This is a genomic window from Rhizobium sp. S152 (genome assembly GCF_030380735.1).
Taxonomy (GTDB): domain Bacteria; phylum Pseudomonadota; class Alphaproteobacteria; order Rhizobiales; family Rhizobiaceae; genus Rhizobium.
This window is the reverse complement of sequence record NZ_JAUDRZ010000001.1, coordinates 227196-284866: the sequence shown is the minus strand read 5'-3', so window position 1 is coordinate 284866 and position 57671 is coordinate 227196. Positions and strand designations below refer to the sequence as shown.

Here is a 57671-nt window from a genome sequence, read left to right as displayed (position 1 = left end):
CTCGCCGCCACGCCTCAAGGCACTTTGCTGCTGCTCTTGCTGGAGGCAGCGCTGCGGCCTGGTGATCCTGTCGCGATCGTCAGCCTGCTGAAACATCCTCTTGCACGGTTCGGCCATACGCGTGAGGCGCTGATCGAAGCGGTCGCAGCGCTCGAACTGCTGGCACTGCGCGGCGGTGTCGCCGATGTGGACATAGCTGCGCTCGAACCGTTGCTCGATCATCAGCTTGACGAGCAACTGAGTGACCGACACGCGCCGCAATGGCAGAAATCGCTGCCGCTCGATGCGCCTGATCGTGCGCGCGACCTCGCTCGCCGCATCGCCGAAGCAACCGAGCCACTGGCCTCGGCACTCGTTCGCCGGCGCTCTGACGGCCGCGGTCTGACGCTGAGCTTCTCGCTCGCGGAATGGGCGTCGCGCACCGGTCGCGCGCTCGAGGCGGTCGCGCGGGACGACCGCGGTGATCTTTCCGAGCTGTGGTCAGGCGAAGCAGGCGACACGCTGGCCGGTTTGCTTGGAGAGGTCATCGACACCGAGGGAACGATCGATGCCGACGGGCCGCAATGGATCGACATCATGGCCGCGCTCTCTGCTGGCCAGTCCGTCAAGCCGCGCGCGCTGAGCCACCCGCGCCTCTTCATTTTCGGCACGCTGGAAGCCCGCCTGCAGAGCGTGGATACGCTTGTTCTCGGCGGTCTCAACGAAGGTTCCTGGCCGGGGCAGACGGCGAACAACCCGTTCATCTCGCGCAGCATGAAAACCGAAATCGGACTGGAGCCGCCCGAACGGCGGATCGGCCAGTTGGCGCACGACTTCGAAATGGCCAACGGCACCCGCAATCTCATCTATTCGCGCGCGCTGCGGCAGGGCGCGACGCCAACCGTCGCCTCGCGCTGGCTGCAGCGGCTGCTCGCCTTCGGGGGCGATGGATTCGAATCCGAAATGAAGGCGCGAGGCGACCGTTTTCTGCACTGGGCAAACCAGTTGGACCAGGGGGACCGGCAGGCACCGGCGCAGCGGCCGAGCCCTGTTCCACCGAGGGAGATGCAGCCCAAGTCCTTCTCGTTCAGCGAAGTCGGCAGGTTGCGGCGAGATCCCTATGCCATTTACGCGCGCCGTGTTCTCCGCCTCGATCCCGTCGCGCCCTTCAATCGCGATCCGGGTGCTGCCGAGCGCGGGACGCTCTACCATGCCATCATCGACCGCTTTGTACGCGAAGGGCATATTGCTGGAACGCCGGACGCAGCGGCGGCGATGGAGCGCATACTCACCGATCTCTTCGACATGGAGCGACTGCCGCCGCATATCGACGCCGTCTGGCGGCCGCGCTTCCGCGAGGTGGCACGATCGTTCCTCGATTGGGAAGCGGAGCGGAGACCAGAGATCAAGCGGACGCTTACCGAGGTCCGTGGCGGCATGCAGCTCGAGCAGATCGATGTGAGGCTAAGCGGCGTCGCGGACCGGATCGACGTGACCGGGCCGAATGCCGCCGATATCATCGACTACAAGACGGGATTCAACCCCTCGCCCGCCCAGGCGCGTGCGCTGCTCGATCCGCAGCTGGCATTGGAAGCCGCGGTGCTGAAGGCCGGCGCATTTGGAGACGCCGGAAGCCAGGTGCCACAGAACCTGCTCTATGTACGTCTGCGTCCCGGAACCCGTTTCCAGGTGGATACCGTCAATAACGAGTTTTCCGCCAGAAGCGACAAGGCCAAATCCGCGGTGGAACTCGCAGCGGATTCGATCGACCAGCTCGTCAAGTTCGTGTCACTGCTGCAATCCGGCGAGCGTGGATTCACCTCGCGCCTTATTCCCGCTCAGCAATTCGACTTCGGCGGCGACTACGATCACCTGGCGCGCGTATCGGAATGGTCGACAGCGGAGAGCGAGGAGGCAAGCGGCGATGAATGACGAAACCGCCCTGCCCGAAGGCGACGATCCAGTCGCCTGGACAAGCTGGACCACCATCCAGCAATCGATCGCTTCAGACCCGCAACGATCGGCCTGGGTTTCGGCCAATGCCGGCTCCGGCAAGACGCATGTCCTGACGCAACGGGTCATCAGGTTGCTGCTTTCCGGCGCCAGACCCTCGGCTATCCTCTGCCTCACCTATACCAAGGCGGCCGCATCCGAGATGTCGAACCGCGTCTTCGAGCGGCTGGCGGAATGGGCCGTGCTTTCCGATGGCGAGCTCAGTGAGCGGATTCGCCAGATCGAGGGCAAGATACCGGATGCGTTGAAGCTTGCCGAAGCACGGCGGTTGTTCGCCAAGGCGCTGGAGACGCCGGGTGGGCTGAAGATCCAGACCATTCACGCGTTCTGTGAAGCACTGCTGCACCAGTTTCCGCTGGAGGCGAACGTCGCCGGTCATTTCTCCGTGCTCGACGACCGGGCAGCAACGACGCTGCTTGCCGACGCACGGCGATCGCTGCTGACCGCGACAACGCCAGAGCAGGACCCGGCGCTCGCAGACGCCTTTTCCTATGTTCTCAATCTCGGAGACGAATCCGGGCTGGAAACATTGCTCGGCGATATCATCGCCAATCGCAATGCGATCCGAAAGTTCGCGCTTGTTGCCGAGCAGAGCGGCGGCATTGACGGGACGCTGAGGGAACGGCTCGAACTTACCGAGGACGATAGCGAACTGAGCATCGCGCAAGCCTGCTGGCCGCTGCCGGGGCTTTCGGGTACGGCGCTTCAGCTTTATCTCGATCTCACTGATCAGAAGGGTGGCGCCAAGGCTCAGGATATCGCTTTGGCTTTGCGGATGGCGATGAGGGAAGCCGATCCCGTGCGCCGGATTCCGCTGCTGGAAAAAGCTTTCCTGACCGCGAAGGGCGAACCAAAGTCGGATTCACAGTTCTTCGTCAAGGCCATGCTGGCGAGCGCGCCCGATCTCCCCGATGCGATCGCCGCGGCGCGCGCGCATGTCATGTACTGCAGGGATCGGCTGAAGATTGTCAGGATGTTCGACGCTACCCGGGCGGCGCTGATCTTGGCCGACCGGTTGAACCGCGATTATGAGGAGCTGAAAAAGCAGCGTAGCCAGCTCGATTTCGAGGATCTGATTACCCGAACGGCGGAATTGCTGAACAAGAGCGATGTGGGGCCATGGATCCACTACAAGCTGGATCAGGGCATCGACCATATCCTCGTCGACGAGGCGCAGGATACCAGCCCGATCCAGTGGAGCGTGATCCAGTCGCTCGCCGGGGATTTCTTCTCGGGTGAGAGCGCCCGCAACGTGGTGCGCACACTGTTTGCCGTCGGTGATGAGAAGCAGTCGATCTATTCTTTCCAGGGTGCACGGCCGGAGCGCTTCTCGGAGGAGAGCCAACGGACGCGCCATCGCGTTTCGCAAAGCGGGCTCGCCTTTTCCACGGTGCGATTGCCGCTCTCCTTCCGCTCGACATCGGACGTGCTTGCGGCGGTGGACCATGTGTTTTCGCCGGCCGAGAACGCGCGTGGCTTGAGTGCTGCCGACGAACCTGTCGTACATAGATCCAACCGCATCGGCCACCCCGGCGCCGTCGACCTTTGGGACATGGTAGCGCCAGAGACCGCGATCAAGGAGGAAGACTGGACGGCGCCTTTCGACGCCACGCCGGAAAGCGCCCCAGCGGCAATCCTTGCGAAGCGCATCGCTCATACGATCGGCAGTTTGGTCGGCAAAGAAACCATCATCGAGAAGGGCAAGGAGCGCCTGATCGAAGCGGGCGATATCCTGGTGCTCGTGCGCAAGCGCGACGCTTTCGTGAACGCACTGACGCGCGCACTAAAGCGACGCGACAATATTCCGGTCGCCGGCGCCGACCGCCTCAGGCTGACGAGCCATATCGCCGTGCAGGATCTGGTGGCGCTGGGCCGCTTCCTGCTGCTTCCGGAAGACGACCTTTCTCTCGCGGCGCTGCTGAAGAGCCCAATCCTCGACTTAACGGAAGACGATATTTTCTCAATCGCCGCCCTTCGCGGCGACGGAGAGAGCGTGTGGACCCACATGCGCAAATTCGCCGCCGACGGTGACGAGCGGCTGGGCGCCGCGGTCGCACGGCTGACGCTCTTCCTGGAAGAGCAGAAGACGCTGTCAGTGCATGATTTCTATGCGCGGCTGCTCGGCAAGCATGGCGGGCGGCGGCGGTTCCTCGCCCGGCTTGGAACCGAGGTCAGCGATATTCTCGACGAATTCCTGACGTTCACGCTGGATCACGAGACTTCCGGCCTGCCGGGGCTGCAGTCCTTCATCTCGACGCTCGAGCTGGAAGCGCCCGAGGTCAAGCGCGAACTGGACAAGGGCCGCAACGAAGTGCGGATCATGACGGTTCATGCCTCGAAAGGTCTCGAAGCGCCGATCGTCTTCCTCGTGGACGGTGGCTCCAAGGCGTTTACACATACGCATATGCCGAAGCTGCGGTTAATCGAGCAGAACAAGGACGAGCCGGCAATGCCCGTTTGGGTGCCGGTCAGCGATCTCGGCAATTCGCTGACGCAGGCCGACGCTGCACGTATCCAGGTTCTGACCGAAGAGGAATATCGGCGGCTGCTCTATGTGGCTATGACCCGCGCGGCCGATCGGCTTGTCGTCTGCGGCTATCGCGGCGTTCGTCTCAACACCGACACCTGGCACGCGATGATCTCGGCTGTCATGAGCGATAATCATCCGCATGTCACGGTGGCGAGCTTCTCGGCGCCGGATGGAGACTGGCAGGGCATTAAATGGCGCGTGCCCCGGGTCGACAAGCGTTTCGAGCCGGCAGATCGCACAGAGCAGGCAACGATCAAGGACGCCCTGCCGATCGATCTCAGCCGCCCGCTGCCGGCACAGACGCAACTGCCACGACCACTCAGCCCTTCCGGTGCCGGAACGGTCATCGACGAACAGGCGGATGATCTTCTGGTCGCCTCACCGCTTTTCAGCGACAAGGAGAAATCCGATCGATCGCTGCAGAAGGGGCGGCTACTTCACCGCATGATGCAGATGCTGCCGGAGATCGCACCAGACGAGCGTGCCGACGCAGCCCGGCGCTATACCGAGCGCGCCGCCCGGTTCTGGCCCGAGGCCGAGCGGCGGACGCTGATCGATTCGGTGATGAAACTATTGAACGAGTCGGGCCTCGACGAGATATTCGCGGCGCATGCGCAAGCCGAAGTGTCGATCATGGGAACGCTATCTCTCAACGGCCGCGACTATGCCGTGTCGGGGCGTGTCGACCGCTTGGCTGTGCTCGACGACAGGGTTGTGATCCTCGATTACAAGACCAACCGTGTTCCGCCCACTTCCGCATCGGGCATTCCCTTCGCGCATGTGGCGCAGCTCGCCATCTATCGCCATATCCTCGCTGCGCTTTATCCCGACAAAAGGATCGACTGCATGCTTGTCTATACCGAGAACGGCTCGGTCTTCACCTTGACGCCCGATGCCATGGCATTGGCGCTTGCGCGGGTTGGCACAAAATGAAATACCGACATTGAAATCTAGGCCCCGCGCCATCACATTTGATGCAACAGGAAATCTGACAAAGGAACAGCCTATGGCTACCGTGAAAGTCGATATCAATAACTTCCAGTCGGAAGTTCTGGAATCCGCAGAACCCGTCGTCGTGGATTTCTGGGCTGAATGGTGCGGCCCCTGCAAGATGATCGCGCCGAGCCTGGAAGAACTCTCTGTCGAGTTTGCCGGCAAGGTCAAGGTTGCCAAACTCAACATTGACGAAAACCCGGAACTGGCAGCACAGTTCGGCGTTCGCTCGATCCCGACGCTCGCCATCTTCAAGTCGGGCGAAGTTGCCGACATCAAGGTTGGCGCTGCTCCGAAGACGGCTCTCTCGAGCTGGATTTCGAACGCCGCCTAATCAGGCACCGATCTGGATAAGAAAAAGCCCGGTCAGACCGGGCTTTTTTCATGTCGGGGGAGTGCCGTTGTCGGCCAAGACGTCGCCAACCAGATAGAGCGACCCGCCGATCAGGATGCGCGGCGGCAGTACGTCGTCCACCAGCCCTTCGCGGATCGCCTCAAGCGCATCGGCGACCGTCGACATCGGCTCGGCGACGAGGCCGGCGTCATAAGCGGCGTTTGCAAGGATGACCGGATCGATCATCGCGTCGCTGCCGCGGATCGGCACGCAGTAGACCTTCTCGGCCAATCCCTTGAAAGCGTTGAAGTAGCCGACCGGATCCTTGGTGTTGATCATTCCGATGATCAGAAACAACGGTCGCGGCTGCTTCTCCTCGAAATTGGCCATGGCTTCCGCGATCACCTCGCCGGCGCCTGGGTTATGACCACCGTCGACCCAAATCTCGGCTCGCGGCGGGGCACTGGCCATGAGGTTGCCATCGCTCAGCCGTTGCAGACGGCCAGGCCATTCGACGGAAGTCATCGCCTTTTCCATCATAGCTTCGGTGACGACAAAGCCTGCGGCCTTGACCGCACGGATGGCGGCAGCGGCGTTTGCGTATTGATGGCGGCCCGGAAGACGCGGCAAGGGCAGATCAGCCAGACCGAACTCATCCTGGTAAACCAGCCGGCCATATTCCTCGTGCGCCATGAAATCCTGGCCAAAGGATGCCGTCGGGCAGTTCAAACGCTCGGCGGTCGACAGGAGAACATCCAGCGCCGCGTCGTATTCCTGCTTGCCGATGACAACGGGGTGTCCACGCTTCATGATACCGGCCTTTTCGGCGGCGATGAGTTCGACACGGTCGCCAAGATAAGGCTGGTGATCGAGCGAGATCGGCATGATAACCGAGACGGCGGGATCGGAAATGACATTGGTGGCATCGAAACGGCCGCCGAGGCCGACTTCGATGATGGCCGCATCGGCTGGCTGTTCGGAAAACAACAGGAAGGTCACGGCGGTAAGGATCTCGAAGACGGTGATCTTCTGCCCGTCGTTGGCGGCTGCAACCCGGCGCAACGCATCGGCAAAGACGGCGTCGTCGACCAGTTGCCCACGACCACCCTTGACGCCGATGCGGTAACGCTCGTGCCAATTGACCAGATGCGGAGAGGTGTGGACATGGGCGCTGTAGCCGCCTGCTTCCAGAAGCGCGCGGCAAAAGGCCGTGACCGACCCTTTGCCGTTGGTGCCAGCGACATGAATGACCGGCGGCAGCCTCTTTTGCGGATCGCCGAGCACGGCGAGAAGACGCGTAATGCGATCTAACGAGAGATCGAAGCCCTTGGGATGCAACCCCATGAGCTTGTCGATTTCCTGCGCCGCCTCGCTCACTGCGGTTTGGCCTCTGGGTATCATCGCTCAACCCGCCTGTGATGGAGTGATCAGGCGGTTGCGGCTATCGCAATCGCGCCGGCATTTTCGGTCGACACAACATTCGCCGGCTTCTTCGTCAGGATCTTCAAGACCCGAGCCAGAGTGTCGGGGATATCGTGGCGCTTGACCACCATGTCCACCATGCCGTGCTCGAGCAGGTATTCCGATGTCTGAAAGCCTTCCGGCAATTTTTCGCGGATCGTCTGCTCGATGACACGCTTGCCGGCGAAGCAGATTTCCGCGCCGGGCTCGGCGATGTGCAGATCACCCAGCATTGCGTAAGAGGCCGTGACGCCGCCGGTGGTCGGGTTGGTCAGGACCACGATATAAGGCTGGCCGGCTTCCTTGAGCATGTCGACCGCAACAGTTGTGCGCGGAAGCTGCATGAGCGACAGGATGCCTTCCTGCATACGCGCGCCGCCCGAAGCGGGGAACATGACGAGCGGGCACTTTTCCGAAATGGCACGTTCGAACGCCTTGACGATCGCTTCGCCGGCGGCGAGGCCGAGCGAGCCGCCCATGAAGTTGAACTCATGAACGACGGCAACCAGTTTCAGGCCCTGAACCTTGCCGACGCCGGCAACGATCGTGTCTTCCTGATCGGTCTTCACGCGGCTATCGCGAAGACGGTCGGTATATTTCTTGGAATCGCGGAACTTCAGCGGATCCTGCGCGACCTTCGGCTGCGGCAGCGATTCAAAGGCACCGCCGTCGAACAGATCGGCCAGACGCGCCTTGGCCGGCATCTTCATATGATAGCCGGACGCCGGGATAACCCATTTGTTGTCTTCCAGCTCCTTGTGGAAGACCATCTCGCCCGTTTCCGGGCACTTGATCCAGAGGTTCTCCGGCACTTCGCGGCGGCCCAGCATGGAATTGATGCGGGGGCGAACGTAGTTGGTGATCCAGTTCAAGTCGAAAACTCCTGATTAACTCTTGCCAATGTGGGAAAACTATTCGGCAGCAACAAGGCGCGCCGAACGAGTTCCCGATGACAGCCCGCGAACGAGCGTGGCGACTGCCTGAACGGTGTCGGCTGTCGCCTTGCCATCCTTGGTCAGGCTGAGCGCCACCTGATTGACGATTGCCGTGCCGACGACGACGCCATCAGCGGAACCGCCGATGACCTTCGCATGATCGGCCGTCTTGACGCCGAAGCCGACGCAGACGGGCAGGTTTGTATGCTGCTTGATGCGCGCGACGGCACCAGATACCAGCGACGGGTCCGGCAGCGCCGAACCTGTGATCCCGTTCATCGAGACATAATAGACGAAACCCGATGTGTTCTTCAGGACGGTCGGGAGACGCTTCTCGTCCGTCGTCGGCGTCGCCAGACGGATGAAGTTGATGCCCTTGCGGATGGCGGGAATGCAGAGCTCGTCATCCATTTCGGGCGGCAGATCGACGACGATCAGGCCGTCGATGCCCGATGCCAATGCGTCGTCGAGAAATTTCTCGACGCCATAGATGTAGATCGGGTTGTAGTAACCCATCAGCACGATCGGCGTCGCGTCATCGTTCTTGCGGAAATCGGCTGCGAGCTGCAGCGTCTTCTTCAGCGTCTGCCCTGCCTTCAGCGCACGCTGGCCCGCCATCTGAATGGCTGGGCCATCGGCCATCGGATCGGAAAAGGGCATGCCGAGTTCGATCACGTCGGAGCCGGCTTCCGGCAATGCCTTCATGATGCCGAGCGACGTCTCGTAATCCGGATCGCCGCCCATGAAGTAGGTGACCAGCGCCGGGCGGCCTTCAGCCTTCAGATCGGCAAATCGTTTGTCCATACGTGCGGTCATGACTATGCACCCATTCCCAGAATCTTGCCGACGGTGAAGATGTCCTTGTCGCCGCGACCGGAGAGGTTCATCAGGATGATCTCGTCCTTGCCCATCTTCGGTGCGCGCTTGATCACTTCCGCCAGTGCATGCGACGGCTCAAGCGCCGGAATGATGCCTTCGAGGCGGGTCAGCGTCTGGAACGCTTCGAGCGCTTCGTAGTCCATGATCGGTACGTATTCGACGCGGCCGATATCGTTCAGATAGGAGTGCTCGGGACCAATGCCGGGGTAATCGAGGCCGGCCGAAATCGAATGGCCTTCCTTGATCTGGCCGTCACCGTCCTGCAACAGATAGGTGCGGTTGCCGTGCAGAACACCGGGCGAGCCAGCGGTGATCGAGGCGCAATGCTCGTCGCCCTCGAGGCCCTTGCCGCCCGCTTCGACGCCGACGATCTTGACGCTGGCGTCATCCAGGAACGAGTGGAAGATGCCGATCGCATTCGAGCCGCCACCGACGGCCGCGACGACGAGATCCGGCAGACGGCCTTCAGCCTCGAGCATCTGCTCCTTGGCTTCGGCGCCGATAACGGCCTGGAAGTCGCGGACCATCTCGGGATAGGGATGAGGACCGGCGGCAGTGCCGATCAGGTAGTAGGTATCATCGACGTTGGTGACCCAGTCACGCAGCGCCTCATTCATCGCATCCTTCAGGGTGCCGTGGCCAGCCGTGACCGGCTTGACTTCTGCACCAAGGAGCTTCATGCGGAAAACATTGGGGGCCTGACGCTCGACGTCGGTCGCGCCCATGTAGACCACGCAAGGGAGACCGAAGCGCGCGGCGACGGTTGCCGAGGCAACACCGTGCTGGCCGGCGCCGGTCTCGGCGATGATGCGGGTTTTGCCCATGCGCTTGGCGAGCAGGATCTGGCCGATGCAATTGTTGATCTTGTGCGAACCGGTATGGTTCAGCTCTTCGCGCTTGAAATAGATCTTCGCGCCGCCGAGTTCCGCCGTCAGGCGCTCGGCGAAATAGAGCGGGCTCGGGCGGCCGATGTAATGGGCGCCGAGATGCTTCAGTTCCGCCTGGAATTCCGGATCGTTCTTGGCCTTGTCCCACTCAGCCTGGAGATCCAGGATCAGGGGCATCAGTGTTTCAGCGACGAAGCGGCCGCCATAAATGCCGAAACGACCGTCCTCATCTGGACCGGAGCGGAAGGAATTGGGTTTTGGGGTCTCGTTCAATTTCAACTCCCTGTGGCCGTTTCAGGCTGGCAAGCCTGTTCGACCGCATCGAAAAACTCATCGATCATTGCTACATTCTTGACGCCGGGCGCGCTTTCCACACCTGAGGACACATCGATCCCCGGCGCCTTGGTGATTGCCAGCGCCTCGGCGATATTGGCCTTGTCCAGGCCACCGGAAAGCATGTAATCCACATTGCCGTCAAGCCAAGTCAACAGGCTCCAATCAAAGGAAACGCCGTTGCCGCCAGGGAGTTCGGACCCTTTCGGCGGTTTTGCATCGAAAAGGAACCTGTCGGCAATGCCGATATAGGCTTCGACGCGCTTAAGATCGTCGGCAGTCCGGATCGAAAACGCCTTCATCACGGGCAAACCGTAAACCGCCTTGATGGTCAGGACGCGCTCGGGGCTCTCGCTGCCATGGAGCTGCAGGATATCGGGCTTCAAAAGCGCAACGATTTCATCGAGATCGTCGTTGCTGGGATCAACCACCACGGCGACGATCTTGGCCTTGCCGCGCGCCGACACTGCAAGTGCTGCGGCGACATCAGGCTCGACATAGCGAGGGCTCTTTTCGAAGAAGATGAAGCCGATGTGGGTCGCACCGCGCTGCAGCGCGCGATCAATCGCCTCGGCCGTCTTCAGACCACAGATTTTGATATCCGGTTTCATGGCAGCGAAGTGACACGAAAAGCAGTTAAAGTCGAGCCAAATCGCGGATGTCACTGAATTTTGGGGCGTATCCGCTCAATCAAAATCGATGGCGTGAAGCTGACTGCCGTGACGCTTCAGCCATGCCTTCGATTCTTCGGTGTGCGGGCAGAGCTTCTTGCAGAGTGCCCAGAAGCGCGGGCCATGGTTCATTTCCTTGAGGTGGGCAACTTCGTGCGCGGCGAGATAATCCACCACCGATGGCGGCGCCATGACGATGCGCCAGGAAAAACTAAGATTGCCCTCGGAGGAACACGAGCCCCACCGGCTGCGCGTGTCCTTCATTGAAATCGAGTTGATGGGAGCGCTGATCGACCGCGCATGAAACCGCGCCAGCCGCTCGAGATCGGCACGCGCTTCCTTTTTAAGAAAGGTCGCGATACGCCGGCCGATATGCTCGGGCATACCACTGACCTTGAGGACCGCCTTGCCATCGATCGACACCGCTTCGGTCAAGCCGCGCAGGCTGCCGGTGTGCTGAATGCGGTGGGAGACGCCGCGAAACAGAATGGATCCGCCATCTCGCAAGCCGGCATCGATCGCGAATTTGGCGAGCTTGGTGAGCAACCAACCTTGGTGCCGATCCAAAAAGGCATTGACTTCGCGTTGCGCCAGACCGCTCGGGATCGTCATCTTTAGCGCCCGGCCGCCCGGCTCGATGCGCAGCGTTATGCGGGTCGCGCGTTCATGCTGCTTGATCGTCAGCGGCATCAGGCGCCCGGCCACGTCGAGCGTCCGGATTTCCGGCGGCGCTGGCTTGCGGGCGCTACGGCGCGGCTTGGACAGAAGCGAAAACATCGGCATTTTCTATATGATTCGAGGCAATTTCGCGCATAGAAAAGCCGGCATCAGCTAGATGCCGGGTTCTTGCTTTCAAAAGAAAGAGTTACGGCGTCTGATATTCGGCCACCGGGCCGTTGTCGTCGCGCCTGCTGTTCTTGCGATCGCGCATGAAGCGATCGAACTCTTCCTGGTCCTTTGCGCGGCGAAGTTCACGGGCATAGTTGTCGAATTCCTCGCGCATTTCGTCGAGCTTGCGGCGCTCCTCATCGAGCCTGTCGAGTTCGGCCTTGCGCCAATCGTCAAAGGCGACATTGCCCGTCGTGAACTGCGGGCGGTAGCGGCCATGCGAACGTCGGCAGCCGGCAAAGAATCCATCCGCCGCGCTGTTTGCGTCACGCTTGAAACCGCGAAGGCGCTCCCCGAAAATAATATAGGCAAGCATGGCGAGACCCAGAGGCCAGAAAACCACGAAGCCAAGGATCATCAGGGCAATGGTAGCCGGAGTCCAATCCGGTCGAAGCAATGCTGACTGGTTCATCTTGCGGTGTCCTCGCATTTTCGGCGCCCGGCGAAATGCCGAACGCTGAAAATCGATGTGGTTACCGCTTGATACGCCTTCAAGGCATTTACAGCTCAAATCGAACAAGGCCTTGAAATGAATTATCTAATTCAGCATTCGCTAACTAGGCGGATTTTCCGCCCTTTATCACCCGCTTGACGCCGGGCTTGCCCGAGCGGGCGTGCTCGCGCGTGAAGGCGACGATGCGCGGGGCAATCTCGCGGCGGAAGCGCGAGCCGTTGAATACGCCGTAGTGACCGACATCGGGCTGCAGGTAATGCATGCGCTTGTTGTCGGGGATATTCACGCACAGCGTCTGAGCGGCCTCCGTCTGTCCGACGCCAGAGATGTCGTCATTTTCGCCCTCGACAGTGAGAAGCGCGACATTGCGGATCGCCGCGGGATCGACGAGCTTACCGCGGTGAACCAGTTCGCCCTTCGGCAGCGCGTGCTTGATGAAAACCTGATCCACGGTCTGCAAGTAGAACTCAGCCGTCAGATCCATGACCGCCAGATATTCGTCGTAGAAATCACGGTGCTTCTCTGCCGGCTCGCCGTCATTCTTCACGAGGTGCATGAAGAACTCCTTGTGGGCGACAACATGCCGATCAAGGTTCATGGACATGAAGCCGGAGAGCTGCAGAAAGCCGGGATAGACCGGCCGCATAAAGCCCGGCTGCGGCCACGGAACGTTCATGATGACATTGTCGGCAAACCATTGAAGCGGCTTGTCCTTTGCCAGCTGATTGACGGCAGTCGGATTGATACGCGTATCGATCGGCCCGCCCATGAGCGTCATCGAGGATGGCGAGAACGGGTCATTGGCTTCTTCCATGACCGCCGCAGCGGCAAGAACCGGAACCGAGGGTTGACAGACCGCAACGACATGGGTGTCGGGACCGAGGAAATGCAGCATCTCGATGACGTAGTCGACATAATCGTCGAAATCGAACGTGCCATCCGTCATCGGCACCATGCGGGCATCGATCCAGTCGGTGATGTAGACGTCGGCGCTCGGCAACAAAGCCTCGACCGTGCCGCGCAGCAGCGTGGCGTAGTGGCCGGACATCGGCGCGACCAGGAGAATTCTGGGGTCCGGGCCGTGATCGCGCGCGGTATTTCGGGCGAAATGCAGGAGGTTGCAGAAAGGTCTCGACCAGACGATCTCCTCGCGCACCGCGACCTCGCGACCTTCGATCACCGTCTGCTTGAGATCGAACGACGGCTTGCCGTAGCGACGCGTGGTGCGCTCGAACATTTCGAGGCTTGCAGCCATCGTTCGGCCCAGGGGTGTCTGCGACATCGGGTTCAGCGGATTGGCATAGGCAAGGCGCATCACGTCCGCCATGGCCCGAAATGGTGCCATTGCCGCGTGATTGAATTCATAGAGCTGATAAAACATGAGATGCGCCACCTTTCTCCCGGCCGGACGATGACACCGCTTGAAAGGCATCGAAATCGTTCCAACGACGTGCTGGCATCTCAACGCACAGTAACAGGTTTTTGTTGCACAGCAACATTCGTGGTCCGCACCGCAAAAAGAAATGCCGGAGATAATATCCCCGGCATGATGGTGTGCTTCGGACGTTAAAGCTCGAGAAACAACTTAGCTATCGGCCAAGAATGTCTGCTTCTGGATTCCGAGACCTTCGATACCGAGTTCCACGACATCGCCGGCCTTCAGGAACCGCGGCGGCTTCATTCCCATGCCGACACCCGGAGGCGTTCCCGTCGAGATCACGTCGCCCGGATGCAGCGACATGAACTGGCTGAGATAGGAAACGACATGCGCGATGCCATAGACCATCGTTTTCGATGAGCCGTTCTGCATGGTCTCGCCATTGACCTTCAGCCACATGCTGAGGTTTTGTGGATCGCTGATTTCGTCCTTGGTGACCAGCCAAGGGCCAATCGGGCCGAAGGTGTCGCAGGACTTTCCCTTTGTCCATTGGCCTGCACGTTCCGTCTGGAAAGCGCGCTCGGATACGTCGTGCGAAACACAATAGCCGGCAACATAATCAAGCGCCTCAACTTCGCTGACGTATTTTGCCGTCTTGCCGATGACGACGCCGAGCTCCACTTCCCAGTCGGTCTTCTCGGAGCCTCGCGGGATAAGGACGTTGTCGTTCGGCCCGACGATCGCGGACGTCGCCTTCATGAAGATGACCGGTTCCGGCGGAACGGTCGCACCGGTTTCGGCTGCATGATCGGAGAAGTTCAGGCCGATGCAGATGAATTTGCCGGTTCCGGCCACGCAAGCGCCGATGCGGCCAGCAGAAAGCTCCGGCAGGCTCTTCGGATCGAGCGTGGCGAGCTTCGCCAAGCCGGCCGGCGAGATCGCTTCGCCGGCAATATCCGCAACATGAGCGGACACATCGCGGATCTTTCCCTCCGAATCCAGTAGCGCCGGCTTTTCCTTGCCAACCTCTCCAACACGCATGAGCTTCATTGAACGTCCTCCTGGCATAAGCGAATGATGATCACCTATGAACGAATTATTCACGGGTGTCATTACGGGTTTTTGCGTCGGCGGTACGCCGTGTCAGAAAATCTCCAAGAGATCAGGGCCGAGGGGTACGATGCGTGTCGGGTTCAGGCTTTCGATCGAGTAGTAGCCTCGCTTGATATGGTCGATATTCACCGTTTCGGCGATGCCGGGCCAGTCGAGCATGCGGCGGCAGAAAGCGCGCAGGTTCCTGTAATCCGACAGCCTGCGCAGATTGCACTTGAAGATGCCATGATAGGCCACGTCAAAACGAACCAGCGTTACGAAGAGGCGGATATCGCTTTCGGTGGGATGATCGGCAAACAGGAAAGGTTTTCCTTCCAGTTGCGGCTCGATCCAGTCCAGGCATTCGAAAACGCCGGTAAATGCTTCCTCGTAAGCCAGTTGGGTTGTTGCGAAACCGGCGCGATAGACCCCATTGTTGAGGCTCGGATAGATCCGCTCGTTGAAAGCATCGATCTCCGCGCGACGCGGCTCTGGATAGAGATCGATCGTATTTGTTGCGAGATCGCCGAAGCCGTCGTTCATCATCCGCAGAATGTCCGAGGATTCGTTGTTGACGATCGTCTGGCGCCGTTTGTCCCATAGAACCGGTACCGTGGCGCGGCCGGTAAACGTGCGGTCCGCGCTCGTGTAGATCTGGTGCATGTAGGTTGCGCCCTGCAGGTGATCCTGCGTGGCGCCGGTGTAGTCGCCGAACCGCCATCCCTGCTTGGTCAGGGCGGGCTCGACGACAGAGATCGATATCGCTTCTTCCAACCCTTTCAGCTTCCGGCCGATAAGGGCGCGCGACGCCCAGGGGCAGATATAGGCAACGTAGAGATGATAACGGCCGGGCTCCGCCTTGAAGCCTCCGTCACCCGTCCGGCCAGCGCTGCCGTCAGGGGTGATCCAGTTGCGGAAGCTCGAAGTCTGGCGCACGAAGCCGCCTTTTTCATCCTTGGCCTGCACCGGCTGCCAATCTTCCGTCCACTTGCCGTTTACGAGCAACGCCGCTCTCCTATCTCAATGACATGGGGCGGACTTCTAGCGTGCTTTCGTGCGCGCGGGAGGCCACATTTCTTGAAACAGACTGTGCACCGTCTGCCGTGAACGAGGTTCGATATCCGCCATCGAAATTTTCGGAAAGCGCGATATCATTTGATTTCAACATTCTAGAACAGCCGGAAGAACCATGACGAAGAGCAACAGCCGCGAATCCCAATATCCGATCGAACCGCTTTTCCTTGACCGGTGGTCTCCTCGCGCCTTCACGGGCGAGGCTATCGAAGAGGCTACGCTGCTCAGCATGCTGGATGCGGCGCACTGGGCACCCTCCTCCGCCAACCAGCAGCCCTGGCGCTTTATCTATGCGCTGAAGGGATCGAACGATTGGGACAAGTTCGTCGCGCTGCTCGTTGAGTCTAATCAGGAGTGGGCCAAGAACGCCTCGGCCCTGATCTTCGTGGTCTCGAAGGGTTTCAACGGTGATTTTTCCGAAGGGCGCAAGAGCTACACGCATTCCTTCGACGCCGGCACGGCCTGGGGCTACCTGGCGCTGCAGGCGAAGCTCTCCGGTTTCTACGCCCACGGCATGGGCGGCATCGAGCATGAGAAGATCAAACGGACCTTCGATATTCCCGAGGGCTACCGCGTGGAAGCCGGCATTGCGGTGGGCCGCCTTGCCGACAAGAGCGTCCTGTCGGAACACAATCAGGAACGTGAGTTTCCGAGCCAGCGCAAACCGCTCTCGGAAGTCGCGTTCAAGGGCCAGTTCATAGCCGGCTGACCAGAAGCAAAAATCCCCACGACGCTGACGTCGTGGGGATTTTGAAATTGGCAGTCTGGGCTTCGTCAGATATCCAGATTGGCGACGCTGAGCGCGTTTTCCTGAATGAATTCTCGGCGCGGTTCGACCTCATCGCCCATCAGGCGGGCGAACAGACCATCCGCATCCGTCGCGTCGGCCACCTTGACCTGCAACAGCGACCGGACGTTCGGATCGAGTGTCGTCTCCCAGAGCTGCTCGGCATTCATCTCCCCGAGCCCCTTGTATCGCTGCATGGTCAGACCCTTGCGGCCGCTGGCGAAGACCGCTTCGAGAAGCGCGCGGGCACCGGAGATTTCCAGCTGACCTTCGCGGCGCGAGAGCGTCGGTGGCGTCTGGTATATTTCCTTTAGGCGCGACGACAACTGATCGATCTGGCGCGCATCCTGCGAGCCGATCAGTGCCATGTCGAGAACGACGACTTCCTTCACGCCGCGAACCATGCGCTCGAGGCGCAGGCCGCCCTCGCTCGTCAAACCGCCTTCCCAACCGCGTTCTGTTTCTTCCGCGATAATATCGAGACGTCTGGCGACTTCGGCGACGAGCTCTTCCGCTCGGCCAGGGTTGCTTACCGCCTCGGCGTTGAGTGCGCCGGCAATTGCCGCCTGCTCGACGACCGCCCTGTTGTAGCGCGAATGCAGATTGTCAAGCAGTGCGCGCAAACGCAGCGCATCGACAATCACCTCGCGCAGATCCTGCCCGACCCGGACTTCGCCGCTGCCGAGCTTCAGCGCGGCATCGTCGAGCCCCTGGGCGATGAGATATTCCTCGAGCGCCTTTTCGTCCTTCAGATACTGGATCGATTTGCCGCGCGACACCTTATAGAGCGGCGGCTGGGCAATGTAGATGTGACCACGCTCGATCAGTTCCGGCATCTGGCGGAAGAAGAAGGTCAAGAGCAGTGTTCTGATGTGGGCGCCGTCGACGTCGGCATCCGTCATGATGATGATCTTGTGATAGCGCAGTTTGTCGGCGTTAAATTCGTCCTTGCCGATGCCAGCCCCAAGCGCGGTAATCAGCGTGCCTATTTCGGCGCTCGACAGCATTTTGTCGAAGCGCGCGCGCTCGACGTTCAGGATCTTGCCGCGCAGCGGCAGGATCGCCTGGTTTTCACGCGAGCGCCCCTGCTTGGCCGAACCGCCTGCGGAGTCACCTTCGACGAGAAAGACTTCGGACTTGGCCGGATCGCGCTCGGAACAATCGGCAAGCTTGCCGGGCAGCGAGGCGATGTCGAGCGCACCCTTGCGGCGGGTCAGTTCCCGTGCCTTGCGGGCAGCCTCGCGGGCGGCGGCGGCCTCAACCACCTTGCCGACGAGAATCTTCGCTTCGGTCGGATGCTCCTCAAACCATGTGCTCAGCGCCTCATTGACGAGATTTTCGACAACCGGCCGGACCTCAGAAGAAACAAGCTTGTCCTTGGTCTGTGACGAGAATTTCGGATCGGGAACCTTGACCGAAAGGACAGCCGACAAGCCTTCGCGGCAGTCTTCCCCCTGAAGGCTGACCTTTTCCTTCTTGGTGATGCCGGAGCTATCCGCATAGGACGTCACCTGACGTGTCAGCGCCGCGCGGAAGCCGGCCATATGCGTGCCGCCATCGCGCTGCGGAATGTTGTTGGTGAAGCACAGCACGTTCTCGTGGTAGCTGTCGTTCCACCACATCGCAACTTCGACGGTGATGCCATCCTTCTCGCCACGAATGGCGACCGGCTGATCAACAAGCGGTTTCTTGGCACGGTCAAGATAGCGAACGAAGGCTTCTAGGCCGCCATCATACCGAAGCTCCTCCTGCTTGATGTCGGAATGACGCTTGTCGGTCAGCAGAATGCGGACGCCGGAATTCAGGAAGGCAAGCTCGCGCAAGCGGTGTTCGAGCGTGTTGTAATCATATTCCGTCATGGTGAAGGTTTCGGGGCTCGCAAGGAAGGTTACTTCCGTTCCCGAGCGTCCTTCGTAGTTTCCGATCACCGCCAACGGCGCATCCGCAACGCCATGCGTGAAACCGATCTCGTGAAGCTTGCCATTGCGACGGATACGAAGTTTCAACCAAAGCGAGAGCGCATTGACAACCGAGACGCCGACGCCGTGCAGACCACCCGAAACCTTGTAGGAGTTCTGGTCGAACTTGCCACCGGCATGGAGCTGGGTCATGATCACTTCGGCAGCCGAAATACCTTCGCCGCTATGAATATCGGTCGGGATCCCGCGACCGTTATCGGTGACGGTGACGGAGCCATCGGCGTTCAACGTCACGGTAACGATATCCGCATGGCCGGCCAGCGCTTCATCGATGGCGTTGTCGACGACTTCGTAGACCATGTGATGCAGGCCGGAGCCGTCGTCGGTGTCGCCGATATACATGCCCGGGCGCTTGCGGACTGCGTCGAGCCCCTTCAGGACCTTGATCGAGTCTGCGCCATATTCGGTGCTAACGCCGTTTTCCGTCGCGGGTGTATCGGTCATATTGTCGAGAATTTCCCTGTTGTCGAAGCCGGTTCAAGACTTGCGAATCACCGGCCATATCCACGTCAGAATATAGGGTTTTTGGTTTGACTTCCCAATGGCAGCGCCTGCAAATGCGGCATAAAACAGGGGATTATGACCCTTTTCCGTCCGCTTTGACGGCATTTTCCAAAACCGCCGTGAGTTGAGCCAATGCAGCGCTGTCAAGATGGCGAATCCGGCCCGCCAGGAGATTTGCAAAGGCGGTGTGTTCGGGCGACATTCCCGATGTATCGACAACAACTTTCGGGTCCGAAAAGCGAGCCAGAAGGAAGAGCTCTTCGGCTTCGTCCCAGATGATGTTGAAGTATCCGGCAATGCGCTGCAGCAGGTCGAAACTCGGCATGCCGCGCTGTCCATGCTCCAGCGCGGAAAGGTAGGCTGGAGACACATTCAAGGCTGCAGCCATCTGTTTCTGCGACACCCCCTTGCGCGCCCGCAACTTGCGAATGGCTTCACCGAACGGCGTCAAAGTGGATCCCCGTGACGCCGGGCGAGACGGATATAGAGGGCGCCCTCGCCACCGTGATGCTGCGCCGCAGTCTCGTATGATGAAATCAGGAAGCGGAACTCCGGCTTCGAGAACCACATCGGCACTGCCCGCTTAAGGGCGCCTTCGCTGCCGAGCGAGCTACCCTTGCCAGTGATGACGAGAACGTGTCGCATGCCGCGCTCATGCGCGCGCATCAGGAAATCGAGCAGCATGACGTGCGCTTCGCTCTGCACGAGCCCATGAAGGTCGATGCGCGCTTCGAGCGCCACATGGCCTTTCGCGATCTTTCGTTTGACAGGTCGTTCCAGCGGATGATGAACACCGGACGTTTGCTTCGGCTTGGGAGACGGAGGTTGGGCGGCGACGTTTGCGACGGGCCTATTCGCCAGCGCTTTGTCAATTTCGACTTCCGCCTCGTTCAAGAAGGCATCGATCTCGCTTAACTGATCTTTTTTGCCGGGCATGGGTCGCGTGCTGCGGGCAACCTTGCCCCAGAGAATTCTTTCATCCGTGCTGAGCTTACGATCCCGCACCATCAACGGAACCTCGCGGCTGCGGCATTGGGAATCAGTATGGTAAAATCTGCGTCGTGGCGAACGGTGCCGGCTCGCTCACCGGCCAGCTCGCCAGAGCCGGTGAATATGTCGCCTCGGGCCGGACCGACAATGGCCGAGCCGGTATCGAGTGCGAGCATCAGCCTTTCGAAGGGCTTGCCGCCGTCGAGATGGCGAAGTTCTTTCGAGCGGATAAAAAATGGAAAGCCAAAGGTGTGGATCAGCCGGTCGACGGCGAGCGATCGTCCCGCGATGAGCGGCACCTTCGCGGCCGCAATCGGACCATCGTCAAGGCCTGTCTCAGCCTCACGAAAGAATATGTAGGACCGATTGTGCCAGAGGACCTCATCGACCTCGTCGGGATGGTCAGCCAACCATGCGCGGATCGACTGCATCGAAATCACCGACCGGTCGATCTCACCGCGCTCTATGAGCAATTTTCCGATCGCCGAAAACGGATGGCCGGCCTTGGCGGCGTAGGTGATGCGGCCAATGCTTCCGTCGCGATAACGCAGCCGGGCAGCGCCTTGCACATGCACGAAGAAAACGTCAACTTTCGACTTCGCCCAGGCGATTTCCAGCCCAAGCCCGGCAAGTGCTCCCTGATCGATTTCGCGGCGGTCTGGATAGGCATCGATCACGCCATCGCGGCTCCGGCCAAAAACATAGCCGGATTCCAATTGAGCCGGACGGTTGGTGTTGTCGAGATCAATGAGATCACTAGGGCGGCGATAGAAAGGATAATTGTATTCCTCGTCCCGCATTGCCGATACCGCGATCTCAGGTTCGTAGAATGCCGTGACAAAGCCCGGATCGCCACCAGCACGGAGGATGCGGAATGGCCGACAGTGAGTTTCGAAGAAAGACCTGGCGTCCGCCGCAGAGCCCATCTTGGCCTCACCTGCCGCGTGCAACAGTGGCAGAAGGTCCTGCGCGGTCAATCCCAGCGTACCGGCGCGATATGGCTTCGTGCCCTCGATGTACCTGCAGCAGGCTTCCATGGTTTCAAAAAGGCTGGAGGGATCATCATCCCTCCAGCCTTTCAGCTCATCGAAGCTTGTTTCCCGAAGGGCGAAGCCCTCTCTTTCGTCACTCATGTTCCGATTCGGTGGCCACGAGTTTCCAGTTCGGATCACGCGACCGCGTGTCCCGCGCGAAGGTCCAGAGGTCATTGACCTCAGCCACACTCTCCGCATCGCCATCGACCAACTTATCGTCACGGTCATAGGTCGCCGAAATCAACTGGCTGGCGATCCGCAGCGTGATCTGGGCCTCGCTGCCCTTTACCTCGACATTGGTGATCTCTGCCTTCTCGATGCCGACGAAGGTCGACTTGACCTTCTCGCCTTTTGACTCGCGATCGGCGATCGCGGCGTCGAAGCCATCATAGACTTCCTTGGACAACAGGTTCTTCAGTGTCTTGCGGTCACCGTCGGCGAAGGCCATGACGATCATCTCGTATGCCATCCGGGCGCCATTGATGAATTCCTTCGGCGTGAAGGAGGGATCGGCCTTGTTCATTTCGCGCAAGGAATCGTTGAGCGGCGTGCCGACTGGAGCGAAGGCATCGATCGCGGCGAAGCGATCTTCCTCTTCGCCGGCGGCATCACGACGGGGCAACGTGACGACTTTGCCGGCATCGGGACCTTCGGGACCGACTGCATCGCGAGGGGTGTAAAGATCGCGCGGCGGCTTCTCATTTCCCGTACGACGACCGAGGACGCTGCGAAGCTGCAGAAAAATCAGCACCGCCGCCACGAGAAAAAACAATGTGATGAAGTCGTTTGAGCCCATATCCCCGCCGTAAAGCCGTTAACATCCCTGATTTGTACTCCCATATAGTCTGCCTATACAGATGATTCAAATGGGTCGGCCAAAACGGCCGCCGCAACGGAGCCCGGCAACCCCGGGAGAGACACATGCGCCTTACAATGCTGCCTGCCTTCATCCTTCTTATGCCGCTTGCGGAAATCGCGGGTTTTGTCGTTGTCGGAAAGATGATCGGCTTATGGCTAACGCTGGCCTTGGTCCTGCTCAGCTTCATTGCCGGAATGACACTGCTGAGGCGCCAAGGCATCGGCATCCTGCGCCGCATGCAAGCGGAAGGTCAAAGCGGTGCGCTGCCTGGTCGCGAATTGCTTCGCCCGGCGATGTTCGTTATCGCCTCACTGTTACTGATCATTCCCGGCTTCATCACCGACATCATCGCCATCCTGATGTTCATTCCGCCGGTGCGGGATCTGGCATGGCGCTATATCAGCCGGCGCTTCGTCGTCGTGGGCTCGAAGGGAGGCTTTACGGCATCGTCTCGGCCCGGTCGGCAGAGCGATCCCAAGGTCGTCGATCTAGATGAAGAGGATTACCGGAGGGAGCCGGATGGAAAATCACCATGGTCGGGAAAACACCTCGGAGATTAAGCCTATCGTGCCTGCCGTCCCGCTGGGCGCCAGGGTTGTAACCCATTGCTCAAAATGATAGATGCGGCACAATCCAAAGCCCTCGAGGAAAAGCCCATGGCCAACGAAGACGACAACAACGGCGCAACGAGCCCCAGCCTTACCATTCTTGCGCAGTACACCAAGGATCTCTCTTTCGAAAATCCGGGTGCGCCGCGTTCGCTCCAGGCTCGCGACAAGGCTCCGGCCATCAACATCAATGTCAACGTGAACGCCAATCCGCTGTCGGACACGGATTTCGACGTGGTTCTGTCGTTGAACGCCGAAGCCAAGGATGGCGACAAGACGGTTTTCCATACGGAGCTGGTTTATGGCGGCGTTTTCCGCATCGCCGGTTTCCCGCAGGAGCACATGCTGCCGGTTCTCTTCATCGAATGCCCGCGCATGCTCTTCCCGTTTGCTCGCCAGATCATCGCAGACGTCACGCGTAACGGTGGCTTCCCGCCGCTGATGATCGACCCGATCGATTTTTCGCAGATGTTCGCGCAGCGCGTAGCTGAAGAACAGACGCGTGCCAAGGTTCAGGCGAACTAAGCTTTCGCCAATTTATGAGACCTGATGGAAGTGCCCGGGCGAAGCCCGGGCATTTTTAGTTTGGCAGATCGTATTTTGCCCAGATGCCCTTCTGACCGAGCTTGGCGATCAGGGCGTCATGAGCCTGCTGCTCGCCTTCGCTCAAGCGTGCCGGCAGAGGCCGGGGTCGTTCCATCGATTCCAGGATGATCTCCTCGACGAGATCCTCCTCGCCTGCGGTCTTGCTGGAAGCGACACCGAGGCCGAGCGCTGTCTGCCGGCCGCCGATCATCTCGATATAGACTTCGGCCAGAAGTTCGGAGTCGAGAAGCGCGCCGTGTTTGGCACGGTGCGAATTGTCGATGCCGTAGCGCCGGCAAAGCGCATCGAGCGAGTTCGGGCCCATCGGATGCTTGCGACGCGCCAGCGACAATGTGTCGGTTACCCGTTCCGGCAAGATCGGCGGCATGCCGAGACGCGCAAGCTCCGCGTTGATGAAGCCCATATCAAAGGTCGCGTTGTGGGCGATCCACTTGCCGTCGCCGAAGAAGTCGATGATCTCCTGCACGACGTCGCTGAACGAAGGCTTGTCCTTCAGGAACTCGTCGGTAATGCCATGAACCGCCAGCGCGTCGGCATGGACCTTCTGGTCGCCAGGATTGATGTAGATGTGGATGGTGCGGCCAGTCGGGAAGTGATTGATCATCTCGACCCCGCCGATCTCGATGATACGATCGATGCGGTTGTCCAGTCCGGTGGTTTCCGTATCGAAGATGATTTCACGCATTCCGGAAATCTCCCTTGGCGAGCCGCGATTTCAGATCGGCAATTATTTCTTGAACACGCTGCCTGGCAGCTTCCTTGCTATGCCCGGTGTCGACCAGATAATCGGCGCGCGCCCGCTTCAAGGCATCCGGCGTCTGGCGCGAGAGAATCATACCGAATTTTTCTTCCGTCATGCCCGGGCGCGCAAGCACCCTGTCTCGTTGAATCTGTGGATCGCATGTTACGACCACGACAATATCAACCCTCGTATCCGCACCCGTTTCGAACAAGAGTGGGATGTCGAGGACGACCATCTCGGCGTCGGCATCAGTTTGCTGGCGGATAAACTCGTCTTCCCGCTCCCTGACCAGAGGATGGACGATTGCCTCCAGGCGTTTGAAGCCGTCGGGCTTGAGCGTGAGCTGGCGGCTAAGTTCCTGCCTATCAACAGCACCGTCTTTTATCGTGCCGGGAAAGACTTCGTCGATTAGCGGCGCAGCCTTTCCAGAATAAAGAGCATGGACGACAGCATCGGAATCATTGACCGGCACGCCAGCGGCGGCGAAAAATCCCGCCGTCGTCGATTTTCCCATCCCGATCGATCCCGTCAGTCCGATCTTGAGCATCAGTGCTTTTCCATATCCGCGATGATCAAAGCCCGCAGCGTTTCATCGACGAGTGGGCGCTGTCCGAACCACTTCTCGAAGCCGGGGACTGCCTGATGCAGGAGCATGCCCAGTCCGTCCACGGTCGGGAAACCTTGCTCCTCGGCCTGGACCAGGAACGGCGTCTTCAGGGGAACATAGACAATGTCGGTGACCACGGCGCCGGAGAGTAGCGGCGAGAAGTCGAGCCGCGGCGCTTCCTCGCCATCCATGCCGAGCGAGGTCGTGTTGACGAACAGGCCCGCGCCGCTCATGACTTCGGTGAGCGCTTCCATCGGATGTGCTTGAACGACGGCACCGAAGCGATCGGCGAGCTCACGCGCTCGAGCAACTGTTCGGTTGATGAGATGAATTTCCTTGAAGCCACGATCGCGTACGGCCTGGATGACAGCACGGCTGGCGCCGCCGGCGCCCAGGATCACAGCGGATCGCGCCCTGTCCCAACCCGGGTGTCGCTCATCGAGATTGGCGGTGAAGCCGCGACCATCGGTATTGGTCGCATGCAGTCTACCCTCTTCCACCCACAGGGTGTTCGATGCGCCCAGCTCCTGCGATAGCTCGTCCGGCTGATCAGCCAGCTTGAACGCGATCTCTTTATGCGGGATCGTGACATTGCCGCCGATGAAGCCGGAGCGACCGTCTTTCAAGGTCTGGAGAAAGTCAGGAAAGTTCTCCGGCGCGACCTCGTGGGCTCGGTAAGACCCTTGAATGCCGAGCGTTTTCAACCAGTGTCCGTGGATTATCGGCGACCGTGAATGCTTGATCGGGAAGCCGGTGACGAAGGCATGGCGCCCAAGTGTTTCACGTGAATCATCCATCGATAGCACCAAGCTCCCTCAGTTTTTCAAGCAGCGGCAGCATCGGGAGCCCGATGATGGTGAAGTAGTCGCCGTCGATTTTCGAGAACAACTGCAACCCCTCCCCTTCAAGCTGATAGGCGCCAACGCTAGACATCGCCCTATCTCCCACACGCGCGAGATGCCTGGCAATGAATTCGTCGCTGAGGTCGCGCATCGTCAGATTCGCATGCGACACATGTTGCCAGATGATTTGACCGTTTTGTACGAGTGCGATGGCGCTATTCAGGCGATGCGTGTTGCCCGAAAGAAGCCGCAGGTGATTTGCTGCGTCGGCCATATCTTTCGGCTTATGAAAAGTCCGATTTCTCAGCGACATCGTCTGATCGGAGCCGATAATGATCGCATCGGGAAAGCGGCGGCTGACTTCGCTCGCCTTCTCGGTTGCCAAGACGATCGCGACGGCATCCGGTGTGGAACTGACGTTCTCCAAACGAGACTCAATGGCGCGCTCGTCGATATCGGCCGCATGCGCTTCGAAGGAGAGACCTGCATTCTCCATAAGCATACGCCGAAATGGACTTGCGGAGGCGAGAATGATCTTGGTCGTCATACGAAAGCCCTTGAATTGACCCACTGCGCTTAACGCAGCTTGGGACGAAGAGCAACGATTGCGGCCGCCGTCTCCTCGATTGACCGTCGCGTCACGTCTATGAGCGGCCAGTTATGACGGGCGCAAAGCGAGCGGGCGTATTTCAGTTCTTCGGAAATCGCCGCACGATCGGTATATTGACCGCGATCAAACCCGGGCGTCGCCCCGAGCACGCGATTTTCGCGGACTTGCGAAATCCGGTCCGTCGTCGCGATCAGGCAGACCACCAACGGCTTGACCACCGAGAAAAGATTCTCCGGAAGAGGCACACCATAGACGATCGGAATATTGGCGGTCTTGATGCCGCGGTTTGCGAGGTAGATGCTGGTCGGCGTTTTCGAGGTGCGGCTGATACCTATGATGACGACGTCGGCTTCCTCGTAGTCCTCAGGCATTTGGCCGTCGTCGTGATCCATCGTGAAATTGAGTGCTTCTATGCGGGCGAAATAGCCCGCGTTCATCACATGCTGTGCGCCCACCCGTCGGCGTGACGGCGCCCCCAGGTAGATCTGGAAAGCATCGATTACCGGCTCGAGCACATTGACGGAAGCAACCCCCATCTCGGCGCAACGCTGATCGATCAATGTCGCAAGCTCACGGTCGACAATCGTGTAGAGCACGATGCCCGGCTCGCTATCGATGGCTTGGAGAACCTGCAGCAGCTGCTTTCGATTGCGGATCAGCGGATAGACGTGCTCGATCGGCTGCGCAGCCTTGAATTGCGCGGACGCGGCTCGTCCAGCGGAGATGAGAGTCTCGCCGGTTGAGTCAGAAATCAGATGCAGATGGAAGAAGTTCGGTCTGTTCTCCACGCTATTTTCCGCTGCCTGTTGAAAACACTGGACAGCGGAGAGCTAAGGGACCGGCCGAGGGTAAGGCAAGGGAAAACATGCCCGGTTTTCCACAATTCGGATTTCGCGAAGGGCCTCTCATGGCGGTCTGTTGGCTTTGTGGAAAAAGCTATCCAGCTCTACGTGCGTTCACAGCTTTTCCACAGAAGGAGGACCGACGCTGCATCTCCGATCCATTTGGAATCGCTTCGCCTTTTTGAATATTCCACACAGATTTTCTATCGAGCAAAAATTCTGAGCTGGAAATGAATGGCAGACGCGACAATTGGTGTCGGGTGTGGATGGATTTTAATCCTTGATAGAAACAGACTCTAAGAAATAGAAACCTTTTAAAATATCTTTGTATTTTTATAGGGAAGACGAGTGTGAGCGAAACGCGCCGGAAAATCATGAGTGTCTTGAACGGCGAGACGCTGAGCCCTCCCCCGATCTGGCTTATGAGACAAGCTGGACGGTACCTTCCGGAATACCGGGAAGTGCGCGCCAAGGCCGGAAGCTTTCTCGATCTCTGTTATACGCCGGACTACGCAGTCGAGGTGACGCTTCAGCCGATCCGTCGCTATCGCTTCGATGCCGCCATCCTCTTTTCGGACATTCTTGTCATTCCCGATGCGCTGAAGCGGAACGTCCGTTTCACGGAAGGCCATGGGCCGGAAATGGATCCGATCGACGAGGCGGGCATCGCTGCGCTGGATACAAATGCCGTCATGGATCACCTTAGGCCGGTGCTGGAGACGGTTTCGAGACTTCGTAAGGAGTTACCGGTAGAAACAACCCTGCTTGGCTTCTGTGGCGCTCCCTGGACCGTCGCGACCTATATGATTGCCGGCCATGGCACCCCAGACCAGGCCCCGGCACGGCTGTTCGCCTACAGGCATCCAAAGGCCTTCGAAGCATTGCTGTCGTTGCTGGCAGATATCTCCGCCGACTACCTAATTGCTCAGATCGACGCGGGCGCAGACGCCGTGCAGATTTTCGATTCCTGGGCGGGCGTCCTAGGGGAACGAGAATTCGAGGCTTTCGCCGTCAGGCCTGTGGCGCGAATGATCGCGTCGATCAAGACAAGGCGGCCGCAGGCCCGCATTATCGCCTTTGCGAAAGGTGCGGGCTATCTTCTCAAGGATTACCGGCAAAAGACGAAGGCGGATGCGATCGGGCTGGATTGGTCTGTGCCGCTTGCCTTCGCCGCCGAGCTGCAGAAAGACGGACCGATTCAGGGTAATCTCGACCCGATGCGGGTTGTCGCCGGCGGTGGGGCGCTTGAGGATGGCATCGATGCCATTCTCGATCGGCTGGGCGCAGGACCTCTGATCTTCAACCTCGGGCACGGTATCACGCCACAGGCGGATCCCGAGAATGTCAGACTGCTTGTCGAGCGCGTTCGCGGCAGGAGCGGTTGACATGGAGAAGCAGATCGACGCAAGGCCCGGTGCCTATGCCCGCCGCCGCGCCAACTTCGCCATCGCCTTTTTTGTCGTTCTGGCGGCCGGCCTGTTTATCTGGCAGCCGGACAACCTCTATCTCTGGATCAAGGCGCTTCACATCATTGCAGTGATCGCCTGGATGGCTGGGCTGTTTTATATGCCGCGGCTCTTCATCTATCACACCGACGCAGAGCCTGGTTCCGTGCAGTCCGAGACCTTCAAGGTGATGGAGCGCCGGCTTTTGAAAGTGATCATGAATCCGGCGATGATGCTGACCTGGATTTTCGGGCTTTATCTCGCTTGGTCGGTCTATGGATTTCAGGGCGGGTGGCTGCACGCCAAGATCGGGCTTGTCGTGCTATTGACCGGGGTTCATATCTTCTTCAGTCGGGCTGTGCGGGCATTCGAGCGAGATGAAAACACGCGCTCAGCGCGCTATTGGCGGTTCATGAACGAGGCCCCAACCCTGCTGATGATCCTGATCGTCATCATGGTTGTCGTGAAACCTTTCTGAACGTGAGGAGCCGCCGGGTTAAATTTGCTTCATTTTAAGCAGCCCCCTTGCGGCGGTGCACCTTACTCGCTATTTTCGCGTCATCTCATCCTTATGGCATGTTTGTAAACTTCAATCGTCTGCGAGCACTTCGCGGGACCGGTTACAACCTCGACATCGCCTTTTCCCTTAAAATACAGAGTAATGGTCACTTCATGGCTGAAATGAAGCTTCAAGAACTTAAAAGTAAGTCTCCGACGGATTTGCTGGCTTTCGCCGAATCGCTCGAGGTTGAAAACGCGAGCACGATGCGCAAGCAGGAACTGATGTTTGCGATCCTCAAGGAGCTCGCCAGCCAGGATGTCGAAATCATCGGCGAAGGTGTTGTTGAAGTCCTCCAGGATGGCTTTGGTTTCCTTCGTTCTGCTAACGCGAACTATCTGCCGGGTCCTGACGACATCTATATCTCACCGTCGCAGATTCGCCGTTTCTCGCTGAAGACCGGCGACACGGTCGAGGGGCCGATTCGCGGGCCGAAGGAAGGCGAGCGCTATTTTGCGCTGCTAAAGGTCAACACCATCAATTTCGACGATCCGGAAAAAATCCGTCACAAGGTTCATTTTGACAACCTGACGCCGCTCTATCCAAACGAGCGTTTCCGTATGGAGCTCGATGTTCCCACCAACAAGGATCTCTCCTCGCGCGTCATCGACCTGGTGGCGCCGCTGGGTAAGGGACAGCGCGGCTTGATCGTTGCACCGCCGCGCACTGGTAAAACCGTTTTGCTGCAGAATATCGCGCACTCGATCACCGCGAATCATCCGGAATGCTATCTTATTGTTTTGCTCATCGATGAGCGTCCGGAAGAAGTCACGGACATGCAGCGTTCCGTTCGCGGTGAAGTCGTTTCGTCGACCTTCGACGAACCGGCTGTTCGTCACGTGCAGGTCGCCGAGATGGTCATCGAAAAAGCCAAGCGCCTCGTCGAACACGGCCGTGACGTCGTTATTCTCCTCGACTCCATTACTCGCCTCGGCCGCGCCTATAACACAGTCGTGCCGTCCTCCGGTAAAGTTTTGACGGGTGGTGTCGATGCGAACGCTCTCCAGCGTCCGAAGCGCTTCTTCGGCGCTGCACGCAATATCGAGGAAGGCGGCTCGTTGACCATTATCGCAACGGCGCTGATCGACACAGGCAGCCGCATGGATGAAGTCATTTTCGAAGAGTTCAAGGGTACCGGCAACTCCGAAATCGTGCTCGACCGCAAGGTCGCCGACAAGCGCATCTTCCCCGCCATGGATATTCTGAAGTCCGGCACGCGTAAGGAAGACCTTCTTGTTCCGCGTCAGGACCTCCAGAAAATCTTCGTGCTTCGTCGCATCCTGGCACCGATGGGCACCACTGACGCGATCGAATTCCTTATAGACAAGCTGAAGCAGACAAAGAACAATCCCGACTTCTTTGAATCGATGAACACCTAGTCCGTTAGCCGGATTCTATTTTTAAAGCCGGCCTAGTGGCCGGCTTTTTCGTTTACTGTTTCACAAGGCAGCAAGAGTATGACGCCCACAAGCGAAACAATTTACGCATTGTCCAGTGGTACATTGCCAGCAGGCGTCGCGGTTGTCCGTTTGAGCGGATCGGGTGTCGGTCTTGCGCTAAAACAGTTGATTGGTGACGATGCGCTATCGCCTCGCCATGCCGCGTTAAAAACGATTCGGACTCGTAACGGTGAGGTTCTGGATAAAGGATTGATCCTCTTCTTTCCCGGGCCGGGCTCGTTTACCGGTGAAGATGTCGCGGAACTCCACCTTCACGGTGGCCGCGCGGTTGTTGAGGCCCTCTATCGAGAACTCGCCGGTATTCCAGATTTTCGAAGGGCGGAACCTGGAGAGTTCTCTCGACGTGCGTTTGAAAACGGCAAGCTCGATCTTGTCGAGATTGAGGGGCTAGCAGACCTCATTGCTGCCGAAACGGAGATGCAGCGGCGACTTGCGGTAGAGCAATCGACAGGTGGCCTCTCAGGGCTTTACGACGGATGGGCGAAGCGGCTGACCCGTGCCCGCGCATTGATAGAGGCAGAGCTCGATTTCGCGGACGAAGACGATGTCCCCGGGTCCGTTTCCGATCAGGTATGGGCAGACATGGCGGTGCTCAGGCAGGAAATATACAAACACCTTGCCGAGGCCGAGATGGGCGAGATAATCCGTGACGGCTTCAAGGTGGTGATAGCTGGAGAACCAAACGCTGGGAAGTCCACCCTAATGAACGCATTGGTGAAACGCGAAGTAGCAATCGTAACAGATATTGCGGGCACTACACGGGACGTTCTCCAGGCAAACATTAGCATTGACGGCTGCCTCGTTAAGCTGTTCGATACTGCTGGTCTGCGAGAGACGCTGGAGCCTGTTGAGCGGGAAGGTATCCGTCGGGCTCAGCTCGCGATTGAGGATGCGGATCTTGTCCTGTTTGTCGAGGACATTTCGCTGCCGGCGCCGATGACTGATCTTATCGTGGACAACGCCATAGTTATAGGAACGAAGGCAGATCTTCCCCGCTGCAGTCGGCGCCAGTATGATCTTTTGGTTTCAGCGGAGGAAAGTACCGGGCTTGATCGCCTTCGCGCGATTATTGGAGATCGTCTCAAAGATAAGGTTCATCCTCATTCAATGGCGATAGCAAGCCGCGAGCGGCATAAAGATTCGCTTTCGAAATGTCTTTCCGCTGTCGAAGCAGCTCTCGAGGACGAGTTGGTCGGCCTAGACGTACGTGCTGAAGAACTCAGAGCGGCATCTGATGCGCTTGGTCGCGTGACCGGGCGCGTTGACGTCGAGAATCTCCTGGATGTTATATTTGGTGAGTTCTGTATCGGCAAATGATTCACGTGAAACATATCGCCATGGCGAGCGGCGCTCCGTTTCACGTGAAACGCCTTGACTCCATCGAGCACTTCGACCATCACCTAGCAATCCTAGGAGTATACCATGAACAGCTCACGCTTTGATGTCATCGTCATCGGCGGCGGACACGCTGGCTGCGAGGCAGCTGCGGCCGCGGCGCGTTACGGCGCGAAGACTGCTCTTGTCACGCATCGTCGTGATACGATCGGCGTAATGTCGTGCAATCCAGCGATTGGTGGGCTGGGCAAGGGTCATCTTGTTCGCGAGGTCGATGCTCTCGACGGGCTCATGGGTCGCGTCGCTGACGCGGCAGGTATCCAGTTCCGGATGCTCAATCGCAAGAAGGGTCCGGCGGTTCGCGGTCCTCGGACGCAGGCTGACCGGAAACTATATCGTCAGGCGATGTTGGCGGAGATCGAGGGGATCGCAAACCTAACCGTTATTGAGGGCGATGCCTTTGACCTCAAGATTACAAATGGCTCCGTTTCTGGCGTTACCATGAAAGATAGCCGGATTCTTTCTTGCGGTGCCGTCGTCCTGACGAACGGTACATTCTTGCGCGGACTGATTCATATTGGCGATCAAAAGGTCGATGGGGGCCGCGCGGGCGAAGCACCATCGGTTGGCCTTTCTCAGACCTTGCTTGGTCTTGGCCTGCGTTTGGGCCGACTAAAGACTGGAACGCCTGCGCGTTTGAATGGGAGCACAATCGATTGGATGAGCGTCGGACGTCAGGGCGCTGATCCTGATCCTGTTCCCTTCTCTTTCATGACCGATGCCATCTTGAACCCGCAGATCGATTGTGGCGTTACGCGAACAACCGAAGCCACCCACAAGATTATCGTTGACAACATCAAACGCTCCGCGATGTATTCGGGTCAGATCGAGGGCGTCGGCCCGCGCTATTGCCCGTCAATCGAGGATAAGCTGGTAAAGTTTGGCGAGCGGGATGGGCATCAGGTGTTTCTTGAGCCTGAAGGGCTTGATGATAATACCGTCTATCCGAACGGTATTTCGACCTCCCTGCCCGCTGACGTTCAAGAAGATTTCATTCGCACTATTCCAGGACTCGAGCGCGTCGAAATTTTGCAGCCTGGTTACGCCATCGAATACGATCATGTCGATCCGCGAGAGCTCAAGCCCTCGCTTGAAGTCAAGAGGATGGATGGACTGTTTCTGGCGGGCCAGATTAATGGTACAACTGGCTATGAGGAGGCCGCAGCGCAAGGCTTGGTCGCGGGTCTCAATGCTGCACGCCGTGCGGGTGATCAGGAAGCCGTGCGCTTCAGCCGCACTGATTCCTATATTGGGGTCATGATCGATGATCTTACGTCACGAGGTGTTGCTGAGCCGTATAGGATGTTTACGTCGAGGGCAGAGTACCGACTGTCGCTTCGGGCAGATAACGCCGACGTGCGCCTTACGCCGTTGGCAATCAACATTGGTTTGGCATCTTCAGCTCGCCGGCTTCGCTTCGAAAGATACAAGCACGATCTTGATGCCGGCAGCGGCATTTTGAAGTCGCTACAAGCGACCCCGAGTGAAGCGCGTCGTGCCGGCCTCCGGTTGAATCTGGATGGCCAAAGGCGCTCGGCATATGAACTTTTGTCCTATCCTGATCATAGCTTCACTGATTTGCATCGTATTTGGCCAGAGCTGGAGGCGATCGCGCCTTCAGTCGCTGACGCGTTGGAAATTGAGGCAAACTACGCAGTCTACATGCAGCGTCAGCTGTCCGACATCGAACAAGTGAAGCGTGATGAGAATCGATTGATACCAGAGAATTTCGACTTCGATCTCCTGTCTGGCCTGTCAAACGAACTTAAGCAAAAGCTTCGCGCGTCAAAACCCCATGACGTGTCACAGGCGACAAAGATTGATGGCATGACCCCTGCCGCTATTTCCCTGCTCTTGGTTCATTTGCGTCGCTCCGAACCAGGCGCAGCGAAAATCGCTTAGTTACAATGTAAGAGAGTCCTCGATATGGATTTGAACGGCCGGCGTGTTTCACGTGAAACACAGGAGCGCCTGGAGCATTTTGTAGCCCTGTTTCAAAAATGGGCAAAATCAATCAACCTGACGGCGCCGTCCACCATTTCCGACGCCTGGAAGCGGCATATTGCGGATAGTGCCCAGATTTTCCAGCTGCAGCAGCAGCCCGCACATTGGACGGATCTTGGCAGTGGTGGCGGCTTCCCTGGGATCATAACCGCTATCTTTCTTGCGGAGACGAAGGACGGATGGGTCGATCTCGTCGAAAGCAACAACAAGAAGGCTGCCTTTTTGCGTACGGCTCTCCGCGAGACGGGCGCGCGGGGAACCGTTCACGCGTTGCGAATTGAGGACGCGCCAAGCGTTATAAAATCCGTTGATTTGGTTTCAGCTCGTGCCTTGGCCGAGTTAGACAAGCTTTTTCATTTCATCCAACCATGGGCAGAAGAGAATGGTGCGCTTAAATCCATGCTGCATAAAGGCCGGGATTACCGGCGGGAACTGGATAAAGCGCATGGTAGCTGGAGCTTTGATCTGGTAGAACATCCCAGTGCCGTTGAGCAGGACTCGGTGATCCTCGAGATCTCGAATCTCCGGCGCTTGGTCTAACGTATCGGATCTTTATCGATGGCTGGCGAACGAAATCGAATTATCACAATTGCTAACCAAAAGGGTGGTGTCGGCAAGACGACTACGGCGATCAATCTCGCAACTGCTCTTGCTGCGATTGGTGAGCGAGTGTTGATTGTTGACCTTGATCCTCAGGGGAATGCCAGCACCGGACTTGGGATTGATCGAAGGAATCGGCTGCTTTCCTCCTATGATCTGTTGATTGGAGATCATAGTATCGAGGAAGTGGTGCAACAAACGGCAGTGCCGAACCTCTTCATTGTGCCATCCACGATGGATCTACTCGGGATCGAAATGGAGATTTCGCAGCAAAGCGACCGGGTGTTTAAGTTGCGATCGGCCCTGACGCAAGAGGAGGCTTATCGATTTTCTTATATACTTGTCGATTGCCCCCCATCATTCAATCTTCTGACAATGAATGCGATGGCGGCCGCACATTCCGTTTTGGTCCCGTTACAGTGTGAGTTCTTCGCCCTGGAGGGCTTGAGCCAGTTGTTGGAGACGGTTGATCAGGTGCGTCGGACCGTAAATCCCACGCTCGATATTCAAGGGATCGTGCTTACTATGTTCGACTCTCGAAACAATCTTGCGCAACAGGTGGTGAGCGATGTTCGGACACATCTTGGTGAAAAGGTGTATCATACACTGATACCGCGCAATGTCCGTGTTTCGGAGGCGCCTTCCTATGGGAAGCCTGCGATCCTTTACGATCTGAAATGCGCGGGCAGCCAGGCCTATCTGCAGTTGGCGTCCGAGGTTATCCAGCGCGAGCGCCAGCGCCTTGCGGCTTAACGACGGCTTTTTATCGTAGAGAATAAAGATATGAGTGATGACATTGCAAAGAGAAGACTAGGGCGTGGCCTGGCTGCGCTCATCGGCGAGATGGATCAGCCTACGCCGGTCAATGTCGAAAAGCCCAGCGTCAGCGCTGACAGGACGATACCGATCGAGTTTGTTTCTCGCAATCCTCGCAATCCCCGCCGTACGTTCGACGACGGTGAACTTCACGATCTGGCCAGTTCTATTCGACAACACGGGATCGTGCAGCCAGTGGTCGTCCGTACATTGGGCGTAAGCCAATTTGAAATAATAGCCGGCGAAAGACGTTGGCGTGCGGCACAGCTGGCGGGTCTTGTCGAGATACCCGTGATCGTGCGTGATGTCGATGATAAGACCGCGTTGGAAATTGCGATCGTCGAGAATGTTCAACGTTCGGACCTCAATCCGCTGGAAGAAGCACTTGGGTATGAACAACTTATCGCAGAGTACGGCTATACGCAGAACGATCTGGGTGAAATTATCGGCAAGAGCCGTAGCCATGTCGCGAATTCGCTTCGGCTACTGAAGCTTCCAGAGCCCGTCCGAGATCTTCTCTCTGCTGGAACGCTCTCGGCCGGACATGCTCGTGCTCTGGTCCCGACGTCGGATCCGGCGAGCCTCGCCCGAACTATCGTTTCCAAGGGGATGTCCGTACGCGATGCTGAGCGTCTCGCTCAGAACGACATCAAGGCGCAATCGGAACCCCGGCCGGCGGCGCCTGCTCAAAATCAGAAGGATTCTGATACGCTGGCGCTTGAGCGGACGCTGTCTGATGCGTTGGGGTTGGAAGTTGCTATCAATCACAAGGCATCGGGTGGTCAGATTCGCATTTCCTACAAGTCTCTGGAACAACTGGAAGAGATCTGCCGGCTCCTTGAGAGGCGCTAGATGTCGTTAACGCCTTGCCGATTGGAGCGTCGTCGATAGGAGTGTCTGTAGCGCGATCGTATCTTCCATCGACGAGCGTTTTCGGGACTGCAGGATTGCAGCCTGTAGTCTGTTCGTTTCGCGTGCCACCGCATCCGCCGACCAAGTGCGTAGAGCTTGCTCAATAATCGGCTTACGCCGGAAATGTAGATGGCGGGCCATCGTCTGCATTACCTGTCCGGGCTGCAGGCGCTTCTCCTCCATCTCAGCGCGCATCGAGTCTATGAGCTGAAACTGTTTAAGACAGGCTTGCAAGACGAGAAAAATGGCCGTCTTAGAGGAGATGATTTTCTGCATGGCATGCAGAAAACTTCCACTGTTGCCACTAAGTACGGCATCAACGGCGTCGTCCACCGAGATGGCGCTTGCGTCACCGATGATGTCGATGACGTGCTGCTCCTCGATCGTTTCCTGACCGCGACAATAGAGAGCAAGCTTTCGCACTTCGTTGCGAGAAGCAATACGATCGCCGCCAATCAATTCGACCAAAGCCTGCCGTGCAGCCGGAGTTATACGCAAGCCCGCTTCCGACAGCTCCACGTCAATAAGCGCATTCAACGCCCGGCCGTCGTCTGCATAACAGGCAATCGTCGCGACGCTACGTGCCGGCTCCGCGATCTTGCGAAGCAGCGAACCCTTCTTCAGATCGCCAGCTTCCACGATGATGTATGTTGCTTCTGGCGGGTTTCCAGAGAGAATTTGCAGGGAATCAACGAGATATTTCTCGTTTGCCGCCCCTCTGATCCAGATTAGCTTGTCGCCGCCAAACAGACCGAGAGCGCCTGCTTCGTCCAGCAGCCGGCCCTGGTCCTTCTGCAGATCAGTGACATCAAGTTTTATCAGTGAAAATGGGTCGGCTAGCGCCACGCCGGTCTTGGCGGCTATTTGCCCCGCGCGCTCCGAGACGAGCCCTCGATCGGGCCCGTAAATGACAAACAGTCGGTAATTGCGGGCGGATCTTTCGAGGAAGCCGTCGAACTCGTGGGACTTGATTTCCGCCACGCATTCGCTCCTATCGGCCGAGCGCGGCTGCTATATCGGCACCGACAAACTCGGCGGCCTGCCGCGCAGCACGGTTTTCCGCATCACGAATAGCGCGCTGCTTTGCAAACTCCTGGCGGGAGAAGTCGACGAGCGCCGTCGCATACCGGTTGCCAGCCTTGATCACGTGGCCGTCCTTGTTGGACTTCAGCGTGTAGTCAATGCTGACAGTCGCGCGACCGGCTTGGGACGTATCGGAGGATTCAACGAGCAGCGTTCCGATAACGTCCGAGCGAGCGCTGAATTCAACCTTGTAATCTGCCTGCGCCGGCTCGCCGGCACCACGCGATGCCAGGAAGATCAGCCGGTTGCGGACTTCCTGCTCAATCCGAGTCGTTGCGTCGGAAAAGCTGACGGAGGCCAGCTTGCCAGCCACGCCGGAGCTTTCAGAATAGAGGGGGCGGACTTGGCAGGATGCCAAAGCGATCGTGGATACAAGGATCGCGGTGATACCAGCGCCGCGAGCCAGTCTGAGGGCGATATTAAACGACAATGTTCACAATCCTTTGTGGAACCACGATAATTTTCTTCGGCGCTTGACCGTCCAGCACGCGCTTGACGTCGTCAAGCGCAAGCGTCGCCTCAATGATGGCATTCTGATCTGCGTCGCGAGAAATTGTCAATTCTGCGCGCTTCTTGCCGTTGATCTGGACAGGTAGAACCATGTCGTTTTCGACCACGAGGCTGTCTTCAAAGCGAGGCCAGGATGTCTGTGCCAGTAGGCCGCTATTGCCGAGCACGGCCCAGCATTCCTCGGCTAGATGCGGGGTCATCGGAGCAACGAGCTGGATCAGGATCTGCGCCGCATCGCGAACGGCGGCGCGGTACGCGGCGTCCGCCTGTCCGGCCGCAACCTTTGTCAGCGGCGCGGCGAGCGCGTTGACCAGTTCATAAATACGCGCGACAGCTTTGTTGAACCAGAGCTTATCATAGTCGTTCTCGACAGCCTTCAAGGTCTTGTGGGCAAGCTGCGAGATTGCCAGAGCCTCGCCATCCTTAGCCGGACTCGCACTAACATCCTTCAGGTTTTCCGCTGCTTCGGAGATCAGACGCCACAGCCGCTGGGTAAAGCGATGTGCGCCTTCAACCCCGGCTTCCGACCAGATGACATCGCGTTCCGGCGGCGAGTCGGAGAGAACGAAGAAGCGTGCGGTGTCGGCACCGTAAGAAGCGATGATGTCGTCAGGGTCGACGACGTTCTTCTTCGACTTCGACATCTTCTCGATGGACCCGATCGCGATCTCTTCGTTGTTCGAGAGCAAATATGCGCGGCGCTTGCCGTCTGCGTCCTCAATGCGGATATCTGCCGGCGCCACCCATTCACGCGACATGCCCGCACCGCGGCTGTAGGTCTCATGTACGACCATCCCCTGCGTGAACAGACCCTTGAAGGGCTCCTTCACATCGACATGGCCGGTTTCCCGCATGGCGCGGGTGAAGAAACGTGAATAGAGTAGATGCAGGATCGCATGTTCGATGCCGCCGATATACTGATCGACCGGCAGCCAACGGTTTGCAGCCTGTTCGTCCGTCGGCTTTGTCTCCCACGGCGCTGTGAAGCGGGTGAAATACCAGCTTGAATCCACGAAGGTGTCCATCGTGTCGGTTTCGCGACGAGCGTCCTTGCCGCAATGCGGGCAAGCGACATTGCGCCAAGTGGGGTGGCGGTCCAGCGGATTGCCGGGCTGATCAAAGGTCACGTCCTCAGGCAGCTTGACGGGCAGATCCTTCTTCGGGACGGGGATGACGCCGCAATCATCGCAGTGGATGACCGGGATCGGGCAACCCCAGTAGCGCTGACGCGAGATGCCCCAGTCGCGCAAGCGGAAGTTGACCTTTCGCTCGCCCTGCGGTGTATTGCCGAGTGTGGTGCCAGCGAGACGATCCGCGACGATCTTGAAGGCTTCCTCGGTTGTCTTACCATCGAGGAAATGCGAGTTGATCATTACACCATCGCCGTCGTAGGCGGTGTCGCCGACGGTAAAACTTGCGGCATCCCCACCCTTCGGCATGACGACGGGTATAACCGGCAGATCGTACTTGCGGGCAAAATCCAGGTCGCGCTGGTCGCCCGACGGGCAGCCGAATATGGCGCCGGTGCCGTAGTCCATCAGAACGAAGTTCGCGACGTAAACAGGCAGCTCCCACGACGGATCGAGCGGATGCTTGACGCGGATGCCCGTGTCGATACCCTTTTTCTCGGCCGTCTCAAGCGCTGCCAGCGATGTTCCGGCACGCCGGCACTCGTCGCAGAACGCTTCGATAGCCGGATTCTTGGCCGAGGCCTCCTTTGCCAGGGGGTGATCGGCGGCGATCGCCAGGAAAGAGGCGCCGAAGAGCGTGTCCGGGCGGGTTGTGTAGACCGTCACCTCGGTCTCGCTCGATGCGCCGCCTGCGATCTCCCAACGAACGGTCATGCCTTCGGAGCGACCGATCCAGTTCTTCTGCATCAGCCGAACTTTTTCAGGCCACTGGTCTAGTGTGTCCAGCGCTTCCAACAAGTCTTCGCTGAAATCGGTGATCTTGAAGAACCACTGCGTCAGCTCACGCTGCTCGACCAGGGCACCGGAACGCCAGCCACGGCCGTCGATTACCTGCTCGTTGGCGAGAACCGTGTTATCGACAGGGTCCCAGTTCACCTTCGACTGCTTGCGGTAGACTAGGCCCTTTTCCAGGAAGTCGACGAAGAGATGTTGCTGGTGCTGGTAATAGGCGACGTCGCAGGTGGCGAACTCGCGGCTCCAGTCAAGCGACAGGCCCATCGCCTTCAGTTGGGACTTCATCGATGCGATGTTCTGATAGGTCCAGGCAGCCGGGTGCACGCCGCGTTCCATGGCGGCGTTCTCCGCCGGCATGCCGAAGGCGTCCCAGCCCATCGGGTGGAGCACGTTATAGCCACGGGCGCGCTTGTAGCGAGCGACGACGTCACCCATGGCGTAGTTGCGAACATGGCCCATATGGATGCGACCGGACGGATACGGGAACATCTCGAGCACGTAGTATTTTTCGCGCGGATCGCTGTTGTCGGTCTCGAAGACCTTCTCTTCGTTCCATTTCTGCTGCCAGCGAGGCTCGGCATCGCGCGGATTATAACGTTCGGTAGCCATCGTATTCGTATTTCCGGAAAATCAGGGGAAGTTGGTGGTGACCTTCACCATGAAACCGCCGTACCGTCAAGTTTTGCAGCCCCGCGAAGTGTTCAATCATTGCCTGGCAAGGACGAATCTGGCGCCGCTGCGCTTGGCAAACACGGGCGTGTGGGGTTAGTGCATTGCCGGTATGTCCAACGGTGGTCAGATCGGTAGAGAACGATGGAACTTCAAGAGCGATTGAACGACGTGCGGGCGCGCATTGCGGTGGCGGAGCGATCCGGCGGACGCGCTTCCGGATCGGTGGAGCTGGTCGCCGTTTCCAAGACCTTCGATGCCGATCAGATCCGTCCTGCGATTGAAGCCGGTCAACGCGTCTTCGGCGAGAATCGTGTTCAAGAGAGCCAGGGCAAGTGGCCGCAACTCAAAGCGGAGACGGATGGCATCGTACTTCACCTTATCGGGCCGTTGCAGTCGAACAAGGCCGCCGAGGCGGTTGCCCTGTTCGATGTCATCGAGACAGTAGATCGGGAGAAGATTGCTCGCGCGCTTGCCGAAGAGATCAAGCAGCAGGGTAAGGCGCCGCGCCTGTTCGTGCAGGTTAATACCGGGTTGGAGCCTCAGAAGGCTGGTATCGCGCCGGATGATACAGCTGCCTTCGTTACGCTTTGCCGCGAGGAACTCGGCTTGGTGATCGAAGGGCTCATGTGCATTCCGCCGGCGGAGGAGAACCCGGGGCCGCATTTTGCACTGCTGGCAAAGCTCGCCAAGGCCTGCAACGTCGAGAAGTTGTCGATGGGCATGTCGCGCGATTATGAGACCGCCGTCGCCTTCGGAGCGACAAGCGTTCGCGTTGGTTCCGCGATTTTCGGCGCTCGCTGATACTCTGCTTTCGTCGGGCTTTCTCTTGTCGTACCCCTCCCCTAGATTGACAGGATGGCATCGCATGTCCCGGGGAGGAGCCTATGCGAGGAGATTACCAGCGGGTCTACGAAGCGTGGCGGCAGGACCCCGATGATTTCTGGCGTACAGCCGGCAACGAGATTTCATGGTTCAAGCCGCCGGACCGCATATTCGCTCCCGATGATGGCCCCTATGGCCGCTGGTTCGCCGGCGGAGAGACCAATAGCTGCTACAACTGTCTCGACCGCCATGTGAACGCGGGTCGTGGTGATGCCACCGCAATCATATACGACAGCCCCGTTTCCGGTGAGAAAGTATCGTTTACCTATAGTGTCGTGCTTGCCGAGGTGAACGCGATCGCTGCCGCCCTGCAAGGTTTCGGGATAGCCAAGGGCGACCGGGTCATTCTCTACATGCCCATGGTTCCGCAAGCGATTTTCAGCATGCTCGCTTGTGCGCGGATCGGTGCCATCCACTCGGTCGTCTTTGGGGGATTTGCCGCCAGCGAGCTTGCGGCGCGGATCGACGATTCGGGTGCGAAACTAATTATTACCGCGAGCTGCGGACTGGAGCCTGGCCGTGTCGTTCCCTACAAGCCTTTGGTCGATCAGGCGATCTCGTTGGCAAAATGTAAACCGAAACGGTGTCTCGTACTGCAGAGACCGCAGCTAACGGCAGATTTGATTGTAGGCCGGGACCTTGATTTCGAAGCCGTGATCGCCGGCTATCGCAGGACGGTGGTGGCGCCTGTGCCGGTCGCAGCAACCGATCCACTCTATATTCTTTACACATCAGGAACGACCGGGCAGCCGAAAGGCGTCATTCGCGACAATGGCGGGCATATGGCGGCGCTGATCTGGTCGATGGCCAATATCTACAATATCAAGGCCGGCGACGTGTTCTGGACCGCGTCCGACATCGGCTGGGTCGTCGGGCATTCCTACATCGTCTATGCCCCGTTGCTCGTCGGTGCGACATCCGTGATTTTCGAAGGCAAGCCGGTCGGCACGCCGGATGCCGGCACGTTCTGGCGCGTCATCGCGGAACACAAGGTCGAGGTCCTCTTCACCGCTCCGACGGCGTTTCGCGCAATTCGGCGCGAGGATGGTGAGGGCGTCTTTATCCGAGAGCATTCCATGCCGGCGTTTCGAGCGCTTTTTCTCGCGGGCGAGCGTGCCGATCCCGAGACGCTGAAATGGGCCGAACTTTTGCTTCAGGTTCCCGTCATCGATCACTGGTGGCAGACAGAAACCGGCTGGCCGATCGCGGCCAATCCGCTTGGGTTGGAAGCCCTACCCGTCAAACATGGATCCCCAACCGTTGCGATGCCGGGATACGACATCAGGGTGCTCGACGATGCCGGCCATGCGGTGCCTTCAGGAACACTCGGCAATATCGTGATCAAGCTTCCCCTTCCCCCAGGCTGCCTGCCGACGCTGTGGAACGCCGACAGCCGATTTCATGAGGCCTATCTGTCCGAATTTCCCGGTTTCTACAAAACTGCCGACGCGGGTTATATCGATGAAGACGGCTATCTCTTCATCATGTCGCGCACCGACGACATCATTAATTGCGCCGGCCACCGGCTTTCGACGGGCGCGATGGAAGAAGTATGCGCCAAACATCCCGATGTCGCTGAATGCGCGGTGGTGGGCGTTGCCGATCCACTCAAGGGGCAGGTGCCGTGCGGCTTCCTGGTGCTGAAGAAAAATGTTTCACGGGAAACGTCCGCGATCGAAGCCGAGGTCGTCGCGCTAATCCGAACGGAGATTGGGCCGGTCGCCGCGTTCAAGACGGCGATTGCGGTCGGCCGCCTACCGAAGACGCGATCCGGGAAGATCCTTCGCGGCACGATGCAGAAGATCGCCGATGGGCTGCCGTGGAAGATGCCGGCGACGATAGACGATCCATCGATCCTTGAGGAAATCGCCGAAGCGCTACGCGGACGCGGATACGGTTCGCTCCCGATGTGACGGGCGCCAAAAGAAAAGCCCCGCGCAGGCGGGGCTCGCTTGGTTCGATCTTTTATGAGATCAGTACTGGTCGTCCTCGTCTTCGTCCTTCGGCGAGGACTTCAGGGACTTGAGCTTGGCGAAGACGGCATCGGCATCGATTTCCTTCTCTTCTTCGCGCTCGTAGCCTGGTGCCAGACGTTCCGTTTCGTGTGCGGACTGCAGCGTCTCGCCGAGCTCGGCGGCGGTCGGCAGCGGGCGACCCTTGGAGGCCTTCTCCACTTCAAGGTCGAGATCGATCTGGCTGCAGAGGCCGAGCGTCACCGGATCCATCGGAGCCAGATTGGCGGAATTCCAATGAGTGCGTTCGCGGATCTGCTCGATCGTCGACTTCGTGGTGCCGACGAGACGGGAAATCTGAGCGTCCTTCAGTTCAGGATGATTACGAACCAGCCAGAGAATGGCGTTCGGGCGATCCTGGCGCTTGGAGACCGGCGTGTAGCGCGGGCCGCGACGCTTGGATTCGGGAACACGAACCTTCGGTTCAGAGAGCTTCAGCTTGTGAGCCGGGTTCTTCTCGGCGCGGGCGATTTCATCGCGGGAAAGCTGGCCGGTGGAGATCGGGTCGAGACCCTTGATGCCCTGCGCGGCTTCACCGTCGGCAATGGCCTTCACTTCGAGCGGATGCAGTCGGCAGAACTGCGCGATCTGGTCGAAAGACAGGGCCGTGTTGTCGACGAGCCAGATAGCGGTCGCCTTCGGCATGAGCAATTGTTGAGCCATGGATATAGTCCTTCTGTCGTCCGCGCCGGTGTCGCGGTCCGTGGATTGTCACCACTATGTCCGGGAAATATGCCGCTATATAACCGCAGTGACGCATAATTGCAATTGATCACGAATGAAATGACCTTTGTCTAATTGCCGGGCCAATGTGACCTGCTATGAATGGGCCAAAGTCAATCTGGACTGCTTCGTTTTTAGATTGTCCAGTATCCGAGTGAGGAGGAGTTTCATGTCGGAGAAGATCTACCCGGTGCAAAAGCCGGTTAAGAACCATGCGCTTATCGACAAGGCCAAGTACGAGCAGTGGTACGAGGAAAGCGTCGAGAACCCGGACAAGTTCTGGGGTAAGCATGGCAAGCGGATCGACTGGTTCAAGCCCTACAGCAAGGTCAAGAACACCTCATTCACCGGCAAGGTCTCGATCAAGTGGTTCGAGGACGGGCAGACAAACGTCTCCTATAATTGCATCGACCGCCACCTGAAGACGAACGGCAATCAGGTCGCCATCATCTTCGAAGGCGACAACCCCTATATCGACAAGAAGGTCACCTATAACGAGCTTTACGAACATGTTTGCCGGATGGCGAACGTGATGAAGAAGCATGGTGTGAAAAAGGGCGACCGCGTCACGATCTACATGCCGATGATCCCGGAAGCGGCTTACGCGATGCTTGCCTGCGCTCGTATCGGCGCCGTGCATTCCGTGGTATTTGGCGGCTTTTCGCCGGAGGCGTTGGCTGGCCGCATCGTCGATTGCGAATCCACATTTGTGATCACCTGCGACGAAGGCGTGCGCGGCGGCAAGCCGGTTCCGTTGAAGGATAATACCGATACCGCCATTCATATCGCTGCGCGCCAGCATGTCATCGTCGACAAGGTTCTGGTGGTTCGCCGTACCGGCGGCAAGACCGGCTGGGCGCCGGGTCGCGATCTCTGGTATCATCAGGAAACCGCAACCGTTAAGGCCGAATGCCCGCCTGTGAAGATGAAGGCGGAAGATCCGCTGTTCATCCTCTACACCTCAGGCTCGACGGGCAAACCGAAGGGCGTGCTGCACACGACGGGCGGGTATCTCGTCTATGCCGCGATGACGCATGAATATGTCTTCGATTATCATCCCGGAGACATCTATTGGTGCACGGCGGACGTCGGCTGGGTAACGGGGCATTCCTACATCGTTTACGGTCCTCTTGCGAATTGCGCGACGACGCTGATGTTCGAGGGTGTGCCGAACTTCCCGGACCAGGGTCGCTTCTGGGAAATCATCGACAAGCACAAAGTCAACATCTTCTATACCGCGCCGACGGCGATCCGTTCGCTGATGGGCGCCGGCGATCAGTTCGTGACGCGCTCGTCGCGCTCCAGCCTTAGGTTGCTGGGCACGGTGGGCGAGCCGATCAATCCCGAGGCCTGGGAGTGGTATTACCACGTGGTCGGCGACAGCCGCTGCCCTGTCATCGATACATGGTGGCAGACGGAAACGGGGGGCCACATGATCACGCCGCTTCCAGGCGCAATCGATCTGAAGCCGGGTTCGGCGACGGTGCCGTTCTTCGGCGTCAAGCCGCAGCTGGTCGACAATGAAGGCAAGGTGCTGGAGGGCGCTGCCGACGGCAATCTCTGTGTCACGGACAGCTGGCCGGGCCAGATGCGGACTGTTTATGGTGACCATGAGCGCTTCATTCAGACCTACTTCTCCACCTACAAGGGAAAGTATTTCACGGGCGACGGCTGCCGCCGCGATGAGGACGGATATTACTGGATCACCGGACGCGTGGACGACGTTCTCAACGTCTCCGGCCATCGTCTTGGCACAGCGGAAGTTGAATCGGCGCTTGTTTCGCACAGCCTCGTCTCGGAAGCCGCAGTCGTCGGCTACCCGCACAATATCAAGGGCCAGGGGATTTACTGCTATGTCACGCTGATGGCAGGGAACGAAGGCTCCGACGAACTCCGCCAGCAGCTGGTGAAGCATGTGCGTTCTGAGATCGGGCCGATTGCTGCGCCCGACAAGATCCAGTTTGCGAGCGGTCTGCCGAAGACGCGCTCCGGCAAGATCATGCGGCGTATCCTGCGCAAGATCGCCGAGGATGATTTCGGTGCGCTTGGCGATATTTCGACGCTTGCCGATCCGGCGGTGGTCGATGATCTGATCGCAAACCGGCAAAACAAGGCCGAGAGCTGAACGTTACATGCCGCCCTGTTCGTTCGGGGCGGCATTACTCCCGCTTGGGCAGGACAACTTCGGCTTGCGGCCGCCGTCGTACGAACTGACCATTCCTAGCTCGAGCAGGTCCTGAGCCGGATTCTTTCCATCCGACAGGGTCACGTCCGCAAGGATGCGTCCGAAATACTTGTCTCCAGAGATTTGTGTAAGCCTTATCTCGGGCGAGCTTTCCGTCAGAGACACCAGGGCTTCCCGCGCATCCAGAGCGGCGCGTCTGGTATCTGCGCAGCGGGAGTGCATTTCAGGGGCGTCGATGCCGCGGAGGCGGACATAGACTTCCATCGTCTGCTGTGGCCATGGACGCGCCTCGACCAGCAGCGTGTCTCCGTCGATCACTCTGAGAATTTCCGCAAGCACCGGGCCGTCAATCTGATCGCGAGCGTCGCCGCTTGCGGGAAGCGCGACGAAGGCGAACCAGATAAAGGCGAACAACTTTGACATAAGAGGAATAAATTCCGATCCCGATGCAAAGTCAATAGGAATATTTACTTAGAAATCAATCGCGCGTCCGTTGATTTCCCAATCGCCAAAGCGGGCGGGGTCGGCCCCCCCTCGTCCGCCGATCTCGGTCGGCCGATCGACGGGCTGTTCCGCGCGGCGACGCTCCTCGGCTTCGGCGAGGGCGCGCTTGGCTGCAGGAGACAGCATCTTGCGCGGCGCTTCCTCGCCTTCAGTAACTGTGGTTTCGATATTGTCGTTATCGGCTGCTTGCATCACGCATGTCCAGCTGGGAAACATTGAAAATGGCTGGTGAATAACCAGATCATAGTGCGTCGCCGCCCGTATTGAAACCCTTTGACCCTGCGCGACGGAATGAAAGGATATGGAGACCCCGATGAACCTTGTACGTACCGCCATGTTGCTCGCCTTCATGACAGCACTTTTCATGGTCGTCGGATTCCTGATCGGCGGACGCGGCGGCATGATGATCGCGCTGCTGATCGCCGCCGGCATGAACTTCTTCTCTTATTGGAATTCCGACCGGATGGTGCTGTCGGCCTACCGCGCCCAGGAGATCGACGAGCGCAATGCGCCGGAGTTCTTCACCATCATCCGGGATCTGGCGCGCAATGCCGGGCTGCCGATGCCGAAGGTCTATCTCTACGATAGCCCGCAGCCGAACGCGTTCGCGACGGGTCGCAATCCCGAAAACGCGGCGGTGGCAGCATCAACAGGTCTGCTCAGCGCGCTCTCGCCTGAGGAGGTTGCCGGGGTCATGGCGCATGAACTCGCGCACGTCCAAAATCGCGACACGCTGACGATGACGCTGACGGCAACGCTTGCCGGCGCGATATCCATGCTGGGCAATTTCGCGTTCTTCTTTGGCGGCAACCGGGAAAACAACAGCAATCCCCTTGGTTTCGTCGGCGTGCTGTTGGCGATGATCGTGGCGCCGATGGCGGCCATGATCGTGCAGATGGCTATCAGCCGTACGCGAGAATATTCGGCGGACCGTCGCGGCGCCGAAATCTGCGGCAATCCACTTTGGCTTGCTTCGGCCCTCGACAAGATTGCCCGCGGCGCGGCGCACGTGCCGAACTACGATGCCGAACGAAACCCGGCGACCGCCCATATGTTCATCATCAATCCGCTCACGGGCGCCGGCATGGACAATCTGTTTTCGACGCATCCGAACACCGAGAACCGGATTGCGGCGCTGGAGGAAATGGCGCGCAGCGGGATGAATGGCTCGACGCAGGCGCCCCGCGCTGCTAATCCGACGCGCAAATCGCGCTCGGTTCCCAATGCGGGCCTCGGTCGCGATGATTCGCAACCACCAAAAGGTCCATGGTCTTGAGTTCAGACGGCAAGAAGCCCTTCCGCCAGCAGAAACCCGCGGGTAGCCGTCCGGCAAAGCCCGGCCTTCAGGTGCGGGCCGCGGCATCGAAGATCCTGGCGGCTGTGGTCGAGCGCAAGCTGCCATTGGACGGTGCGTTGGACAATGAACACGGTAACCCTGCCTACAAGGCACTTAACGATGGTGACCGGGCGCTGGTGCGCGCCATCCTCAATACGACGCTTAGGCACCTGCCGCGCATCGAGGCGGCAGTATCCTCGCTGCTCGATTCACCGCTGCCGGAAGGCGCGCGCGCCCTGCATTATGTGCTGACCGTCGCTGCAGCGCAGATACTTTATCTCGACGTTCCCGATCATGCGGCCGTCGACCTTGCCGTCGAACAGGCAAACAACGACCCGAGAAGCAGGCGCTTCGCCAAGCTTGTCAACGCAGTCCTGCGACGCATGGGCCGTGAGAAGCAAGAGATCCTCGCGTCAATCGCAACGATCTCGCCGATGCCAACCTGGTTCTTCGAGCGGCTGGAAACGGCCTACGGCAAGGATGCGGCGACCGCGATCGCGGGATCGCAGCTGCAGCCGGCCGCAATCGATCTGACCGTCAAATCAGATCCCAAGGGATGGGCTGAGCGTCTTAACGGAATTGTTCTGCCGACCGGCGGTGTGCGCCTTGCGGCGTTCGAAGGTAGCATTCCGTCGCTCGAGGGCTTTGACGATGGCGCCTGGTGGGTACAGGACGCGGCCGCGAGCATTCCGGCGCAGCTGTTCGGCGACCTTACCGGCAAGCGCGTGGCCGATCTCTGTGCGGCGCCCGGGGGCAAGACGGCCCAGCTCATTCTTGCGGGCGGCACGGTCACCGCCGTGGAGCAATCGGCGAACCGGATCAAGCGGCTTCGTTCCAATCTCGAGCGGTTGGGGCTTTCGGCCGAAACCATCGCGACCGATCTGACGAAATACGAGCCGGTGGAGTTGTTCGACGCGATTCTGCTCGATGCCCCCTGCTCGTCGACCGGTACCACCCGCCGGCATCCCGATGTGCTTTGGACCAAGGGACCGGAGGAGATCGAAAAGCTGGCCGGCCTGCAGGAGCGACTGCTGCGCCATGCGCTGACGCTATTGAAGCCGGATGGTCATATCGTCTTCTCCAACTGCTCTCTCGATCCATCCGAAGGCGAAGCGGTGATCGCGCGCATTCTCGCTGACACGTCCGATGTCGAGCGAGTTGCGATCGAGCCCAGCCGTTGGCCCGGGCTGGAAATGGCGATCACGGAACTGGGCGAGTTCCGTACTACGCCCGATATGCTTCATGTTCCAGCCGGATTCGCATCGGGGTTGGACGGCTTCTATGCCGCCATCCTTCGCCATGTTGCCTGATAGCGGGGCAACTGGCATATTGCGATTCTGTCATAAAACGAGATGACGATTCCTGCCGATTCCGGATTTATTCATCTATTCTTAACGACGTGGGTCAATAGACAATAGACATGTGGTCCGGGCGGTTCTCGAGTCTTTACATGGGCGAGGCCTGGCGGCGCACCGCGTGCCGCGTTGCGGTCCTGCGTCTGCGGATGTTCCGCCACGCCGTTCATGCTCCCGAGCGATTGATAGTCGCGCCCACTGATCTCAGGGCAGTCGATGCGCATGTGGCCGAGGAGATCATCAACGGCCGCTTTCCGCTCGCTGGGCGTCTGCTTGAGACAGGCGGCAAATCTCCGTTCAATTTCAGCCTACCCTCGCGCGCCTTCGCACTGCGTCTGCACGGCTTCGGCTGGCTGCGTCACATGCGGACGCGAAAGAGCGAGCTTCATTCAAATGTCGCGCGCTCGATCGTAAACGGCTGGCTCTCGCTGCATGGCGGGCGGATAGAAGGCATTGCCTGGGAGATCGACGTGACCGCGCAGCGTGTCATCGCCTGGCTCTCCCATTCGCCCGTGGTCCTGCACAATGCCGACCGCACCTTCTATCGCCGCTTCATGCGCTCGCTGGCCATCCAGGTGCGTTACCTGCGCCGCATGGCTCCCTATGCACCGCCCGGCGAGGTTCGCTTCCGTCTGCGCATCGCGCTCGCCATGGCTTCGATCGCAATGCCGGCGCGGGCGAGCACGCTGCGAAAGGCAGCGGAAGCGCTGGATCGCGAGTTCGATAGCCAGATTCTTCCCGATGGCGGTCATATCTCCCGCAATCCGCGTGTGGGGCTGGAGCTGCTGCTCGATTTGCTGCCGCTTCGCCAGACATACGTCAATCTCGGCCATGATCTGCCGCAGAAGCTGATCTCCGGCATCGATCGCATGTATCCGGCTCTTCGTTTTTTCCGCCACCAAGACGGGGACCTCGCGCTCTTCAACGGGGCAACATCGACGCTTGCCAATGAGCTCGTTTCCTTGCTGCGCTATGACGAAACGGCAGGCGAGCCGTTCAAGGCGATGCCTTATTCGCGCTACCAGCGGCTTGCCGCCGGCAAGACGGTCGTTATCGCCGATACCGGCCTTCCGCCGACGGGGCGGTTGTCCCGCACCGCCCATGCGGGCTGCCTGTCGTTCGAAATGTCCTCCGGGCGTTACCGCTTCATCGTCAATGCCGGTTCGCCGAAGTTTTCCGGTCGCCGCTATATCCAGGCAGCTCGCACCACCGCTGCCCATTCCACCGTGACGGTGGACGACACCTCGTCCTCGCGCTTCGCAGCATCGGAATTCGTGTCGAACATTATCTCCGAGCCGGTGACGAACGTGGTGGTCGAGCGCGACGTGGCCGATGACGGGCGCGACGTGATCAAGGCGAGCCACGACGGCTATGCGAAGCCGTTCGGCGTGCTGCATCAGCGTGAACTCACGCTCAACGCCACGGGCCTGATCGTTACGGGCTGCGACCGGCTACTTGCGGCTGAGGGCGAAGAGGTGGAAGGCGACGTGCGGGCGGTCGCACGTTTCCACGTGCATCCGGCCATCAACCTGAAGCAGATGGATCGGGAATCCATCATGATGACAGCGCCTGATGGCGAAAGCTGGCTGTTCTCGGCGCCGGGCAACGACGTGCTGATTTCCGAAGACGTGTTCTTCGCCGATGCGTCGGGTATCTGCGGGTCCGACCAGATCGAGATTGCGCTCTCCTACCGGGATCGCCCGGAAATACGCTGGTTTTTGTCCCGCAAGAGCTAGAGAAGGGCTCGTGCCTGTTTGCGCGGGCGCAAAGCTGTGCTAACGCCCAGCCATCGTCCGCGCGAAGATCGCCGGACATCTCCCGAAGCCCGAACGGAGAAGCCAGATGGCCGTTGTTTCCAAGAAAATCCCCGCCCCCGACAAGGTCAAAGTCAAGACCGCGTTGCTGTCCGTGTCCGACAAGAGCGGCATCGTCGAGCTCGCCCGCGCGCTGGCCGAGAATGGCGTTCGTCTGCTTTCCACCGGAGGGACGCACAAGGCCATCGCGGCTGCCGGCCTCGAGGTCACCGATGTTTCCGACGTCACCGGTTTTCCTGAAATCATGGATGGCCGCGTCAAGACGCTACATCCGACGGTTCATGGCGGCCTGCTTGCCATTCGCGATGATGTCGAGCATCAGGCGGCGATGAAGGCGCATGGCATCGAAGGCATCGATCTCTCCGTCATCAATCTGTATCCCTTCGAGGACGTTCGCGCCGCCGGCGGCGATTATCCGACGACGGTCGAGAACATCGATATCGGTGGTCCCGCGATGATCCGCGCCTCGGCAAAGAACCACGCCTACGTCACGATCATGACGGACCCGGCGGACTACGCGGAGCTGCTGGCCGAACTCTCGCAGGACAGCGGCCAGACGAGCTACGCTTTCCGCCAGCGGATGGCAGCCAAGGCCTATGCCCGCACGGCCGCCTATGATGCGATGATCTCCAATTGGTTTGCGGAAGCGCTGTCGATCGACACGCCGCGCCACCGCGTGATCGGAGGTGTTCTGAAGGAAGAAATGCGCTACGGCGAAAACCCGCACCAGAAGGCAGCGTTCTACGTGACGGGCGAACAGCGTCCGGGCGTTTCGACCGCGAAATTGCTGCAGGGCAAGCAGCTCTCCTACAACAACATCAACGATACGGATGCCGCCTACGAGCTCGTCGGCGAATTCCTGCCGGAGAAGTCGGCGGCCTGCGCCATCATCAAGCACGCCAACCCCTGCGGCGTGGCAACCGGCTCCAGCCTGCTCGAGGCCTATCAGCGGGCACTCGCCTGCGATTCCGTTTCGGCCTTCGGCGGCATCATCGCGCTCAATCAGACGCTGGACGCCGAGACTGCGGAAGAGATCATCAAGCTCTTCACCGAAGTCATCATCGCGCCTGATGTGACCGAGGAAGCGCGGGCAATCGTCGCGCGCAAGGCCAATCTTCGCCTGCTTGCGGCCGGCGGCCTGCCGGATCCTCGCGCGGCCGGCCTTACCGCCAAGACCGTTTCCGGCGGCCTTCTGGTGCAGAGCCGTGACAACGGCATGGTCGAGGACCTGGAACTGAAGGTCGTCACCAAGCGGGCACCGACCGCGCAGGAACTCGAAGACATGAAATTTGCCTTCAAGGTTGCCAAGCATGTCAAGTCCAACGCTGTCGTCTATGCCAAGAACGGCCAGACGGCGGGTATTGGCGCGGGTCAGATGAGCCGCATCGATTCTGCCCGCATTGCCGGTCTCAAGGCCGAGGAAGCGGCAAAGGCGCTGGGACTTCCCGCACCGCTGACACATGGATCCGCGGTGGCCTCGGAAGCGTTCCTGCCGTTCTCGGACGGACTTCTATCGATGATCGCTGCCGGCGCCACGTCGGTGATCCAGCCGGGTGGCTCGATGCGCGACCAGGAAGTGATCGACGCGGCCAACGAGCACAACATCGCCATGGTCTTCACCGGCATGCGCCACTTCCGCCACTAGCCAGAACGCAAACACCTACGCTTTGTCCGCGGGATAAGGCGTAGGGATCAGAAGAGCGAGGCCGCCGGCGAGGAAGACCACAAGCGTTGCCATTCCAAGCCGGGCCGAGCCGCTCGCGTAGGTGATGAGCGAGAACGACAGCGTCGCCATGAAGCTGGTGGCGCGGCCTGATAGAGCGTAGACGCCGAAATAGCGGCCGGCCTCGCTGAGGCTGACGCTGCGCGCCAGATAGGATCTGGACGATGCCTGCACCGGCCCGAACGCCAAGCCTATCAGCAAACCATAGCCGATATAGGCCTTCTCCGCCGCGGTGCCGAAGAGGCCGCCGCTATCGGTGCTCGGAAGGTTCACCAGGCCGAAGAATGTGTAACCCGGGCCAGTCGAGACGATACCGGCAGTCGCGGCCAGCAGCAGTACCAAGCTGACGATAATCGTTGCTTTCGAGCCGACACGCTTGTCGATGCGACCGGCGACGATGCAGCCGAAGATCGCCACGACGTTCAGGATGATCCCGTAGATGCCGATTTCGATGGTCGCCCAGCCGAACATGCCGGCGGCGAAGGCGCCCCCGAGGATCAGAAGGCCGTTTACACCGTCCTGGTAGACCATGCGGGCAATGAGGAAACGGAGAATGCCCCGGCGGTGCTTCAGCTCGCCGAGCGTGCCCCTCACCTCTGCCAGCCCGGAGCGCACCGCTGCGGCGAAGGGTAAACCTCGCTTGATGTCGGGCGTGAAGAGAAACATCGGCATAATGAAGATCAGATACCAGACAGCAGAGATAGGGCCGGTGATACGGGCGTCTTCGCCGGTATGCGGGTCCAGACCGAAGAGCGGCTCGAAGCCAAGGATCGTCTTGCCATCTTCGAGGTTACCGGCAAGGAGCGCGACCACGGCTATGAGAACGACCATGCCGCCGAGATAACCCAGGCCCCAGGCGGTATTCGATAGCTTGCCGACCTCGTCCTTGCTGACGAGATGCGGCATCATGGAATCGTTGAAGACGATCGAGAACTCCGCAGCGATCGACGCGAGAATCATGAAGACCATTGGATAGATCAGCGGTGAGCCGGGAGCGGCGAACCAGAGGCCGAAGAGGCTTGCAATCTTGATGACAGCGAAAAAGCCGATCCAGGGTTTTCGCGCGCCGGATTGATCGGCGATCGATCCGAGGATCGGCGAGAGGACGGCGATGATGATCGAGGAGATCGTCGCCATGTTGCTCCACATCGCCTGCGCGTGGACGGAATCCGTCGTCAGCCGCGACACGAAGTAGGGACCGAAGATGAAGGTCGTCACGACAGTGAAGAAGGGCTGAGCGGCCCAATCGAAGAACATCCATCCCCAGATGCCCTGCCGTGACGCCTTTTCAGGCTGCGTTCCCGTCCAGTCGATGCGGTTCACATGCCGCTCCTCATTTGGGGCGGACTGTCTCACCTCGTTCAGTCGCGCGCAAGATCGGTCAGCAACCCGGCGGCGACCGTGATTCTTGCAAGATTGGGGTCGCCGCTGTCGCTGAGACCCGTCAATTCCTCGGCGATGCGGTTGATCCTGATGCGGTCATGGGCGTGCCAGGCCTGGACGGGAAGTTTCTCCTTGCCGTGGTTCGAAAGCGCGGCAATGACGATATCGCGGCGGGCGCCGGCGATCTGGTCGATGCTGCGGGCAAGCGCGAGGTTCTCGTAGTGGTCGGAGGTGACAATACGCCCGCCAGCCGCCAGCAGCCTGCCGATCCTGAAGGTGCGGGAAACGGCGAAATAGCTCTCGGCAGCACGCACGAGCGGCTCGCCGGTGCGTTCGGCGATCTGCATGATTTCAGGCACAAGCGCAAATCCCAACAGGCCGGAGATTTCCGCCGCCAGCTTGTCTGGCACACCGGCATCGCGGTACTCGCCTTCACGTGCTTCCAGCTCCGGAACGACCTGGCTGGCGAAGACGGGCTTGAGCTTCTTTACCGCAGCCTGAAGACGATCGACCGTTTCGGCTATGTTTCCCTTGGTCATCTGCGTTTTCAGCAAAAGCCGTGTCAGAACCGTGAAGATGTGGCCGATCTCCTCGTAGAGACGGTTTTGCATCTGGCCGGATATCTTGCCGTCCAAAGCATCGACTTCAGCCCAGAGGCGAGCGAGATCGAAGCCGTCACGAGCGACGATGGCTGAACGCACAACCTCGGGCGCCGAGGCTGCCGTGGCGTCCATCATGCTGACGACGAAACCTGGCCCGCCGCGATTGATCGCTTCGTTTGCCAGCACGGTGGCCACGATCTCGCGCTTGAGGCGGTGCTCTGTGATGTCGGATGCATTCGTTTTGCGCATCTTCGCAGGGAAGTAGTTCTCCAGCGTCGACGCGAAGTAGGGATCGTCAGGCAGGTCGCTGGCGGCGAGCAGATCGAAGAGAACGATCTTGGCGTAGGAGAGCAGCACGCCGATTTCCGGGCGCGTCAGCGGCTTGCCGGCCGCATATCGTTCGGCCATCACGGTGTCGTCAGGCAGGGTCTCGACCTTGCGGTTCAACTGCTTGGCGCCTTCCAGCACTGTCATGAAGCGGGCGAGCTCCAGACCGTTGGCGGTGCCTTTCCTCTCTACCAGCGAGATCGCCAGGGATTGGAGGTAGTTGTTGCGCAATACCAGTGCCGCGACTTCGCTGGTCATGGACGAGAGAAGCTGGTCACGTTTGGCGCGCGTCAGGCGATCATCCTGCATGGCTGCTGCGAGGGCGATCTTGATGTTCACCTCGACGTCGGAGGTGTTCACGCCAGCGGAGTTGTCGATGGCGTCGGAGTTGCAGCGCCCGCCTTTCATCGCATAGGCGATGCGGCCTTTCTGGGTGACGCCGAGGTTTGCCCCCTCGCCGATTACCTTGGCGCGGATATCGTCAGCCGTGACACGGATCGGGTCGTTGGCACGGTCGCCGACATCCGCGTCGGTTTCCGACGGCGCCTTGATGTAGGTGCCGATACCGCCGAACCAGAGAAGATCGACGGGGCTCTTCAGGATGGCGGTGATGATCTCGAAGGGCGTGGCCACCGACTTGTCGATGCCGATCGCCGCAACAGCCTCCGGCGTCAGCGTCACAGACTTCGCTGCACGCGAGATGATCATCGCGCCCTTGGACAGAATAGACTTGTCGAAATCCTGCCAACTGGATCGCGGCAGGTTGAAGAGCCGCTGCCGCTCGGCGAGCGTCTTCGCCATGTCCGGATCGGGGTCGATGAAGATGTCGCGATGGTCGAATGCAGCGAGAAGCCGGATCTTTGGCGACAGTAGCATACCATTGCCAAACACGTCGCCGGACATGTCGCCGACGCCGGCGACGGTGAAGGGCGTCGTCTGGATGTCGATGTCCATTTCCCGGAAGTGACGCTTCACCGTCTCCCAGGCGCCGCGGGCGGTGATGCCCATCTTCTTGTGATCGTAACCAGCCGAGCCGCCGGAAGCGAAGGCGTCGTCCAGCCAGAAGCCGGCTTCCTGCGCGAGCGCGTTTGCCGTATCGGAGAAGGTCGCGGTGCCCTTGTCGGCGGCGACGACGAAATAGGGGTCGTCGCCATCAAGCCGCACGGTGTCCTTTGGCGGCACGATGTAGGGACCCGCGATATTGTCGGTGATCGACAGGAGGGTGCGGATATAGGTCTTGTATGCTTCGCGACCGGCGGTGAAGATTTCTTCACGGCTGCCACCAACAGGAAGCTGCTTTGGATAGAAGCCGCCCTTGGCGCCAACCGGTACGATGACGGAATTCTTGACCTGCTGGGCCTTCACCAACCCAAGCACTTCGGTGCGGTAGTCTTCGGCGCGGTCCGACCAGCGCAGACCGCCGCGGGCGACTTTGCCGAAGCGCAGATGCACGCCCTCCACCTCGACGCCATAGACGAACATTTCGCGGAAGGGGCGCGGTTCGGGCAGGCCGTCGACGAGATGAGGATCGAGTTTGAAGGCGAGCATCGCCTTTGGTGCGCCGTCGGCGTCGCGCTGGAAATAGTTGGTCCGCAGCGTGGCGTCCACGACGTTGACATACCGGCGCAGGATGCGGTCGTCGTCTAGGCTTGGAACCTCGGCGAGGGCCGTTTCGATCTTTGAGTGGAGATCGCCGATCCGCTTAAGCCGGGCTTTCTCAGCAGCCTTCGGATCAAGGCTGTCGTGAAACAGCTTGAAGATCAACACCGCGATCGCGGGATATTTGTCGAGCGTCGTCGCGATATAGTCCTGCGAATAAGCGATACCCGCCTGACGGAGATAGCGTGAATAGGCGCGCAGCACGCTCGTTTCGCGGGCGGAAAGACCCGCCGAAACGATGAGGCGATTGAAGGCATCGTTGTCGATCAAGCCGCTGAAGGCGGAGAGGAAGGCTTCTTCCAGCGTCGCTGCATGGCGGGTGAGATCGATCTTTGCCCCACCGCGCGCTTCCAGATCCATGTCGTGCAGGACAACAAGCTTTTCCGAACCGTCGGCTAGAGTCACATCGATGTCGAAGGTTCCTTCGCTGATAACGTTGAAGCCAAGGTTCTCGAGCAGTGGTACGCGACGCGACAGCGCGAGTTGGCCACCCGAATGGAAGATCTTCAGGCAAAGGAGATCGGCGCCGTCCTTCTGCCGCTTGTAGAACTCGATCCTAATCGGCGCGCCGGTGGCGCATGCCGCGATATCGGGCAAATCGTTGAAGGTTTCTTCGGGAGGGAAGAGATCCTGAAAGGCGGGGCTTACCGCGATGCGCGGCGCCTTCGGTCCGGCAAGCGCCTCGAAGCGGTCGTTCCAGCGCGCGGTAATCACGCGGATGGCTTCCTCTAGCTTGGCTTGCGGAACGCGTGGCGTCTTGCCGCCGGAGCGGCCGATGATGAAGTGTACCCGTGCGACGCCGCCTTCGGGAAAGGCCGGATAATAGGCTGAGACGCGACCGTCATAGGCGGTCTTAAGATAGGTGCCGATCTTT

49 protein-coding genes (2 of these 49 cut by a window edge) are annotated in these 57671 nt (G+C 59.3%); 21 read left to right on the top strand and 28 right to left on the bottom strand.

What is annotated here, in order from left to right:
• From addB to trxA, 3 genes are all read left to right on the top strand, one after another.
• Positions 1–1911, top strand: the 3' portion of a protein-coding gene (addB, locus tag QTL95_RS01320; protein WP_289718153.1) for a double-strand break repair protein AddB. The gene continues 1284 nt to the left of window position 1, outside the view; the window shows 1911 of its 3195 coding nt (coding positions 1285–3195); its start codon lies beyond the left edge, outside the window; its stop codon occupies positions 1909–1911.
• Entirely contained in the window at positions 1904–5455 is a 3552-nt protein-coding gene (addA, locus tag QTL95_RS01315; RefSeq protein ID WP_289718152.1) for a double-strand break repair helicase AddA, read from the top strand. Before addB ends, addA begins: the two co-directional genes overlap by 8 nt.
• Positions 5456–5528: 73 nt before the next feature.
• Positions 5529–5849 carry a thioredoxin gene (gene trxA, locus QTL95_RS01310; RefSeq protein WP_037181376.1) on the top strand — a complete coding sequence of 107 codons (321 nt, stop codon included), beginning with the start codon at positions 5529–5531 and terminating at the stop codon, positions 5847–5849.
• Between the two features lie 48 nt (positions 5850–5897).
• Here trxA and QTL95_RS01305 read toward each other — a convergent pair whose 3' ends face one another.
• The 10 genes from QTL95_RS01305 to QTL95_RS01260 all read right to left on the bottom strand — a co-directional run bounded on the left by QTL95_RS01305 (position 5898) and on the right by QTL95_RS01260 (position 15832).
• Positions 5898–7250 carry a bifunctional folylpolyglutamate synthase/dihydrofolate synthase gene (locus tag QTL95_RS01305; RefSeq protein WP_289718151.1) on the bottom strand — a complete coding sequence of 451 codons (1353 nt, stop codon included), beginning with the start codon at positions 7248–7250 and terminating at the stop codon, positions 5898–5900.
• A 26-nt stretch (positions 7251–7276) separates the two neighbouring features.
• A complete protein-coding gene (accD, locus tag QTL95_RS01300; RefSeq protein ID WP_289718150.1) occupies positions 7277–8182 on the bottom strand; it encodes an acetyl-CoA carboxylase, carboxyltransferase subunit beta in 906 nt (301 codons plus the stop codon).
• 39 nt (positions 8183–8221) lie between these two features.
• Entirely contained in the window at positions 8222–9061 is an 840-nt protein-coding gene (gene trpA / locus QTL95_RS01295; RefSeq protein WP_289718149.1) for a tryptophan synthase subunit alpha, read from the bottom strand.
• Positions 9062–9063: 2 nt separating this feature from the next.
• Positions 9064–10284: a tryptophan synthase subunit beta gene (gene trpB / locus QTL95_RS01290; RefSeq protein WP_289718148.1), complete on the bottom strand. Its 1221-nt coding sequence runs from the start codon at positions 10282–10284 to the stop codon at positions 9064–9066.
• A gap of 2 nt (positions 10285–10286) precedes the next feature.
• Positions 10287–10955, bottom strand: a complete 669-nt coding sequence (locus tag QTL95_RS01285) for a phosphoribosylanthranilate isomerase (RefSeq protein ID WP_289718147.1) — start codon at positions 10953–10955, stop codon at positions 10287–10289.
• Positions 10956–11030: 75 nt separating this feature from the next.
• Positions 11031–11792: a M48 family metallopeptidase gene (locus tag QTL95_RS01280; protein ID WP_289718146.1), complete on the bottom strand. Its 762-nt coding sequence runs from the start codon at positions 11790–11792 to the stop codon at positions 11031–11033.
• A gap of 88 nt (positions 11793–11880) precedes the next feature.
• Positions 11881–12315 carry a DUF2852 domain-containing protein gene (locus QTL95_RS01275; protein WP_289718145.1) on the bottom strand — a complete coding sequence of 145 codons (435 nt, stop codon included), beginning with the start codon at positions 12313–12315 and terminating at the stop codon, positions 11881–11883.
• Between the two features lie 145 nt (positions 12316–12460).
• On the bottom strand, positions 12461–13738 hold the full coding sequence (locus QTL95_RS01270; RefSeq protein ID WP_289718144.1) for a polyhydroxyalkanoate depolymerase: 1278 nt from the start codon (positions 13736–13738) through the stop codon (positions 12461–12463).
• Between the two features lie 204 nt (positions 13739–13942).
• Positions 13943–14785 carry a fumarylacetoacetate hydrolase family protein gene (locus QTL95_RS01265; RefSeq protein WP_289718143.1) on the bottom strand — a complete coding sequence of 281 codons (843 nt, stop codon included), beginning with the start codon at positions 14783–14785 and terminating at the stop codon, positions 13943–13945.
• 93 nt (positions 14786–14878) lie between these two features.
• Positions 14879–15832 carry a glutathione S-transferase family protein gene (locus tag QTL95_RS01260; protein ID WP_289718142.1) on the bottom strand — a complete coding sequence of 318 codons (954 nt, stop codon included), beginning with the start codon at positions 15830–15832 and terminating at the stop codon, positions 14879–14881.
• 184 nt (positions 15833–16016) lie between these two features.
• On the opposite strand from QTL95_RS01260, the gene QTL95_RS01255 reads away from it, so the two are divergent.
• Complete coding sequence (locus QTL95_RS01255; RefSeq protein ID WP_289718141.1) at positions 16017–16610, top strand: nitroreductase family protein; 594 nt, start codon at positions 16017–16019, stop codon at positions 16608–16610.
• Positions 16611–16675: 65 nt separating this feature from the next.
• On the opposite strand, the gene gyrB is transcribed toward QTL95_RS01255, so the two are convergent.
• The 5 genes from gyrB to QTL95_RS01230 all read right to left on the bottom strand — a co-directional run bounded on the left by gyrB (position 16676) and on the right by QTL95_RS01230 (position 21991).
• The gene (gene gyrB, locus QTL95_RS01250; protein WP_289718140.1) at positions 16676–19111 is read right to left on the bottom strand and encodes a DNA topoisomerase (ATP-hydrolyzing) subunit B; all 2436 of its coding nucleotides are present in this window, start codon (positions 19109–19111) and stop codon (positions 16676–16678) included.
• A gap of 133 nt (positions 19112–19244) precedes the next feature.
• Positions 19245–19622 carry a helix-turn-helix domain-containing protein gene (locus tag QTL95_RS01245; protein WP_289718139.1) on the bottom strand — a complete coding sequence of 126 codons (378 nt, stop codon included), beginning with the start codon at positions 19620–19622 and terminating at the stop codon, positions 19245–19247.
• Entirely contained in the window at positions 19619–20179 is a 561-nt protein-coding gene (locus QTL95_RS01240; RefSeq protein WP_289718187.1) for a Smr/MutS family protein, read from the bottom strand. The genes QTL95_RS01245 and QTL95_RS01240 overlap by 4 nt, the downstream gene beginning before the upstream one ends.
• Positions 20179–21294, bottom strand: a complete 1116-nt coding sequence (gene mltA, locus QTL95_RS01235; RefSeq protein WP_289718138.1) for a murein transglycosylase A — start codon at positions 21292–21294, stop codon at positions 20179–20181. Before mltA ends, QTL95_RS01240 begins: the two co-directional genes overlap by 1 nt.
• Complete coding sequence (locus QTL95_RS01230; protein WP_289718137.1) at positions 21287–21991, bottom strand: Tim44/TimA family putative adaptor protein; 705 nt, start codon at positions 21989–21991, stop codon at positions 21287–21289. Before QTL95_RS01230 ends, mltA begins: the two co-directional genes overlap by 8 nt.
• Before the next feature lie 125 nt (positions 21992–22116).
• Here QTL95_RS01230 and QTL95_RS01225 point away from each other — a divergent pair, with 125 nt between their 5' ends.
• Both QTL95_RS01225 and secB read left to right on the top strand, forming a co-directional pair.
• Complete coding sequence (locus tag QTL95_RS01225; RefSeq protein WP_289718136.1) at positions 22117–22614, top strand: FxsA family protein; 498 nt, start codon at positions 22117–22119, stop codon at positions 22612–22614.
• A gap of 96 nt (positions 22615–22710) precedes the next feature.
• Positions 22711–23187, top strand: coding sequence for a protein-export chaperone SecB (gene secB, locus QTL95_RS01220; protein WP_037181421.1), 477 nt, complete (start codon positions 22711–22713; stop codon positions 23185–23187).
• A 55-nt stretch (positions 23188–23242) separates the two neighbouring features.
• On the opposite strand, the gene dnaQ is transcribed toward secB, so the two are convergent.
• Genes dnaQ through QTL95_RS01195 form a run of 5 tightly spaced genes read right to left on the bottom strand, consistent with a single transcriptional unit; the run spans position 23243 to position 26857 of the window.
• Positions 23243–23953 carry a DNA polymerase III subunit epsilon gene (dnaQ, locus tag QTL95_RS01215; protein WP_289718135.1) on the bottom strand — a complete coding sequence of 237 codons (711 nt, stop codon included), beginning with the start codon at positions 23951–23953 and terminating at the stop codon, positions 23243–23245.
• Positions 23946–24557 carry a dephospho-CoA kinase gene (gene coaE, locus QTL95_RS01210; protein WP_289718134.1) on the bottom strand — a complete coding sequence of 204 codons (612 nt, stop codon included), beginning with the start codon at positions 24555–24557 and terminating at the stop codon, positions 23946–23948. Before coaE ends, dnaQ begins: the two co-directional genes overlap by 8 nt.
• Positions 24557–25414: a shikimate dehydrogenase gene (locus QTL95_RS01205; RefSeq protein ID WP_289718133.1), complete on the bottom strand. Its 858-nt coding sequence runs from the start codon at positions 25412–25414 to the stop codon at positions 24557–24559. The genes coaE and QTL95_RS01205 overlap by 1 nt, the downstream gene beginning before the upstream one ends.
• Complete coding sequence (locus QTL95_RS01200; protein ID WP_289718132.1) at positions 25407–26006, bottom strand: Maf-like protein; 600 nt, start codon at positions 26004–26006, stop codon at positions 25407–25409. Before QTL95_RS01200 ends, QTL95_RS01205 begins: the two co-directional genes overlap by 8 nt.
• 29 nt (positions 26007–26035) lie before the next feature.
• A complete protein-coding gene (locus QTL95_RS01195; RefSeq protein WP_289718131.1) occupies positions 26036–26857 on the bottom strand; it encodes a pyruvate, water dikinase regulatory protein in 822 nt (273 codons plus the stop codon).
• A 404-nt stretch (positions 26858–27261) separates the two neighbouring features.
• Here QTL95_RS01195 and hemE point away from each other — a divergent pair, with 404 nt between their 5' ends.
• The 8 genes from hemE (at position 27262) to QTL95_RS01155 (ending at position 36042) form a co-directional block, all read left to right on the top strand.
• Positions 27262–28296 carry a uroporphyrinogen decarboxylase gene (gene hemE, locus QTL95_RS01190; protein ID WP_289718130.1) on the top strand — a complete coding sequence of 345 codons (1035 nt, stop codon included), beginning with the start codon at positions 27262–27264 and terminating at the stop codon, positions 28294–28296.
• 1 nt (position 28297) lies between these two features.
• The gene (gene hemJ, locus QTL95_RS01185; protein WP_289718129.1) at positions 28298–28834 is read left to right on the top strand and encodes a protoporphyrinogen oxidase HemJ; all 537 of its coding nucleotides are present in this window, start codon (positions 28298–28300) and stop codon (positions 28832–28834) included.
• A gap of 194 nt (positions 28835–29028) precedes the next feature.
• Positions 29029–30294, top strand: coding sequence for a transcription termination factor Rho (gene rho, locus QTL95_RS01180; protein WP_112533159.1), 1266 nt, complete (start codon positions 29029–29031; stop codon positions 30292–30294).
• A 78-nt stretch (positions 30295–30372) separates the two neighbouring features.
• Positions 30373–31692, top strand: a complete 1320-nt coding sequence (gene mnmE / locus QTL95_RS01175; RefSeq protein ID WP_289718128.1) for a tRNA uridine-5-carboxymethylaminomethyl(34) synthesis GTPase MnmE — start codon at positions 30373–30375, stop codon at positions 31690–31692.
• A gap of 105 nt (positions 31693–31797) precedes the next feature.
• A complete protein-coding gene (mnmG, locus tag QTL95_RS01170) occupies positions 31798–33672 on the top strand; it encodes a tRNA uridine-5-carboxymethylaminomethyl(34) synthesis enzyme MnmG (RefSeq protein ID WP_289718127.1) in 1875 nt (624 codons plus the stop codon).
• Between the two features lie 24 nt (positions 33673–33696).
• Positions 33697–34314 carry a 16S rRNA (guanine(527)-N(7))-methyltransferase RsmG gene (gene rsmG / locus QTL95_RS01165; RefSeq protein WP_289718126.1) on the top strand — a complete coding sequence of 206 codons (618 nt, stop codon included), beginning with the start codon at positions 33697–33699 and terminating at the stop codon, positions 34312–34314.
• An 18-nt stretch (positions 34315–34332) separates the two neighbouring features.
• On the top strand, positions 34333–35127 hold the full coding sequence (locus QTL95_RS01160; protein ID WP_289718125.1) for a ParA family protein: 795 nt from the start codon (positions 34333–34335) through the stop codon (positions 35125–35127).
• 30 nt (positions 35128–35157) lie between these two features.
• On the top strand, positions 35158–36042 hold the full coding sequence (locus QTL95_RS01155) for a ParB/RepB/Spo0J family partition protein (protein WP_289718124.1): 885 nt from the start codon (positions 35158–35160) through the stop codon (positions 36040–36042).
• A gap of 6 nt (positions 36043–36048) precedes the next feature.
• Here QTL95_RS01155 and holA read toward each other — a convergent pair whose 3' ends face one another.
• The 3 genes from holA to leuS are packed head-to-tail and all read right to left on the bottom strand — an operon-like array spanning position 36049 to position 40229.
• Entirely contained in the window at positions 36049–37083 is a 1035-nt protein-coding gene (holA, locus tag QTL95_RS01150) for a DNA polymerase III subunit delta (protein ID WP_289718123.1), read from the bottom strand.
• 10 nt (positions 37084–37093) lie between these two features.
• Positions 37094–37615 (bottom strand): LPS assembly lipoprotein LptE, encoded by a 522-nt coding sequence (gene lptE / locus QTL95_RS01145; protein WP_289718122.1) that lies wholly within the window; start codon positions 37613–37615, stop codon positions 37094–37096.
• The gene (gene leuS / locus QTL95_RS01140) at positions 37605–40229 is read right to left on the bottom strand and encodes a leucine--tRNA ligase (RefSeq protein ID WP_289718121.1); all 2625 of its coding nucleotides are present in this window, start codon (positions 40227–40229) and stop codon (positions 37605–37607) included. Before leuS ends, lptE begins: the two co-directional genes overlap by 11 nt.
• Positions 40230–40433: 204 nt before the next feature.
• Between leuS and QTL95_RS01135 the strand changes: the two genes are divergently transcribed.
• A complete protein-coding gene (locus tag QTL95_RS01135) occupies positions 40434–41093 on the top strand; it encodes a YggS family pyridoxal phosphate-dependent enzyme (RefSeq protein ID WP_289718120.1) in 660 nt (219 codons plus the stop codon).
• Between the two features lie 83 nt (positions 41094–41176).
• Positions 41177–43087: a propionyl-CoA synthetase gene (locus QTL95_RS01130; RefSeq protein ID WP_289718119.1), complete on the top strand. Its 1911-nt coding sequence runs from the start codon at positions 41177–41179 to the stop codon at positions 43085–43087.
• Between the two features lie 60 nt (positions 43088–43147).
• Here QTL95_RS01130 and QTL95_RS01125 read toward each other — a convergent pair whose 3' ends face one another.
• Positions 43148–43849, bottom strand: a complete 702-nt coding sequence (locus QTL95_RS01125) for a DUF1013 domain-containing protein (protein ID WP_289718118.1) — start codon at positions 43847–43849, stop codon at positions 43148–43150.
• 229 nt (positions 43850–44078) lie between these two features.
• Between QTL95_RS01125 and acs the strand changes: the two genes are divergently transcribed.
• Positions 44079–46034, top strand: a complete 1956-nt coding sequence (acs, locus tag QTL95_RS01120) for an acetate--CoA ligase (RefSeq protein WP_289718117.1) — start codon at positions 44079–44081, stop codon at positions 46032–46034.
• A 3-nt stretch (positions 46035–46037) separates the two neighbouring features.
• Here the strand turns inward: acs and QTL95_RS01115 are convergent, their stop codons facing one another.
• Positions 46038–46517: a thermonuclease family protein gene (locus tag QTL95_RS01115; RefSeq protein WP_289718116.1), complete on the bottom strand. Its 480-nt coding sequence runs from the start codon at positions 46515–46517 to the stop codon at positions 46038–46040.
• 48 nt (positions 46518–46565) lie between these two features.
• Positions 46566–46790, bottom strand: coding sequence for a DUF1674 domain-containing protein (locus QTL95_RS01110; protein ID WP_289718186.1), 225 nt, complete (start codon positions 46788–46790; stop codon positions 46566–46568).
• Between the two features lie 121 nt (positions 46791–46911).
• Here QTL95_RS01110 and htpX point away from each other — a divergent pair, with 121 nt between their 5' ends.
• The 4 genes from htpX to purH all read left to right on the top strand — a co-directional run bounded on the left by htpX (position 46912) and on the right by purH (position 52748).
• Positions 46912–47874, top strand: coding sequence for a zinc metalloprotease HtpX (gene htpX / locus QTL95_RS01105; RefSeq protein WP_289718115.1), 963 nt, complete (start codon positions 46912–46914; stop codon positions 47872–47874).
• Positions 47865–49244, top strand: a complete 1380-nt coding sequence (locus QTL95_RS01100; RefSeq protein WP_289718114.1) for an RsmB/NOP family class I SAM-dependent RNA methyltransferase — start codon at positions 47865–47867, stop codon at positions 49242–49244. Before htpX ends, QTL95_RS01100 begins: the two co-directional genes overlap by 10 nt.
• Positions 49245–49354: 110 nt before the next feature.
• Positions 49355–51025, top strand: coding sequence for a heparinase II/III family protein (locus tag QTL95_RS01095; RefSeq protein WP_289718113.1), 1671 nt, complete (start codon positions 49355–49357; stop codon positions 51023–51025).
• 106 nt (positions 51026–51131) lie between these two features.
• The gene (gene purH / locus QTL95_RS01090; protein WP_289718112.1) at positions 51132–52748 is read left to right on the top strand and encodes a bifunctional phosphoribosylaminoimidazolecarboxamide formyltransferase/IMP cyclohydrolase; all 1617 of its coding nucleotides are present in this window, start codon (positions 51132–51134) and stop codon (positions 52746–52748) included.
• Positions 52749–52763: 15 nt separating this feature from the next.
• Here the strand turns inward: purH and QTL95_RS01085 are convergent, their stop codons facing one another.
• Entirely contained in the window at positions 52764–54149 is a 1386-nt protein-coding gene (locus tag QTL95_RS01085; protein ID WP_289718111.1) for an MFS transporter, read from the bottom strand.
• 38 nt (positions 54150–54187) lie between these two features.
• A protein-coding gene (locus QTL95_RS01080) for an NAD-glutamate dehydrogenase (RefSeq protein ID WP_289718110.1) crosses the window boundary here: on the bottom strand, positions 54188–57671 show its 3' portion. The gene runs 1283 nt beyond the window's last position; 3484 of the gene's 4767 nt are visible here — the last part of the coding sequence; its start codon lies off the right edge, out of view; it ends in the stop codon at positions 54188–54190.

What these genes read in the sequence shown, in the direction of transcription:
- addA (WP_289718152.1), top strand. Translation starts at nt 1,904, where the DNA reads ATGAATGACGAAACCGCCCTGCCCGAAGGCGACGATCCAGTCGCCTGG.
- trxA (WP_037181376.1), top strand. Translation starts at nt 5,529, where the DNA reads ATGGCTACCGTGAAAGTCGATATCAATAACTTCCAGTCGGAAGTTCTG.
- QTL95_RS01305 (WP_289718151.1), bottom strand. Translation starts at nt 7,250, where the DNA reads ATGATACCCAGAGGCCAAACCGCAGTGAGCGAGGCGGCGCAGGAAATC.
- trpA (WP_289718149.1), bottom strand. Translation starts at nt 9,061, where the DNA reads ATGACCGCACGTATGGACAAACGATTTGCCGATCTGAAGGCTGAAGGC.
- QTL95_RS01285 (WP_289718147.1), bottom strand. Translation starts at nt 10,955, where the DNA reads ATGAAACCGGATATCAAAATCTGTGGTCTGAAGACGGCCGAGGCGATT.
- QTL95_RS01280 (WP_289718146.1), bottom strand. Translation starts at nt 11,792, where the DNA reads ATGTTTTCGCTTCTGTCCAAGCCGCGCCGTAGCGCCCGCAAGCCAGCG.
- QTL95_RS01275 (WP_289718145.1), bottom strand. Translation starts at nt 12,315, where the DNA reads ATGAACCAGTCAGCATTGCTTCGACCGGATTGGACTCCGGCTACCATT.
- QTL95_RS01270 (WP_289718144.1), bottom strand. Translation starts at nt 13,738, where the DNA reads ATGTTTTATCAGCTCTATGAATTCAATCACGCGGCAATGGCACCATTT.
- QTL95_RS01265 (WP_289718143.1), bottom strand. Translation starts at nt 14,785, where the DNA reads ATGAAGCTCATGCGTGTTGGAGAGGTTGGCAAGGAAAAGCCGGCGCTA.
- QTL95_RS01255 (WP_289718141.1), top strand. Translation starts at nt 16,017, where the DNA reads ATGACGAAGAGCAACAGCCGCGAATCCCAATATCCGATCGAACCGCTT.
- gyrB (WP_289718140.1), bottom strand. Translation starts at nt 19,111, where the DNA reads ATGACCGATACACCCGCGACGGAAAACGGCGTTAGCACCGAATATGGC.
- QTL95_RS01240 (WP_289718187.1), bottom strand. Translation starts at nt 20,179, where the DNA reads ATGGTGCGGGATCGTAAGCTCAGCACGGATGAAAGAATTCTCTGGGGC.
- mltA (WP_289718138.1), bottom strand. Translation starts at nt 21,294, where the DNA reads ATGAGTGACGAAAGAGAGGGCTTCGCCCTTCGGGAAACAAGCTTCGAT.
- QTL95_RS01230 (WP_289718137.1), bottom strand. Translation starts at nt 21,991, where the DNA reads ATGGGCTCAAACGACTTCATCACATTGTTTTTTCTCGTGGCGGCGGTG.
- QTL95_RS01225 (WP_289718136.1), top strand. Translation starts at nt 22,117, where the DNA reads ATGCGCCTTACAATGCTGCCTGCCTTCATCCTTCTTATGCCGCTTGCG.
- secB (WP_037181421.1), top strand. Translation starts at nt 22,711, where the DNA reads ATGGCCAACGAAGACGACAACAACGGCGCAACGAGCCCCAGCCTTACC.
- dnaQ (WP_289718135.1), bottom strand. Translation starts at nt 23,953, where the DNA reads ATGCGTGAAATCATCTTCGATACGGAAACCACCGGACTGGACAACCGC.
- coaE (WP_289718134.1), bottom strand. Translation starts at nt 24,557, where the DNA reads ATGCTCAAGATCGGACTGACGGGATCGATCGGGATGGGAAAATCGACG.
- QTL95_RS01205 (WP_289718133.1), bottom strand. Translation starts at nt 25,414, where the DNA reads ATGGATGATTCACGTGAAACACTTGGGCGCCATGCCTTCGTCACCGGC.
- QTL95_RS01200 (WP_289718132.1), bottom strand. Translation starts at nt 26,006, where the DNA reads ATGACGACCAAGATCATTCTCGCCTCCGCAAGTCCATTTCGGCGTATG.
- hemJ (WP_289718129.1), top strand. Translation starts at nt 28,298, where the DNA reads ATGGAGAAGCAGATCGACGCAAGGCCCGGTGCCTATGCCCGCCGCCGC.
- rho (WP_112533159.1), top strand. Translation starts at nt 29,029, where the DNA reads ATGGCTGAAATGAAGCTTCAAGAACTTAAAAGTAAGTCTCCGACGGAT.
- mnmE (WP_289718128.1), top strand. Translation starts at nt 30,373, where the DNA reads ATGACGCCCACAAGCGAAACAATTTACGCATTGTCCAGTGGTACATTG.
- mnmG (WP_289718127.1), top strand. Translation starts at nt 31,798, where the DNA reads ATGAACAGCTCACGCTTTGATGTCATCGTCATCGGCGGCGGACACGCT.
- rsmG (WP_289718126.1), top strand. Translation starts at nt 33,697, where the DNA reads ATGGATTTGAACGGCCGGCGTGTTTCACGTGAAACACAGGAGCGCCTG.
- QTL95_RS01160 (WP_289718125.1), top strand. Translation starts at nt 34,333, where the DNA reads ATGGCTGGCGAACGAAATCGAATTATCACAATTGCTAACCAAAAGGGT.
- QTL95_RS01155 (WP_289718124.1), top strand. Translation starts at nt 35,158, where the DNA reads ATGAGTGATGACATTGCAAAGAGAAGACTAGGGCGTGGCCTGGCTGCG.
- leuS (WP_289718121.1), bottom strand. Translation starts at nt 40,229, where the DNA reads ATGGCTACCGAACGTTATAATCCGCGCGATGCCGAGCCTCGCTGGCAG.
- QTL95_RS01135 (WP_289718120.1), top strand. Translation starts at nt 40,434, where the DNA reads ATGGAACTTCAAGAGCGATTGAACGACGTGCGGGCGCGCATTGCGGTG.
- QTL95_RS01130 (WP_289718119.1), top strand. Translation starts at nt 41,177, where the DNA reads ATGCGAGGAGATTACCAGCGGGTCTACGAAGCGTGGCGGCAGGACCCC.
- QTL95_RS01125 (WP_289718118.1), bottom strand. Translation starts at nt 43,849, where the DNA reads ATGGCTCAACAATTGCTCATGCCGAAGGCGACCGCTATCTGGCTCGTC.
- acs (WP_289718117.1), top strand. Translation starts at nt 44,079, where the DNA reads ATGTCGGAGAAGATCTACCCGGTGCAAAAGCCGGTTAAGAACCATGCG.
- QTL95_RS01115 (WP_289718116.1), bottom strand. Translation starts at nt 46,517, where the DNA reads ATGTCAAAGTTGTTCGCCTTTATCTGGTTCGCCTTCGTCGCGCTTCCC.
- QTL95_RS01110 (WP_289718186.1), bottom strand. Translation starts at nt 46,790, where the DNA reads ATGCAAGCAGCCGATAACGACAATATCGAAACCACAGTTACTGAAGGC.
- htpX (WP_289718115.1), top strand. Translation starts at nt 46,912, where the DNA reads ATGAACCTTGTACGTACCGCCATGTTGCTCGCCTTCATGACAGCACTT.
- QTL95_RS01100 (WP_289718114.1), top strand. Translation starts at nt 47,865, where the DNA reads ATGGTCTTGAGTTCAGACGGCAAGAAGCCCTTCCGCCAGCAGAAACCC.
- QTL95_RS01095 (WP_289718113.1), top strand. Translation starts at nt 49,355, where the DNA reads ATGTGGTCCGGGCGGTTCTCGAGTCTTTACATGGGCGAGGCCTGGCGG.
- purH (WP_289718112.1), top strand. Translation starts at nt 51,132, where the DNA reads ATGGCCGTTGTTTCCAAGAAAATCCCCGCCCCCGACAAGGTCAAAGTC.